The sequence below is a fragment of the Mesorhizobium sanjuanii genome, from assembly GCF_002529485.1.
Taxonomy (GTDB): Bacteria; Pseudomonadota; Alphaproteobacteria; order Rhizobiales; family Rhizobiaceae; genus Mesorhizobium; species Mesorhizobium sanjuanii.
Genome location: NZ_NWQG01000017.1, coordinates 1 through 55979, shown reverse-complemented (window position 1 = coordinate 55979; position 55979 = coordinate 1). Strand labels below are relative to the sequence as shown.

Genomic DNA, 55979 nt, shown 5'->3' with positions numbered 1-55979 from the left:
CGGCGCAATTCCTGCAGCAGCCGTTCCGAGATGATGACGCCGCCGAGCGGGAAGTAGCCTGACGTCACGCCCTTGGCGAAGGTGATCATATCGGGGTCGATGCCGAAGACGTCGCCGGAAGCGAAGACATGGCCGAGCCGGCCGAAGGCGGTCACCACCTCGTCGGAGATATAGAGGATATCGTTGTCGCGGCAGATCTCGCGGATGCGCTTGAGGTAACCGTCGGGCGGCACGATGACGCCACCCGACGCCTGCACCGGCTCGCCGACGAAAGCGCCGATCCGCTCAGTGCCAACGCGGGCGACGGTATCGCGGAATTCATCGATGAGGCCATCGGTGAAGGCGGCAAGGCTCATGCCTTTTGGCCGGCGGAACGGATCGGGCGACGACAATTTGACGACGAGCTCGTCGGCGCCATCCATCCAGTCGCGGTCGCGCGGGCGTCCGTTGAGCGAGGCCGACAGATAGGTCGAGCCGTGATAGGCGCCGCCACGGCTCAGGATCAGCTTCTTTTCCGGGCGGCCGCGCACATTGTTGTAGAACTGCATGAAGCGCAGCGCCGTCTCGACGGCCGAAGAGCCGCCCGTGGTGAAGAAGACATGGCTGAGGTCGCCGGGCGCATGGCCGGCGATGCGCATCGCAAGCTCGGCCGATGGCGCGTTCATCGTGTACCATGGCGTGTTGTAGGACAGGGCCATCGCCTGGTCGTACATCACCTTGGCAAGCTCCTCGCGGCGATGACCGATATTGATGCACCACATGCCGGCCGGTCCGTCGATCAGTCTTTTGCCAGTGCTGTCGGTGATATAGATGCCGTCGCCCTCGCCGATCAGCGCGCGCGCTTCCTCGCCGACCGAGCCAGCAAACGGCCAGGGCTGGATGAGATGACGCCTGGCCAGATCGACGGCATCCTCATCGCCAGGCCCGGCCATTCCGGTCGCCCTCAGATCCCTCGCAGCCGCCATCATCGCCTCGCATTGTCTCGTCGCGAATTTTCATCGGACACCAAGCCCGCCGCCGACTGCGGGAAAACTGGTTTTTTCACTTCATTTTGAATGTCCGTTCAATCAATATTACAGAAATAGCGCTTGATTTCAATCCGCGGATGCGCTCATGATGAAAGAAAGCCGGCAAGCTCGGAGTGCGATCGGCAAACGCGGGCACCCAAGTTTCGCGTTCGGTCACGCTCCAGGCATAAAAGTGGGAACAAGCAGCCGGTCTCTAGAATGGGACGCCGCATGGCAGGCCAATCCGCGCCAGCAACCGAAATCACGCCCTGGGCCCTGCCGGAGGGCTTGCAATGACGGCGGCTGCGGAAGGGTCGCCCGCGTTCGGCATGACGCGGGCCAGACGAAACGCCCTTCTGCAGTCCGAACCCGTCCAGGGCTTTGCCCTGATCAGCCCGACCTTTCTCTACGCGCTCATACTTCTGGTCCTGCCGATCCTGGTGGTCATCGCGCATTCCTTCTGGACGCAGAATTACCTCACCATCGACCGCACCTTCACGTTGGAGAACTACCGCGTCGCGCTGACCGAGCCGATCTATCGCGACCTGCTCTGGCGTTCGCTCTACATCTCGCTGACGGTGAGCTTCTTCACGGTGGTGCTCGCCTATCCGATCGCCTACTTCATCTCCTTCCATGGCGGCCGCCACAAGAGCCTGTGGCTGTTCCTGATCACCATCCCGTTCTGGACCAGCTATCTCCTGCGCGTGATGTCGTGGAAGGTGATCCTCGGCTATAACGGCGTCTTGAATTCCGGCCTGATGGGACTTGGAGTCATCGACGAGCCATCAACGGCGCTGCTTTACAATTCGAGTGCCGTCATCATCACACTGACCCATGCCTGGGCGGCTTTCGCCATCCTGCCGATCTTCGTCTCGCTGGAAAAGGTCGACCGCACGCTGGTAGAGGCGGCCAAGGATCTCGGCGACGGTCCCATTCGCTCCTTCCTGCGCGTGACGCTGCCGCTGTCGGCGCCGGGCGTCATCTCGGCGGCGCTGATCGTCATGATCCCGACCGTCGGCGACTATGTCACGCCCAAGCTTGTCGGCGGCAAGGACGGCGTCATGATCGCCAATGCCATCCAGGCCCAGTTCGGCAAGGCCTCCAACTGGCCGCTGGGCGCCGCACTTTCGGTCACCACCATGCTGATCGTCACGCTGATAGCCGGCGCCACCGTTCTGATCCTGCGTGCCGCCCAGAGGTTGGCGCGATGAGGCTGGCGCGATGACGGCGATGCGGCGCTTCCTGGCCAATGGCTGGCTGTCGGCTTATGCATTTCTCTACGTCGTCTTCCTCTATCTGCCGGTCATCTTCCTGCCGATCTTCTCGGTCAACACGGCCGCGACGCCAAAATTCCCGCTCTCCGGCTTCACCCTCAAATGGTATGAGGATCTGCCGCGCACGCCGGCATTGCTCGACGCCGCCTGGAACAGCCTGGTCGTCGGCGTGTCGGCCGCCATCCTGTCCACGGTTCTCGGCATCCTCGCCGCCCGTTCGATCACCCGCTACCGCTATCCCGGCCGCCGCGCCATCAACGGCCTGATCATGGCGCCGCTGGTGCTGCCCGAAATCATCGTCGCCATCTCTTTGCTGTTGGTGATACTGCAACTCGGCCTGAGCCTGTCGCTGTTCACCGTCGTGCTCGGCCACGTCCTGGTCTGCATTCCCTATTCGATGACGGTGCTGACCGCCGGCTTCGAGGGCTTCGACCGCAGCCTGGAGGAAGCCTCGGCCGATCTCGGCGAGAGCGCCTTCGGCACTTTCCGGCGCGTGACGCTGCCAATGGTGGCGCCGGCGATCATTTCCAGCCTGCTCGTCTGCTTCACCATTTCGCTCGATGAGTTCCTCATCGCCTTCTTCCTGACCGGCACCGAGGCGACGCTGCCGATCTATATCTGGGGCCAATTGCGCTTTGCCTCGAAGCTGCCTGGCGTTCTGGCGCTGGGCACGCTGTTGCTGGCTGCCTCTTTCCTGTTGATGACAATTGCCGAAATCCTGCGCCGTCGCGCGGCCAAACGCACCCAGAACGAGGGAGGCCTCTATGCCTGAGCGGCCTCAGACCGGACGCCTCCAAACCGATCGGCCAATGATCGAGATCAAAAGCGTCAGCCGCAGCTATGGCGCCTTCAAGGCGCTCGACGATGCTTCGCTGACCATCAAGGAGGGCGAGTTCTTCTCGCTGCTCGGTCCGTCCGGCTGCGGCAAGACCACGCTGCTGCGCATGATTGCTGGTTTCGACAATCCGACCAGCGGCTCGATCTCGGTCGACGGCCAGGCGATGGAGGGCATTCCCGCCAACCGCCGGCCAACGAATATGGTGTTCCAGAGCTATGCGATCTTCCCGCACCTCAATGTCGAGCAGAATGTCGCCTATGGGCTGAAGCGGCTGAAGCTCGAAAGGGCGGAGGAAAAGCGCAGGGTCGAAGAGGCGCTGGCCCAGGTCTCGCTGACCGGTCTTGGCAAGCGCCTCGCCACCGAGCTTTCCGGCGGCCAGCGCCAGCGCGTCGCACTGGCCCGCGCCCTGGTGATGCGGCCTAAGGTGCTGCTGCTCGACGAACCGCTGTCGGCGCTGGACAAGAAGCTGCGCGAGCAGATGCAGGTCGAACTGCGCCGCCTGCAGCAGGCGGTCGGCATCACCTTCGTGCTGGTCACCCACGACCAGTACGAGGCGCTGGCCATGTCCGATCGTATCGCCGTGATGTTTGGCGGCAGGATCGCGCAAATCGCCTCGCCCAAGGAGATCTACCAGCGCCCCGTCAACCGCCAGGTCGCCGACTTCCTCGGCGGCATGAACTTCGTCAAGGCAGAGATCGTCGAGGAGAACGGCGCGTCGCTGGTTGTCGACACGCTGGGGTTCGGGCGCATCAAGACCGACAAGCCGAAGGCTTTCATCCGCAATGGCGGAGCGGCCACGCTCGGCATCAGGCCCGAGCGCCTGCGCGTGCTGTGGGACAATGCGACGGCCAAATTCGAGGTGGCGGGCAAGGTGGTCGAGCGCCACTATTTCGGCGAGATCACCCATTTGATCGTAGAGATACCAGGGCTGGAAAAACCGCTGTCGGTGACCGAGACCAATGATTTCGGCGCCGACGACATCCCCGTCGGCACCTCGATCCGCCTCGCCTACGACCCCGAGGCGCTGGTGGCGATGGCGGACTGAACCTATTTCGTCTGCAACTCAGCAGACAGATAGCCAGCCAATCGACGGTCGCCTGCCTTCCGAGAGTTCTGAAGTAGCGTTTTAAGATCGTTGATCTCGACCAATCCACGATTCCGGAGATAGACGATAGTAAGCTCCGGATCGAACTGGCATTTGACGTTACCCAACTGGTTCAGCACGTGGTAATGCGCTCGCCCGTCGGAATCCCAAACAGCAAATGAGTTGATCGGCCACCCGGCTTGAACGGCGGCTTGAAGTGAGTTCGCCGAGTATTCACAAACCTTCTTCAGGCCATTATCGAGTTCGGCAATCCTGATTGGCTTCGGCGATAAATAGTAACCCACTGCAAACCCGGCAACCGCCGCAAGAGCGCCGACAACTGCGATCTTCGAGGCATTTGTCATTCTGCTCCAATCTCCTCGATCATTCGCTTTGCCGCCATCCGCCCCGCCACGATTGCGCCCTCGACATAGCCGGGAAATGATGGCGACAGTTCTGAGCTGGCGAAATGGACCGGCGGCGCGCCGGCAAGGATCGTGCGCTCTGCCTCCCTTGCCGTCACGTCGACAATAAGGTCGCTATAGGCACCGCCGCTCCAGCGGTCATCCGTCCAGTCTCGCTGGCTGAAATCGAGAATATCGGCCGCATCCGGACCGAGCGCGTCCACGAGCTTGGCCGTGACTTCGGCACGCAGCGCCGCCTCGCCCAGCTTGTGGCAGCGCAGCGCCAACGGCCCGCCGATAAAGACGACCAGCGCGGCATGGTCGTCGTCCTTGCTGGCGTCGCAGGCAAACAGGCCCGGCAGGTCGCGCCACATCACCATGCCGCTCAAACTCCGATCGCGCCAGAACGGCCTGGCATAGCGGACCAGGATCTTGATCACCGCGCCGCTTTCCCAGACGTCAAGGGCCTTCTTCAAGGCTGCCGGCAAGGCGGGCTGAAAATCGAGCTTGGCGGCAGTGGCCGGCGGCAATGCGATCAAGACTTCGCGCGCTCCGATGACGCCGCCGCCCGAGACGATGCGCACGCCTTGCCGCGCACGCTCGACCCGCATCACCGGCTCGCTCAATCGCACATGGTCGCCGAGATCACCCGCCAGGTCGTCAGCCAGCGACTGCATGGTCTCGCGCAAGGAATATTGCAGCTCCGGCACCTCGTTGGTGATGCGGCGGTCGTTGTCGATCAGGTGCCAGAGCGGCATCTTTTCCAGCGCCAGGCACCACAGACCCTCGATCATCGAGCGGAAGGCCGCCCTGGCGTCAGCCGAGTCCGTCTGGCGGTCGAGCCAAGCGGCAACGGTTAATCCGGCTATAGAGGGGTCGTCAGGCTCGATCCCATTCATGCGTCCGCGGATCGCCATCGCTGTGACATAGGTCCGCTCCGCCTGTTCGACGGACATCGATGGGTGGGTGATGAAATCACCATCCACAAATGTCTCGACCAGTGTCTTGCCGCGCACTTCAACCAGCGCCATCAGTTCCGGCATGTCCTCGCACAGGAACTGGCCGCCGCTGTCGATGCGCTCGCCGAGTTCATTGAGTCTGGATTCCACGCGTCCGCCAACACGGTCGCGCGCTTCGAGCAGCAGGAAATCGATGCCGGCCTTCTTTAGTTCCAGCGCCGCCGATAGTCCGGTGAAACCGGCGCCGACGATGACGACATCGGCTCTTTCAGCTCCGCGCTTCAATAGCCGGCCTTGATCTTCTCGAATTCGTCGATCATCCGCTGCTTGAGCTCCGGCGCCACCGGTTGCTGAAACAGCGTCTTGTCGAGGAATTTGTCGAGATTGTCGAAGCCCCGCTCGGCCAGCAGCTTAGGCTCGATCGCCGCCATGCCGGCGGCGTTGCCGTGGCCATAGCCGAATGTCGTGACCATATAGTCCGACACGGCAGGCGCATTGACCGCGTTCAGGAAATCATAGGCCTGGTCGAGATTGCCCGGCGCATCCTTCATCAACACATAGCCGCACACCCAGGTCGATATGCCTTCCTTGGTGCCGCGATTCATGGCGATCGGCACGCCCTGGCTCTTGAGCGTCACAAACGTCTCATTCCAACCCCAGGCGAGGTCGACCTCGTTGCCTGAGAACGCCTGGTTGATGTCGGTGTCGTCGGTCCAGTAGAAGCGGATGTTCTTGTGCACGTCGCGCAGGAAATCGGAAGCTTCCTTGAACTGAGCGTCCGTCATCTTGGTCCAGTCCTTGAGACCGATGACCAGGCTCGCCAGGGCGTAGGCGTCGTCGACATTGTCGCCAATGGTGACGCGCCCCTTGAATTTCGGGTCTGCAAGGATCCTCAGCGACTGCGCCTCTTCCGCCGTCACGTTGTCGGTGCGGTAGAGCAGTGATGTGTTGCCCCAGTCGAAAGGCATGAACCAGACCTTGCCGTCGGCGGCAGTAGTGAGATCCTTCATCGCCATGATGCCTGGATTGAGGTCCTTCCAGCCGGTGATTCTTGACGTGTCGAGCGGCTGCAGCATGCCGGCCTCGCGCCACTTCACCACGCTTTGCGAACAAGGATGCGCAATATCGGCCTTGAAGCCGGCCCGCATCTTCTGAAAGGCTTCGTCCTCGTCGCCAAAGAAGGCGAAGGTCGGTTCAGCGCCATATTTGGTGGTGTAGGCGGGATGGAGCAGCGGATCCTCATAGCCCGACCAATCGAACACTACGAGGTCGCCGCCGCCTGCCGCGAATGCGAGGTGGACGCCAGCGCCAATCGTGCATGCGGCGGCGATGGCAAAGCTGCGAAGCATGGACTTCATGGCTGGAAATTCCCCCGTCGCGAACTCGTCCAAGCGAGGTTAGGAGAATTCCCAGGCTTTGGCGAGCCCGTCCGCCGACCATATCGGCAGGCGGACGGGTCAAGCCAAACAGGGCTCAATAGCCGGCTTTGATCTTCTCGAATTCGGCGATCATCTTGAGCTTGAGCTCGGAGGGGACCGGTGACTGGAACAGCGTCTTGTCGACGAATTTCTGCACGTCGTCGTAGCCCTTCTCCTTCAACACCGCCTGATCGACACCTTCCATGCCCTTGGCATTGGCCTGGCCGTAGCCCCAGTCCTTGACCAGGACCTTGGCGACTTCCGGATCGTTGATGGCGTTCAGGTAGTCATAGGCCTTGTCGGTATTGCCGGGCGCGTCCTTGAACAGCACATAGCCGCAGACCCAGGTCGAAATGCCCTCGTCGGTGTCCTTCTTGGCCTTGATCGGCACGCCGGCGGCGACCGATTGCACTGTCGCATCATTCCATGCCCAGGCGAGATCGACCTCGCCGCCGCTGAACAACTGGACGATGTCAGTGGAGTCGGTCCAGTAGGAGCGCACATTCTTGTGCACCTCGCGCAGGAAGTCGGACGCCTGCTTGAACTGGTCGTCCGTCATCTTGGTCCAGTCCTTGAGCCCGATGGCAAGGCTGGCCAGCGCATAGGCGTCGTCGACATTGTCGCCGATGGAAACCCTGCCCTTGAACTTGGGATCGGCGAAAGCCTTCAGCGACTGCACATCCTTGGCGTCGACCTTGTCGGAATTGTAGGTGAGCTGCGTATTGCCCCAGTCCCAGGGCATGAACCAGGCCTTGCCGTCAGCGGTGGTGGCGAGATCCTTCATCGCCATGATGCCGGGATTGAGGTCTTTCCAGGCCGATATCTTCGAGGTGTCGAGCGGCTGCAGCAGGCCGGCCTCGCGCCATTTCACCACGCTCTGCGAGCAGGGATGGCCAAGATCGGCCTTGAAGCCGGAACGGACTTTTTCGAACGCCTCGTCCTCGTCGCCAAAAAAGGTGAAGGTCGGCGAATCGCCATTCTTCTCCACATATTTCTGGTGGAAGCTGGGATCCTCGTAGCCGGACCAATCAAAGACGATCAGGTCCTTGTCCGCGGCAACCGCAAGTGCGGCGGCCGAAGCCGCCAGCGCACCAGTCAGCGCCAAAGTCAGTGTCAGGCGTCGGGTCATTGTCTTCATTGCTGTTCCATCCTCTTTTGGTTTTTGCTTCAAGCCTTCTTGGGGCCGCTGGCCCATGGATAGTGTTTCGGAAATGCCGCCGACAGGAATTCGTTCGCCGCCTGCAAAGCGCTTTCGCGGGTCACGTCCTCGGTGCCCATCATCAGCCGCAGCCACAGGCCCTCCAGCATGGCGCTCAGCGCCAGCGCCATCACCTGCGGCTCATAGGCATAGTCGCCGCTCTCTTTGAGCGCCGCGCAAAGGTCGATGAATATCTTTTGGTAGGCGGCGTCGCGCGCGCCGCACAGCGCCTGATAGGTCGGGCGCGACTTGGCCTCGCCCCAGAAGGCGCACCAGGCGGCCAGCTTGCGCTTGTTGCAGATCGAGCGATCGAAATCGGCGGCGACCAGGGCCCGCAACTGGCGGGCGGGATCGTCACCGGCTCTGGTGAGGGCCGCGCGCCAATGCGCGGCATATTCGTCGGCCATGTATGCCAGAGTGGCGACGAGCAGCTTTTCCTTGCTCTCGAAATGGAAATTGACGATGCCGCGTGACAGGCCGGCGCCGTCGGCGACGTCGGCCATCGTCGTCTCCGAATAGCCGCGTTTGGCCAAAGAATCGATTGTCGCCTCGATCAGCTGCAGCTGCCTGACTTCCTTCGACGCCTTGCGGCCGCGTTTTTCGGTCTCGTTTTTCCGCGCTGACTCCCCGTTTTTCCGAGCTGACTCAAGGACGGCTTCCCTGGCCTCTGCTGTCTTCATTGGCGTGACGGTCTCCAGCATCGCCGGCTATCCAACCGGCTTTCGACCGCGAAGATGAGTGGGACGGTGCTCGCCGCTGTCAAGCACCTTCTGCATGGCTTCCCAGGTTCGTATATTCTTGTCGACATAGGCCGCCCCAACTGCCGCCGCGACCACGGGATAGAGCGGCCCCTTGAGGCGGGCGAGTTCCTCGCGCGCTACCTCACGGTACCAGGGATTGCGGTCGCGCACGCTGACGTCGGCAAAGCCTGCGCGGCGCATCGCCTGCGCATAGCGCGACGGCGACGCCATGGTGAAGGACAGCCCTTCCGCGGCGACATAGGCCTTCATTTCGGGCGATGGTTCGCCGTCATGCGAGATCATCCAGTTCGAAGCGGCGAAGACGCCCCCCGGCTTCAGCACGCGGAAGATCTCGGCGAACAGCCCATCCTTGTCGGGCACATGCAGCAGCGCGTCCTTGGAGAAGACGACATCGAAGGAAGCATCCGCGAAAGGTAGTGGTCCGGGCGGCGCCTGGACGAAATTGGCGCGATCGGAAAGCCCGCGAGCAGCCGCTCTTTGCCTGGCCGTCTCGATCACCGGGCGCTCGACATCGAAACCGGTGGCGTGGGCAGCACCATGGCGCTCGACCAGATGCAGCGTGATGCCCCCGAGCCGCAGCCTATGTCGAGGATCGTCTTGCCCTTGAGCGAAACCCCTTCGACAACGCGGTCGACCTCCTCCGGCCCGCCCGGCGACAGATAACCATCGCCCCACAGCGCCTCGAGGAAGCGGATGGCGGTGTCGTCATATTCCGGCTCGGCGTCCGCCGTTTCGATCATCAGACCTCGGTCCCAACCCTCGAAAACCCATTCCCGACTATCGGCAAAACCTAGCGCATGTTCGGAAAAACGCAACATCATTTGTTGAACATTCATTCAGAATAGCTGGACAAAATGCCGGCTGCCATGCCAAATTCCGCACATCCGGGGAGCGGATCACGCGAATGAAGGGTCGGACGTCATGAGGGCTCAGCGCATATGAAGGCGTGGGACGCGATCGTCATCGGCGGCGGACACAATGGTCTGGTCAACGCCTGCTACCTGCAGCGCGCCGGGCTCGACGTGCTGGTCGTCGAAAAGAACGACTGGGTCGGCGGCGCGGCCACCAGTCGCGAATTGACGCCCGGCTTCCTCTATTCCAACTGCTCCTATGTCTGCTCGCTGTTTCGCCCCGAGATCATGCGCGACCTCGAATTGCCGCGATTCGGCCTGCAGGTGATTTCCTACGAGGGCGGCGCGGTCTTCACCCGCGACGGCGACTATCTCGCCAACTACCGCGACCACGACGCCCATCGGCGTGAGTTTGCCCGCTTCTCCAGGCGCGACGCGGAAGCCTACGACCGTTACGCCCGCGACGTGACACGGCAGTGCCGCTTCATCCAGCCGCTGCTGATGCGCACGGCGCCCGACCCGACCAGCTTGCGGCCCCGCGACCTCGGCGAACTGCTCTATCTCGGCAAGAAATTCGCCGGGCTGTCGGCCGAGGAAATGGCGCTGACACTGCGCTTCTGGACCATGTCGATCTCCGACTTCCTCGACGAATATTTCGAGACCGATGTCATCAAGGCCAACTTCGCTCTGTCCGGCATCATCGGCACCGCGCTCGGGCCGATGTCGCCGGGCACGGCTTACGTGCTGCTGCACCACTATATGGGCGAGGTCGACGGCTCAGTCGGCGCCTGGGGCTATGCGCGCGGCGGCATGGGCGCCGTCACCAAGGCGCTCGCCGCGTCCTTCCAGGCTTCCGGCGGCACAATCCGCACCGGCGCCGAGGTCGATCATGTGCTAGTCCGGCGCGGCAAGGCCAAAGGCGTCATCCTTGCAGACGGCGAGGAGATCCATGGCAAGCTCGTCGTTTCCAACGCCGACGTGAAGCGCACCTTCCTCAAGCTGGTCGAGGAAAAGGAACTGCCCGACATCTTCCTGCGCCGGGTCAGGAACTTCAAGATCCGCGGCTCCTCCGGCAAGGTCAACATCGCGCTCGATTCCCTTCCCGAATTCCCCGCACTGCCGAAGGACTCTCCGGTCTATCGCGGCGACATGCATTTCACAGATTCCATGGAGCGCATGGAGCGCGCCTATGACGACTGGAAGGCCGGACGCTGGTCGGCGGACCCCTTCCTCGACATGGTCATCCCGACGACACTTGATCCGACCATGGCGCCGCCGGGGAAGCACTTCATGAGCTGCTTCGTGCAATACGCCCCGCCGAAGGTGAACGGCCGCGACTGGACCGATGCCGACCGCGATGGTTTTGCCGAAAGCGTGATTTCGCAGATCACCGAATACTCGCCGGGCTTGCGCGATCGCATCGTCCATATGGAGGTGCGCACGCCGCGCGAGATCGAGGCCGAGGTCGGCCTCACCGAAGGCAACATCTTCCAGGGTGAACTGACCTTCGACCAGCTTTTGTTCAACCGCCCGGTGCCGGGCTACGCGCAATATCGCTCACCTGTCGGCGGGCTCTATATCTGCGGCTCGTCCACCCATCCCGGTGGTGGCGTCATGGGCGCACCCGGCCGCAATGCCGCGGCCGAGATCCTGCGCGACCTCGCCAAGCCAATTCACCATATGAGCCCGGCCCATGACGTCATTTGATGTTGTTGTCATCGGCGGCGGCCACAATGGCCTCGTCGCTGCCGCCACGCTGGCGAAGGCCGGCCGCGAGGTGCTGGTGCTGGAGGCCGCCGGCGATGTCGGCGGCGCGGCGCGCACCGAGGAATTCGCACCCGGCTTTCGCGTCTCCTCCGTTGCCCACCTGCTGAACCGGCTCCATCCCGATGTCGTGAAGACGCTGGAACTGGAGAAGTATGGGCTGCAATTCACGCGCGGTGATTTCGTGCCATCGGTGGCGCTGTCGACCGACGGCCCGCCGCTTGTCCTGCATGGCGCCTATGGCGAGGTGCTGACCGGCGCCAACCCGTCAGAACAATCTGCCTGGAAAGAGTTGCGCGCTCAGTTGCTGCGCTATGCCGGCATATTGAAACCGTTTCTCGCGCGCCGCCCGCCCGATCTCGGCGGCATGTCGCTGCTCGAGACGGCAGCACTCGGCCAGACCGCGTTGGCCCTGAAGAAACTCGGCAAGGAAGACATGCGCGATTTCCTGCGCGTGTTGTTGATGAACGTCGCTGACCTGCTCGACGAACAACTTGCCGACGACCGCCTGAAAGGCCTGCTCGCCTTCGACGCGACGCTGGGCAGCCATCTCGGCCCGCGTTCGCCGACCTCGCTGCTCGGTCTCTACTACCGGCTGGCGGGCGAAACCGCTGGCACGGCCGGCGCGCAGATACTGCCGAAGGGCGGTATGGGCGCGATCGTCGCCGTCATCCGCGCGGCGGCGGAAAAGGCCGGCGCGACGATCCGCACGGGGACACCGGTAGCGAAGATCATCGTCGAGAAAGGCCGCGCCATTGGCGTTACGCTCGACAATGGCGAGGAGGTCCGCGCCAGAACGATCGTCTCGGCCATCAATCCGGCGATCATTTTTCTCGATCTTGTCGGACCGCGCGAGATCGATACCGGCTTCGTGCGCAAGGTGAAAGACATCCGCATGAAGGGCGATGCAGCGAAGCTTCATCTGGCGCTCGACCGGCAGCCCGAATTCACCGGCGTCGATGCCGCCGGCCACAAGGGCCGCTTGGTCATCGCGCCTTCGCCCGATCATGTCGAGCGCGCCTTCAATCCGTCGAAATACGGCGAATTCTCACCTGAACCGGTGATGGAGATCACGCTGCCCAGCCTCGCCGATCCATCGCTGGCGCCCAGCGGTGCCTGTGTGCTGTCGGCCGTGGTGCAATACGCACCCTATGCGCTGAAGGAGGGCTGGAGCGCGGGCAAGCCGAAATTCATCGAGGCGATCATGGCTCAGCTCGAGACCTATGCGCCTGGGATCGGCAAGACCGTGCTCCATGCCGAGCTTTTGACGCCGGCCGATATCGAGGCCCGCTACAGGATGCCGGGCGGCCACTGGCATCACGGCGAATTGCAGGCCGACCAGATGCTGATGTCGCGGCCCGTCTCCGGCTGGTCTGGCTACGACACGCCGGTCGAGGGGCTGTTCCTCGCTGGCGCCGGATCGCATCCGGGCGGCGGCGTTTCCGGCGCGCCAGGGCTGAATGCAGCAAGACGCATCATCGCGATGAAGGGCTAGGTCATGGCACAGGCGATAAAAAGACAATCCAGCGCGCCAACGAGCCCGGTCATCCCAGCCCGCAAAGCGGCGCAATCTCATTTCCGCATGCTGCGGCTCGGCACGCCGTTCCAGCCGCGCATCGATGCGCTGGCCAGGACCAATGACTGGTACAATTGGGCCGGCTATCGCGCTCCGCATTCGCTGTGGGATGAAGAGCTCGAATATTTCGCCATTCGCAGCCAAGCGGCCCTCTTCGACATCTCGCCTATGACGAAATACCGGATCGAGGGAAAGGACGCCGAGGCCTTCCTCAACCGCGTAACATTGCGTGACGTGACCAAACTGAAAGCAGGACGCGTCCACTACACCGCCTGGTGCGACGACGAGGGGTTCGTCCTCGACGACGGCACGCTTTTTCGACTTTCGCCGACACGCTTCCGGCTGTGCTCGCAGGAGCGGCATCTGCCCTGGCTGCTGGACAGCGCCCTTGGTTTCAACGTCACCGTCGAAGAAGAGACCGAGGCCGTCGCGGGTCTTGCGCTGCAAGGCCCGACTTCCTTTGCCGTGCTGCGCGATGCCGGTTTTGCCGGAGTCGAACGATTGAAGATCTTCGATCTGGCCGAGTTCGTGCATGATGACGGCACGGTGATCATCTCGCGCACCGGTTTCACCGGCGATCTCGGTTACGAACTGTTCGTGCCGGCTGAGCAGGCGCTCAGCCTCTGGGACCGGCTGATGGCGGCGGGTGAACTGCGCGGCATCCGCGCCATCGGCTACACCGCGCTCAACCGCGCCCGGCTCGAAGCCGGGCTGATCGTTGCCAATGCCGACTTCGTCACCTCCGAGCACGCGGTTCGGCCCGACCGCTTGCGCATGCCGGACGAGATCGGGCTCGGTTTCATGATCGACCTGGAGAAGGGCCATTTCAACGGCCGCCGCGCCATCCTCGAGGCCCGCGCCAAGCATCGGCTGCGGCATGTGCTGGTCGGGCTGGAGATCGAGGGCAACATTCCGGCCGAACATGCCATCGTCTATCATCGCAAGGGCAAGGAGGTCGGGCTGGTCAGCGCCGCCGTGTGGTCGCCAATGGCCAAGCGCAACATCGCCATCGCCTCGCTGGCGCGACCGTTCGGCGATACGATGGTCGACGACCTCTGGGTCGAAATCTACGCCATGCGCGAGTTGCAGTATCAGAAGCTGATGAAGCGGGCCAAGGTGGTGCCGCGACCCTTCATCAAGCTCGGCCGCCGCACCGCCAATCCACCGGCGGATTTCTGATCATGACGGACGAGCACGACAAGCATGACGCCGACGAGGAAGCCGCCGAGCAGTGGGAACTGGTCAACACGCCGCTCGGTGAAAAATGGTCGGGCCGCACGCGCTATGCCGCGGCGATGTTCTTCTACAAGCGCGGCGAGATGAGCGCCGAGACGCTCGAAGCCTACCGCATCTGCGCGCGGCTGGACTCCACTGATCCGCTACCCATCATCCGTGATCGCGGCGTCGGCCAGGACTGGCTGCAACGCATGGGTCTCAAATAAGGCGCCCCGCTACCGTATGTTGAGATTCAGGTTAGGCCGAGCCGAGAAAGGTGGGTCCGAAAACCGGAACGGAGCGGACATTTCGGTCCGTGAGTACCAGAAGCGCAGGTAGCCGCCACGCGCAGGCCGGCGTCACCTGAATATCAGCATGCCCTACCCGATCGTCCTTTCCAGCATACTGAGCCAGTTGCGATAGGCGATCTTCTCGATCAGCGCGCGTCCGAAGCCGCGCGCGGCGAACGCATCGATAAGCTTCGGCAATCCGGTAACGTCACCGATCGGGGCCGGGATCATGGCGCCATCGAAATCCGAACCCAGGCCAACGCCGTCTTCGCCTAGCGCCTGCAGCAGTGAACCGACATGGCGCACCATGATGTCGAGGCTGGTGTCGGCATTCATCCTGCCGTCCTCGCGCAGGAAGCCGGTGGCGAAGTTCAACCCGACCATGCCGCCCGAGTCACGGATCGCGCCAAGCTGCCATTCGGTGAGGTTGCGGGAGTGGCCGCAGATCGCGTGCACATTGGAATGGGTCGCGACCAGCGGTGCGTCGCTGATTTTGGCGACGTCGCGAAACCCCTTTTCGTTGAGATGGGATAGATCGATCATGATCTTGAGCTTGTTGCAGGCCTTGACCAGCGCCTTGCCCGCATCGGTCAGTCCAGGCCCGGTGTCGGGCGACGACGGAAAACGGAACGGCACGCCGTGACCGAAGGCGTTCGGACGGCTCCAGACGATACCGAGCGAGCGCAGGCCGGCGGCGTGCAGCACGTCGAGCATGGTCAGTTCGGTGTCGATCGCCTCGACCCCCTCGATGTGGAACACGGCCGCGATCGAACCCTGCGCCATCGCATGTCGTACGTCGCCGGCACTCCGGCACACGGTGAGCGCCGCGGCACGTTCCAGCCTGAACAGGATGGAGGCCATGGCGACAGTAGAAGCAAGCGCATCGGCGTGGGGAACCTCGGGCGGCAGAGGCTCGCTATCGCTGGGTGCCGGCGGAACCGCGCTGCGCCTCGATTTCTCGACCGGCGGTGGGAAGATCGCGAACATGCCGCCGGCAAATCCACCCTTTTTCGCGCGGGGCAGGTCGATATGGCCACCTTGCGTTCCCTCGATGAAGAGCTTTTCGACATCCGCGTCTTTCGACTGGTAGAGCCTGAGCAGCGTGTCGTTGTGGCCGTCGAAGACGGGAACGAGGTCGGTTTCGGTCATCAAGGGATCATTCGATTGGTTGGTCGGCAGGAAGCGGTAGGCCCGTCGGCGGGCTAGCTACCTACTTAGGCAAGTCGGGCGATCCGTGCAAATGCCAGGGCGATAATGCTTTTGTGACTGCAGGTCCGAACAATTGGAAGGGCGCACGACAAAGCCGTGCGCCCTTCCCCATCATTCACATCACGCGTCGTCATTTCACATCAGGCGTCGCCTGTTATTGCTTCAGCACATCGGCCCATTCCGGATGGCGGCGGAACTGGGCATTGGCGAACGGACAGAGCGGGATGATCTTCTTGCCCGCCGCGCGCGCGTCCTCGACCGCACGGGTGACGAGACGGAGCCCGGCGCCCTGCCCGCGAAACACATCCGGCACTTCGGTGTGGTCGATGATGAGCTGATGCTCGCCGATCTTGGTGAAGGTCATCTCCGCCTCGGCGCCATCTGGTCCGCGCAGGAGATAGCGGCCCTTGGAGCCGCGGTCTTCCAGTTCGATCTCCGGTAATTGGTCAGGCATCACTTACACTCCTTCAGCCGGCATGGCGGACAGGAACCGCCGTGCTGCTTCGATCTCGTTCGACTGCACCTCATGGCCGCCGTCGTGCCATTCCACTGTGACATCGGCGCCATCAGCGCGCAAATAGGCTTCGAGCCGCGAGGTCAGGTTCGGCGGGCAGATCGGATCGCGGCTGCCTGCGGTGACCAGGACGCGGCGGCCGGCAAGGCTGCCTCTCACTTCAGGCTCGAACGGGATCAGCGGATGCATCAGCACAGCGCCATCGAACAGGTCAGGCGCCGCGAACACCACCGAGGCCAGTATGTTGGCGCCGTTGGAATAGCCGAGGCCAAGCACCGATGACGGCTTCGCCGCCTCGACATGCGCCCTGACGAAACCGGCCATCTTGTCGGTCGCCCGCGCCAGGTCGCCCATGTCGTAGACGCCCTCGCCGGTGCGGCGGAAGAAGCGCGCCGCGCCTTGTTCCGAAACATCGCCTCGTGGCGAGACGATGGTGGCTTGCGGCGCGAGATCGCGCCCGAGCGACAGAAGCTGGCTCTCGTCGGCCCCGGTGCCGTGGAAAACGAAGAGCAGCGGACCGCCCGGCGAACCGGGCGCCACCTTATGGACGTAGGAATCCTTGTTCATGAGCTGATCCTCAGTCTTCGAGTTTCTGCAAATGCTGTTCCAGATAGGGCCTGAGATGCTGGTGCTGCGACGGCAGCTTCAGCGCCTCGCCGAGATGGGCGGTGTCTTCATCGCGGTCGAAACCCGGTTCATTGGTGGCGACTTCGAACAGCACACCACCCGGCGTGCGGAAATAGATCGCCCAGAAATAGTCGCGATCGATCACCGGCGTCACCTGGTAGCCAGTGTCCATCAACGCCTTGCGCACCTCGAGTTGCTTGGCACGGTTCTCGACGGCGAAAGCGACATGGTGGACTGAGCCGGCGCCGAGATCGGCGAAGCCCGCACCCGGCAGCGTTTCGATGTCGACAACGTCGGCGCCATTGCCGCCCTTCACCGCCAGCCGTCTGACATTTCCGGATGTATCGACCTCATCATAGCCCATGAACTTCAGCAGCTCTTCGGTGGCGCCGCCATCCCGCAATCTGAGCGACACCGAGTGAAAACCGCGGATCGCCTCATCAGAAGGTACACCGCCCTTCAGCCATGGCGCGCGCATATCGGACTTGTCCTCGACCAGCGCGAAACCGTCGCCATCGGGGCCGGCGAAGGCAAGCCGCTTCTCGCCGAATGTCTCGTCGCGCGACAGACCGGCGACGCCCTCATCGGCAAGACGCTTCTCCCAGTAGCCGACCGTGCCCTCGGGCACCGAATAGACAGTGGTGCCGACCTCGCCAACGCCATGGCGACCCTTGCCGATATTGGGGAACGGGAAATAGGTCATCACCGAACCGGGCGTGCCGACCTCATCGGCATAATAGAGATGGTAGACGTCCGGCGCGTCGAAATTGACGGTTTTCTTGACCCGGCGCAGGCCGAGCTTCTTCGTGAAGAATTCGTTGTTCTGGCGCGCATCGCTGGCCATCGAAGTGACGTGATGCAGCCCTTTGATCTGGTCGAGCATTTGTTGCTCCTTCCTTGTCCTATGCGGCCCTTGCCGCTGTTCCACGCCAATATGAGAATCCACCCACCAGCGGCAAAGGCCGCAAACACAGAATGGACTGTGCTTTAAAAGTGAACAATAAGAAGATTTATGTTCACCATTTTGCAAGGAGGCGAGCATTGCTTCCTCCTCGAATTTCGGCTCCATGAGCGGCAATGTGGACCGTATGAGGAGGATACAGGATTGGCCAGGGTAGGCACACGCCCAAACATTCTCCTGATCAGTTGCGACCAGTGGCGCGGCGACTGCCTGTCGGCTGCAGGCCACAAAATGGTGAGGACGCCGAATGCCGACGCGCTGGCCGCCGAGGGCGTGCTGTTTCGCCGGCACTATGGCGGGGCAGCGCCCTGTTCGCCGGCGCGTGCTTGCCTCTATACCGGCCTCTACCAGATGAACAACCGTGTTTGCCGCAACGGCACGCCGCTTGACGCCCGTCACGGCAACGTCGCGCTGTCCTTGCGCGGCCTCGGCTATGATCCGACCCTGTTCGGCTACACCGATGTGGCGCTCGATCCGCGCACCCTGGCGCCGGGCGACCCCGGGCTGAGGAGTTATGAAGGCGTGCTGCCCGGCTTCACCGTACGCCAGTTTTTGCCCGAGCATCAGAAGCCATGGTTGTCCTGGCTCAAACTGCGCGGCGTCGATGCCAGCGCCGGGTCGCCCGATATCCATCGACCGGCGAATGAAGCAGGCAGCACCGGCTGCGCCGTCACCAACGCGCCGCCGGTCTATTCGAAAGACGAGACGCCCACGGCTTTCCTCACCGATGAGTTCCTCCGCTGGCTTGGCGAACAGGAGCGCGATGCGCCGTGGTTCGCGCATCTCTCCTTCATCAGCCCGCACCCGCCCTTCATCGTGCCGGAGCCTTACAATACGATGTACGATCCCGCCGATGGCCCGGCTTTCCGCCGGGCTGAAAATTGGCAGGTAGAGGCGGAAAGCCATCCCTATCTTGCTTACGATATGGGCCAGCAGCAACGGAGCAAGTTCCGCCCAGGCACCAAGGACAAGGTGCGAGACTGGGGTGACGATAATTTTCGCCGCATCCGCGCGCTCTATTACGGCATGATCTCGGAAGTCGACGCGCAGCTTGGCCGCATCTGGCAGGCGGTCAAGGCCGCGGATGCGTGGGACGACACCATCATCGTGCTGACGTCCGACCATGCCGAGATGATGGGCGACCATTTCATGCTGGGCAAGGGCGGCTTCTTCGACGGCAGTTACCACATCCCTCTGATCGTCCGCGACCCTCGCCGCGGCAAGGCGGTCGGCACCTGCGTCGATCGCTTCACGGAGGCTGTGGACATAATGCCGACGCTGCTCGACCTGCTCGGGGAGCACCCGCCGCCCCATCTCGACGGACGCTCGCTGAAGCCGTTCCTCGACAACGAGGCGCCTGGGGACTGGCGCGATGCGGCGCATTGGGAGTTCGATTTCCGCTCGATTGCCGAATGCGAGGCCGAGCGGCATTTCGGCATCGCATCACGCCAGTGCAACCTTGCCGTCATCCGCACCAAAAAATTCAAATATGTGCATTTCGGCGGCGGCCTGCCGCCGCTTCTGTTCGACCTGGAAAATGACGCGGGCGAGTTGAACAACCTTGCCGCCGATCCCGCTTATCTGCCCATTCGGCTGGAGTTTGCTGAACGGCTGCTCGCCTGGCGGGCCGAGCATCTGGACCAGTCGCTTGCGCTGGCGGAGCTGACGGAGGACGGCGTTGTTGGATACGTCAGTAAATTAAGACAGTAGGGCAGCAAGGGGAGCAGGGGCAATATGTTTAGGACGCCCAACCCTACTGCCCTACTGCCCTACTGCCCTACTGCCCTACTGCCCTACTGCATCATCATCCGCTGCTGGTCGCGCTTCTCGGCATAGCTGCCCTTGTCATAGGCAGTTTGAGCCTCGAGCTGTTCCTTCGTAAAGGTGGTGTAGAGATACTTCTTCCCATCCTTGTCGGTCATGAATTTGAGGTTGTCCATGCCGACCGCGACTTCCTTCTCGCCAACGCCGAGGAAGCCGCCGACATCGACGATCACCGCATCGGGCTTGCTGTCGGGCGCCAGCACGACATCGCCGATCTCGCCGACCCGGGCATCATTGGCGCCGTAGACGGTGGTGCCTTTCAAGTCGTCGCCGCGAATTTCGCCAACAGGCATTTCGGTCAGCGTCGACTTGTCGATCGCCGCGGTTTCGGTCGGGTCGGTAGCTTTCGCATCGGGCGCCGCAGCAGCGGGAGCCTCGGCCGTCTTGTCCATCGGAGCGGCGGTGTCAGCCGGAGCAGCTGCCGTCGGGGCCGGGGTTGTAACATCGTTGGACGCCGTGGTCGCCGGGGCTGGATCATAGGGCTTGCGGTCGAAATCCGGCTGCGCCGTCAGCTCCTCCTTAGTGGTCTGGGCCACCAGCCAGCGATCGCCGTTCTTCTCGGCCCACGCGGCCTTGGCAAAATCATAGGCCACGCTCTTCTCGCCCATGCCGAGGAAGCCACCGACGCCGATGACCAGCGACTCGGCCTTTCCATCCTTGGTCAAGACGATATCGTTGACGTCGCCAATGTTTTGCGCATCGTCGCCAGTGCCATTGTAGACGGTTTCACCAATGATGTTGGTGGCAAGATTGCCCTCAGCACGCTTCACAGGCTCGGCGGGAGCGGTATTCAAGTCGACAGGCTTCTCCGGTGCATTCTGCGCTGTGTCGGGAGAGGCTGCAGGCGCCGCCGGCGCCATGGCATCGGTCGAGGCAGCAGGGGTCTGCTCATAGGCCTTGCTGTCGAAATCCGGCTGAGCCGTCAATTCGTCCTTTGTCGTTTGAGCGACCAGCCAACGGTCGCCATTCTTTTCGACCCATTGCAGCTTGCCGTAGTCGAACTCGACATTCTTGGCACCGATCCCGAGAAAACCACCGACGCCGATGACAGCGGATTTCGCTTGGCCGTTTTCGTCGAAGACGACATCGCTGACCATGCCGATATTCTCGGCATCGTCGCCTGTGCCATTGTAGACCGATTCGCCGATGATGTTGGTAACAAGGCTGCCCTCGGCGCGCGCCATGGTATCGGCTGGAGCGGCATCTTGGGCGGCGGGAGCCTGTGCGGGCGCAGGTGCAGGTGTAGTTGCGGTCTGCGCGTAAGCGCCTGTTGCGATCAGTGTTGCGAGTGCGGTCGTGGCTAATAGTGTACGGATCATGATGGTCTCTCCTCGTGCCTGATTTTCATGCGCCACGCCAATTGAGCCCAAGGCGATCCGACGCGGCGCTTATGTGTTCACAACGTCGCGAGCACACTGTTGTTCCGAAAAAACGCCGGCGTGGCGAATCCGGAGTTCACGCCGGTCGACGTCTCGGTGACTGCTCTCAATCACACCTAAACATGCACCCGGCCGTAGAATCTGCTCTTGGATTTGGTCAGGGCCGGCGGAACCTTTTTCCAGCCATCCCGTTCCAGCGTGTGGCTGGTTTGGCGGGTTGCCTGGCGGCAGCCAGCAGAAATGGAGCGGGGCATGCGATTTGCGGCGGTGCTGAACCGGGATGGCGGCACGTTGCGCACGACCGATCTTTCCCTCTTTTCGAACCAGATGCGCCGGACGCTGGAGGCCGCGGGGCATTCCCTCGAAATCGATATCGTTGCTGGCAAGGACATCGTCACGGCACTGGACAGCATCGCTTCCAAACGCAGCGTCGACATTGTGCTGGCCGGTGGTGGCGACGGCACCATTTCGGCTGCCGCGGCGCGGCTGATGGGCGGGAAGAAGGCCCTTGCCATATTGCCGGCCGGCACCATGAACCTGTTTGCGCGCGGGCTCGGTGTCCCGCAGACGCTTGACGCAGCCGTGGAATCCTTCGCCGACGGCGAGGTGATCGCGGTCGATGTGGCAACCGCCAACGGCCGGCCCTTCGTGCATCAGTTCTCGATCGGCATGCATGCCAGAATGGTGCAGCTACGCCAAAACATGGAGTTCCGTTCTCGGCTCGGGAAAATGAAGGCCTCGGCTCGGGCCGCTTGGGCGACGATCAAGAATCCACCGGCAATGAAAGTGACGCTGGTCATCGGCGAGGCCGAAATTGTGACACGCACCACCGGCATCGGCGTCACCAACAATCTGTTTGGGGAGGGCCACCTGCCCTATGCCGACAATCCGGCCGGCGGCGTTCTCGGCATCTATGTCACGGTGGCGCAGCAACGCGGCGAGCTTGTCGGGTTCCTCTTCGACATCGCGCGGGGTAGATGGCGCGCCAGTCAGCATGTCGAAATCCACCAGGCCGACCGGGTGGTTCTGAAAATCCATTCGGCGGCCAGGAAATACCGTGCCGTCATGGATGGCGAATTGGTCGGACTGGAGCGCGAAACGACGATCGAAATCCATCCCGGCGCGCTGAACGTTCTGGTTCCGGCGCGCTCTGCCCAGGCGAAGGCCGCGTGATGCAGACCGGCATGGTCAATTGGCGGGCTTCAGCCTTTGGGAAGCTCCCCCTGTTCAGCCGTCGGTGTCTTGTCGATCATCTCGCCATAGATTTCGGCGATTCCCCAGGCGATGAAAGCCAGAAGCAGGGCGGCGATCAAGATACGCAAGCCGTGACGGCCCCAGCGCCCTTGGCGGGCTTTGTCTTCAGGAATGGTCTTGGCCATGTTTGGCCTCCCTCTTGGTTGGCGCCGGCGTCTGGCAAGGTAGTGTTGGGTAACGATTCCCTGTTACGAAAGTTCCTGGGACAACAGCGCATGGCGGCGTGGTGACAATGACGGCAAGCCGGCGAATTTGGGGGCTTGGTGGATAAGCGAGTCCAGAAAATGCCGGTACTGCCGGCCGACGTCCGTCGCGCTGTCGAGGATGCCGACCGGCTTGCCGTGCTGCATGGTCTCGACGTGCTCGACACAGCCTCGGATCCTGACTTCGACCGAATCAGCAGACTTGCCGCCGCAATGATGCAGGCGCCTATCGCGCTGGTCACGCTCATCGATGCCGAGCGGCAATGGTTCAAATCCTGTGTCGGTCTGGATGAGGCGGAGACTGCGGCCGACATTTCCTTCTGCGCCCACGCCATCGCTGCGGGCGACGAACCGTTGGTGGTGGCCGATGCCGCCGTCGATCCCCGCTTCTCAGCCAATCCGCTGGTCACCGGCGCGCACCATATCCGCTTCTACGCCGGCGCACCGATGGTGGTGGCAGGTGCCCGGATCGGCACGCTCTGCGTGCTCGACCGCAAGCCGCATGCATTTCCGTCCGCTGCCAAGCTCGAACAACTGAAAGCGCTGGCCGGCCTTGCCGCCAGCCTGTTCACGTTGAAGGACGCTACCCGCAACGCCGCCATAGCAGAGGCCGCGCTTGCGCGTGAGGAAAAGCGCCGCGCCATTGCCCTTGACGCTGCCTCGCTCGCCAGCTGGGCGTGGGACATCCGCACTGATATGATCGAATGCGATGTCCTTCTGTCCGAGCTGTTCAATCTGCCGCGCTCGAACCGGCTCAAGGCGCGCGACATCCTGACCGCCATCGACCCGCGCGACGTCTACCAGACGGAGACGCGTTTTCGCGATGCGCTGACCGGCAGCGACGACTATTTTGGCGAATACCGCGTCAAGGGCTTCGATCCGCCGCGATGGATCGCCACGCGCGGCCGCGTCATCGAGCGCGACGGCGACGGCAAGCCGACGCTGATCTTCGGCGTCAATTACGACATCACCGAACGCAAGCTCGGCGAAGAGCGGCAGCGGCTGCTACTGCGCGAGCTGAACCATCGCGTCAAGAACACGCTGGCGACGGTGCAGGCGCTGGCAACGCAGACCGTTCGCCATGCCCGCCAACCAAGCGAATTCCTCCAGGCGTTCGGCGCCAGGCTGCAGGCGCTCGGCGTCGCGCACAACCTCCTGTCCGACCGCGAATGGCGCGGCATCGGCATTCGCGAGCTCGTGCAGATCGAAGTGAAACCGTTCGACAGCGTCAAGCAGCCGCGCATGACGATCTCGGGCGCCGACCTCCTGCTTTCGCCCGACCAGGCGGTCGGGCTTGGCCTGATACTGCATGAACTGGCCAGCAATGCGCTACAATACGGATCGCTGTCGGCGCCTTCGGGAAAGGTCGATCTCCGCTGGAAGACCTTGGGCAGGAGAGGCGCGCGGCGCCTTGTGCTGACTTGGCGCGAGAGCGGCGGCCCTGCGGTCGTCACGCCTGAACGCCAGGGCTTCGGCTCGATCCTGATCCGCCGCAGCCTGGCCAAGGTCATCTCCAGCGAAGTGACCCACGAATACCGGCCCGAAGGCGTATTCGCTGAAATATCGATGCCACTGGAGGATCTGTCGACGTGACTTATTGCGTGCCAGCATCCGGATCGTCGGGGGCTGGTTTTGTGTTCTCGCGGTAGATGGCGTAGGCGACGAGCGCAATCGCCGGGCCGAGGACGACACCCATCCCGCCTTTCCCCTTGAGCAAGGTCGGCAACGCGGCGAGCGCGGCTGCGATGCCGATCGCCTTGATGTCGGCGTTGCGCCTTTGCGCCCGATGCCGGGCGCGCGTGCCGGCAGATATCCTATAGACAAGCAGGACGAGTCCCGCGATCAGCAGGAAACCGATCCCGAATCCCAGAGCAGCAGCCATCGAGCCAAAGCGGCTTGCAGCCCAGATATAGGCTGCCCCGACGAGGAAGCCGAGGCCGCAAAAGGCGGCAAGTGCCGCCAACGCGTAAGCGACGGCAGCCGTGCGCGCGCGGCGCATGGCTGCTACGGTTTCCCCTGAAGCCAGACCCGAGATCAGGGTTGCCAGCATTCCCACGGTCGAAACTAGCGCCGAGCGAGGAGCGCGAAGAGGAAGCCGACCCCAGCCGCGATCGCCAGCGACGTCACCGGCTTTTCGCGCACGCTGGCCACCATCTGCGCCTCGATGTCCTTGGCGTTGCTGCGCAGGCTGTCAAACGCAGCTTCGCCCTGGACGCGCAACTGTTCGACGCTCTCGGTCGCGGCGCGCCGCGCCGTCCCGTAACCATGTTCGCCGGTCTTGGCCAATTGCTTGGTGAGTTTTTCGATATCGGCTTTCAATTGCCTGATGTCGGCTTCCAGATCCGAATTCGCCCGGCTTTCATTCGCGGTCTTTCCTGTGGCAGTCGCCATTGCTTAACTCCTTGCGTTTGCTTGATTTCAAACGCCTGATAGACGTCAAGGTTCCGAAATCGGCATGGGGCCCATGAAAGGCCGTTTCCGCACCCGTGTCCAGCCCGGCACGAACATCCTGGCTTGGGTGTTCAGTGTTCAGATCAGCGGCCGGCGATCCTCGCCCAATCCCTCCCAGCGGGCGAGCTCCCTCAGCCTTTCACCGTCGATCACCTCGCAGCCGCCGTCGCGCCAGACGATCAGCTTGCGGTCCATCAGCTTGCGGATCGTCTTGTTGGTATGAACCAGCGACAGGCCGAGCGTATCGGCGATGTGCTGTTGGGTGATCGGGATCCGCACCGGCGTCTTGCCGTTCAGTCCGACAGCTCTTGCGCGGCTGGAGATGAAGGCGATGAGATAGGCGGCGCGTTCGAGCGCGGTGCGGCGGCCGACGCTGAGCAGGTTCTCATCCAGCATGCGTTCCTCCCGCGACGCGATCCAGGTGATGTCGTAGGCGAGGCCCGGATGGTTGCGGTAGAGCTCGGGCAGATGTTCACGCTCGAAGACGCAGAGCAGCATCGGTGACAGTGCCTCGATGGAATGCTGCATCTCGCCCATCAGACTGCCCTGCAGGCCGATGAGGTCGCCCGGCATCGAATAATTCAGGATCTGGCGGCGGCCGTCCGACATCAATTTGTAACGGAAAGCCCAGCCGGAAAGCACGGTGTAAAGATGGGCGCTATGACTGCCCTCGACCAGAACCGTGGCGCCTTTGTCGACGGCAAGCTCGCCTTTCTTGAATGTGCTGACGAAGGCGAGTTCCTGCTTTTCGAACTCGCGAAACACCGGCAATGGCCGAAGCGGGCACTTCTCGCACGGATACTGGCGGCTGGAACCGGCGCGACCGTTCTGGCCAGGCATTTCGACCCCTCTTCGAAAGCCCTCTCCGAAAAGGGCGCAGTGCAAACGCCTTGCGAGCCTGGAGGTTCCCGCCGCCGGCGCAGGCATGTCTTTTTTAAATGACAGGACCCCAAATTGCGCTCATGACTCTCCCGCTTTTGCAGGAGACATCGCCACGTGCCCCCATTGCTAGACGGATTGCGGATCCTCGTCCTGGAAGATGAATTTCTGATCGCCATGGATGTCGAGCAGCTTTGCCGCGACCATGGCGCCGGCGACGTGGTCATCGCTCGCGATCTGGCCGAGATCGACCGGAAAGACGTTGCCTCGCGGTTCGACGCGGCCATCGTCGATCTCATGCTGGGCGGCGCCTCGACGCTTGATTTCGCCTCGGGATTGCACAAATCGGGTGTGCCCTTCGTCTTTGCCTCCGGCTATTCGGACGCGGACGAAATCAACGCGTCCTTCCCCGATGTCAGATTGGTCACGAAGCCCTATTCCGGGGAGGATCTCATCGGCGCGGTAGCGGCGGCGTGCGGCCGCGGACCTGTTGTCTGAAACGCGCTTACATCCGCTATCGTAGCCATCTTTCAGGCGGCGTTCGAGCCCGTCACCTGCGCCGAGATCGCGTCCGGGCCGAACTCGTCTTCACCGGAAATCTTGAGTATCTCCTGTAATCGGGCCCGGGCGCGGCTGACGCGGCTCTTGATCGTTCCGACCGCGCAGCCGCAGATCTCGGCGGCTTCCTCATAGGAAAAGCCGGACGCGCCGATCAGAATGATGGCTTCGCGCTGGTCTTCCGGCAACTGCTCGAGCGCGCCGCGAAAATCCTTGAGGTCGAGTTGGCCATGCTGGGCCGGATGAACGGCGAGCCGGGACGTCATGATGCCGTCGCTATCCTGCACTTCGCGGCCGCGCTTGCGCATCTGCGAATAGAATTCGTTGCGCAGGATGGTGAACAGCCATGCCTTGAGATTGGTGCCGGGCTGGAAGCTTTCATGCTTGTCCCAGGCCTTGACCAGCGTTTCCTGCACCAGATCGTCGGCCTTGTCGGCATTTTGCGTCAGCGACACGGCAAAGGCCCGCAAGCTCGGGATAGAGCCGAGCAGATCGGTCTTGAAGCCTTGGGAGACGGCGGCCATGCCTCAATCCTTCTTCTGTGCGGGTTCGGCCTGTTCCAATTGGCTGAGCAATTGGGCAAAGCGATCCGGCACATGGTCGGAGACCAGCTCGTCGTAATATTGTTTGAGTTTGCGGCCAATTTCCGAGTTCGGCCCGAGCAAGTCGCCGGAAGCCGCCCGGTGCCCGTCGGCGCCAGCCTTGGTGTTATTCGTCATGTCCTTGGTTCGCCCTTCATTCCCAGCACCTGAGCCGCACGATATTCAACACAAGCGGCACCCTCGTCTGGGTTGCCCATCCCGGCATCTAACGCCTTCCGCTTATATTTGTTCCGCAACCGTCGGAACTTTTTCGGAAAATCGGCGTTTGTGTTTTCGGGGCTTGCAAACGGCTTGACCTGCAATCTAAGCAATCGCGTCAGAGGGAGACGTCCATCATGAGTCTGTCAGCAACCATCGCTCCACATCTGCCATTCCTGCGCCGTTTCTCGCGGGCCGTTTCGGGATCGCAGGAAAGTGGCGACGCGCTGGTCGCCGCGATGCTTGAAGCCATCATAGCCGACGTCGACATCTTTCCCAAGGCGTCAACCGAACGCATCGCGCTCTACAAGGTCTTTGCCAGGCTGTTCACCTCGGTCGCCATACGGGTTCCCCAGGAGCATGCGCAGTCGGCATGGGAGCAGCGCGCCGCGGCCAATCTGAATGCGATCGCGCCCCGCCCCCGCCAGGCCTTCCTGCTGGTCGCCGTCGAAGGCTTCAGCGAGGATGAGGCGGCGGAGATTCTCGACGCCGACGAGCAGGAATTCTCCGAGCTTCTCTCCCAGGCCAGCAACGAGATTTCCCGCCAGGTCGCGACCGATGTGCTGATCATCGAGGACGAGCCCCTGATCGCCATGGACATCGAGGAAATGGTCGAAAGCCTCGGCCATCGCGTCGTCGGAACGGCGCGCACCCATGCCGAAGCCGTGGCGATGTTCGGCAAGATGCGGCCAAGGATGGTGCTGGCCGACATCCAGCTTGCCGACGGCAGTTCGGGCATCGAGGCAGTGAACGAGATTCTGTCGTCCACGTCGGTGCCGGTGATTTTCATCACCGCCTTCCCCGAGCGCCTTCTCACCGGCGAGCGGCCGGAACCGACTTTCCTTGTCACCAAGCCGTTCAATCCGGATATGGTCAAAGCCTTGATCAGCCAGGCGCTGTTCTTCGACCGGCACGCAAAAGCCGCGGCCTGATGCTTGTCGCCGAAAAAGACCTGAAGCGCGTCGGCTGAACTTCTATCAACTCGACACGCGTTAGGGTCTGGACGGCCCTTTGCGTCTCGCCAGCTTCCGGACCGGCAGGCCTTCGCTTCATCGCTCCTTGCGATAAAAATTCAGGTCGCAAAGAGCCTTTAACGGATCGTCTTTTTCCGGAATTGGTGGAACAAACGGCAGTGAACCACGTTTTTTCCTATATCAGTCGAAGGAGATGAGCCATGCTTTACTGGGCGCTTGTATTTCTCGTCGTGGCGATCATCGCCGGTGCGCTTGGTTTCGGCGGCATCGCCGGCACGTCTGCCGGTATAGCGCAGATACTGTTTTTCATCTTTCTCGCTTTCCTGATCATTTCGCTTATCGCCGGCCTGTTCAAACGGGCGTGAGGCTCAGCACGGCCGGTGGGGTAGGTGATCCCTAAGCGAACACTGGAGACCGCACCCCTCAAACGGTTTCCAGCCACCGCCGGACGGAGTTCCAACCGAACACCGTCCGGCGGACCGTTTCCGGGAACCCATTTGGCGGTGAGCCGTTCAGCGCCAAACCAGATGGGCGGCGGGGCCGATGCATTCCAAAGCCGAAGATATGAAAGACAGCGGACAAAGTGACGAGATTATCGCTTTGCATCCCGCTGAGAGCGGAATGCAGCTCGGCCGCGCCCTTCTTCACGCGCTTCACAATGCCGGGATTTCAGTTCTCTATCAGGATCGCGAGATGAAAACCGTATGGGCGCGCAACATGCGCGCGCCATGGGCCGTCGACACGGTCGACAGCAACGGCATCTTGCCGCCGGCGCAGGCGGAACGCATCGGTGCGGCCAAACGCAGCGTTATTGCTTCCGGCAATCCGGAACATCTCGAGCTCAACGTTCCCGCCGACGATGGCGTGCGCTGGTTCCAGGTATGGGTAGACGCCGACCACGGCGACGGCGGCGCCGTGATCGGCGTCGTTACCACCATGGTCGAAACGACCGAGCAGAAACGCCGGGAGCAGACCCTGAGGACGCTGCTGCGCGAGGTCAGCCACCGTTCAAAGAACCTTTTGGCCATCATCCAGAGCATCGCCACCCAGACCGGCCGTTACTCGGACACACTCCCCGATTTCCTGACGCGCTTTCGCGGCAGGTTGCAGTCGCTCGCCTCGTCGCAGGACCTGGTGACATCGTCCAACTGGCGCGGAGCGGCACTGCGCGAACTCGTGTCCGGCCAAGTCAGCCGTTATGGAGCCGATCCGCTGCGCAGCCTGCGTTTTCAGGGCGCGAACCCATACCTCAACCCCAATGCGGCCCTGCATATCGGTCTGGCCATGCATGAACTCGCCGTCAATTCGGTCCGCTACGGCGCTCTGTCGCGAGCCGACGGCTTTGTCGAGGTGACCGCCGATATGACAGCCGCTCACGCCGACGAGACCGCCCTGTCATTGACATGGGCCGAGGCCGTCGGAGCCAACGAAATCAGGCGCAACGAAAAACGGTTCGGCAGTGTCGCGCTCGAGCGCGTCGTGCCTTCATCGTTGAACGGCACGGCGACGCTTGAAATCGCGGACGGCCGCCTCGAATACCACCTTGTCGTTCCCCACGGCAATTTCGAGACGGATTGATCAAATAGATGATGACTGTCTTGGAAAGGGCGCGGAGGATGGCGGTCGAAAGTTAACCGGCTGTTCACCATAAAATCCGATGCTGTCGTTCCCAGATACAGCTGGCAACTTGCCGATCCACCCGATGTTTCGGCAGCGGTTCGCGGACCAGTATGGGAGGGATGATCTTGACGGTTTCCGATATGAACAGGCTGGAGCAGGCTGCCCGCGTCTCGATGGGAGGATTTCAGGACCTCGAAGTCTCGGCCTCGCCCCACACGTCCCGGCGCCCGTCGCTAAGCTTTGCAATTATGGTATCGATCGCGGCCGTCGTGTTGATAGCGGCTTTGCAGTTGGCCTGACCTCGAATCGACGCCTCATTGCGCTGACCGGCGCTCCTGATGAGGCTCGCAGTCACTCACCTGGCTGTATCGCGCCTCCAATTATTTCACGGGCCCTATCGCTCGCACAGGAACTTTGGCTGCTGTGGGCCGTTCTTGTGGCGAGAGGATAGCTGCCATGGAACACATTGCCGCCGTGCTGCTGGTTATCGGTTGTTCGAACAACATGACCGAGTGCCGCGAACTCAACGTACCGGTGAGTGTTTTTGAAACCGCCGCGGAATGCACTGCCGAGCGTCCCTTCGCCATGAACGATGTCCGGGGCCAGGCGGCGCGCATAGTCGCCAAATGCCTTCCCGTCGACCCCGATCTGGAAGATGACTACGATCAGATCGTCTGGAATGTTGGTCCGGACGGCACGCTCGATGCATCGGTGGAGATTTCCAATCTTGTGGTTGCATCGAACGGCGCGCGCCCCGAAAAAGACTATCTTAGCCAACAATGAAATCGGGCAGGCAAAGGCCTTCATTTCATGCTAAATGGCGGCTGGAGCTTGTTAAAGTGAGGACAAAGCGAGGAGTGACTCTATGCGGAAGATGATTATTGCCATGGTTGCCGTGGTCGCGGTCAGCGGCTGTACCACCACGGAGGAAAACGTGGGTATCGGCACCGTGGGCGGCGCGCTCATCGGTGGCGCCGTTGGTGGCGGCAAGGGCGCCTTGATCGGCGCTGGCGCCGGTGCGATTGGCGGCCTGCTCGTGCGCCGTCTGCAGAACGGTTACTGCCAGTACAGAGACCGTCATGGTCGAATCTATACAGCTCGCTGCAACTAACTTGCTCGATAGCTGAAAGCGTCAAATGCGGAGACCCTGGTCTCCGCATTTGCACGCCGGGCTCTGCTGTCGCTGCGGCAATGCCGTTTCAGCCTTCAGCCTGGCAGTGGGATTCTGATTTCCACGTTCAACCCGTTATCGCGAAAATGGCGATTGATCGTACCGCCCAATTCGCGGGTGACGTTCAGATCGATCAGCTTGGTGCCAAAGCCGGTTTTAACAGGCGCTTCGAGCTTCTTTTGGCCGGTTTCGCGCCAGTTGAGGGCCAGCATCCTGTCGCGCCCGCGGCCCTCAAGCAACCAGTCGACCTTCAACGCCGAGTCGCCCTTGAGCGTATTGGCTGAATTGCCGGCTTCGCCATATTTCAGTGCGTTCGTCGCCAGTTCGTGAAAGGTCAGGCCGAGCGCCTGCGTCGTCGTCTCGTCGAGCAGCACCTGCGGCCCCGACAGAATGCCATCGGGAAGCTCCTTGCCAAACACCTGGCCAAGCTCGATGCGCAGGAGATCGCCGAGATTGGCCTTCTGCCAGCGCGAACGTGTCAGCATATCCTGGGACGCCGCCATCGCTTGCAGCCGGGCCGAGAAGGAGGCCGAGAATTCCTTGACGTCGCTGGCGTGCGATGCCGTCTGCCGTGCGATCGCCAGCACCCGCGTGATCGAGTTCTTGATGCGATGCTTCATCTCCTGCAGCATCAGATCTTTTTCCAGCAGGCTCTTTTCCGTCGTCTCGTGCAGCAGCGACACCGCGTCATAGGCACGCTCCTGATAGCGTGCCACCAGCGCTATCGCGCCTGCCAGCAGCAGCCCGAACAGGCCGAGCATCACCGGGATGGCGCGCGAAGAAGGTTGCGAGAATGCGCTTGTCGGCCGAAACAAGACGGTCCACTGGCGGCCGGCGACGGTCAGCTTTCGGGAAACCAGCAGCCTGTCGCCGAAGGTCGACACTGGCGGCGTTTCCGACTGGAACAACAGATTGTCGGCCTCCACCTTGCCGTCATAGATTTCGGTGTTGACCGGCAACAGTGGCGTGCGGCTGAGCGCGGTCTGGAACAGGTCGCGAGCGCGGAAGGCGGCATAAAGAAAGCCTGATGTCGAAGACCTGGACGCGTCGATCACGTCCGGCGCGGTTTCGACATCGAGCCGCGCGAACACCAGGAAGCCGGTGAAGGTCTGCGCGGCGCCCGTCTCCTGGCCGAGCTTGACGAGCCCGCTTGCGTGCTGCTGGTCGTCGGCCATCGCCTTTTCGATCGCCTCGCGCCGCACCGGGTCGGTGAACATGTCGTAACCGATGCTGGATTGATTGGAAGGATCGAGCGGCTCGAAAAGCACGATCGGCGTGCGCCATGGCAGTGTCGTGTCCGGATAGATCGCATGGGCCGCGCCGTGGTCGTGGAGGATGTCACGCTCTACCGCTGCCTCGTCGCCGGTTTTCGCCAGCCGTAGAAAGCCGATGCCGCGCAGGCCGGCGAAATTCTTGTCGATATCGAGCGCACTGAAGAACGCCTTGAACTCGCCGCGCGAAATTTCGCCATTGCGGGCGTCGAACAACGCCTGGGTCGATCGCAGCAAAGACAGATGCAGGTCGATGCGACCCTCGATCCGGTTCAGCGCGTCATCCGCCGTCGCCTCGAACTTGATGCGCGCCGCCTCCTGCGTGGCGAAATAGGCGAATCCCGCCATCGTCAGGCTGATCAGCGCGACGGCGATGAAAGCGACAATCGGGAAGAACTTCTTCAACTGCGGATGCGGCCCATGATCGGTTCGCAATCTTTATGGGCAAGTCCCCGCGTCAACACAATGGCGAGGCCAATTCATCGTGACAGCTGGCCTATCACAAGGAAACAATTTAGCCGACTATCAAACTGTCACCGGACCAAGAACTTGATCGCCAGGCAAGGCGCTTTTCGGTCGTACCTTCGTTCCCGCGCGGCATTTTTATCACGGTTGGAAGCGGATCTGATTCGCCATAACAAATGATGTTGATCTGATGTTTTCGCTATCGCTAATCTAACACTCAAGCGCGCCGGCGGGGACTGGGGTAGGCACGCGAAGGCCGCCGTCTGCTGCAACATACGGCGGCCTTTCAATTTCTCGCTCGTCGCGCTTATCGGAACGCCCAACCGCCTTGCTTCTCGTGCAGCAACGATAAAAGTATGCTGCGCCCTCAGGCGGCGATCTTCAGCGCGCCTGGTCCCGGAAGAGCGCCCGGCGGGCACTTGCCAAGGATGATCATGCCAAGCACCTCGTCTTGGGTCACGTCGCTGGTGCGTGCGGTGCCGACGACCTGGCCGTTTTTCATCACGCAGACCCGGTCGGCAAGCTCGAACACATCGTGAATATCGTGGCTGATCAGAAAGATGCCGATACCGTCGGCCTTGAGCTGCCTGACCAGTTCGCCAACCTGCGCCGTCTCCTGCGGTCCAAGCGCCGCCGTCGGCTCGTCCATGATCAGGATGCGGGCGTTGAACAGGATCGCGCGTGCGATCGCCACCGACTGGCGCTGGCCACCTGAGAGCTTGATCACCGGCTCCTTGAAGCGCTGGAAACGCGGATTGAGCCGGCCCATCACCCTGCGCGCCTCGGCCTCCATGGCGACATCGTCGAGCGTGCCCCAGCCGGTCATCAGCTCGCGGCCGAGGAAGAGGTTGGCGGCGGCGTCGACATTGTCGGCAAGAGCCAGCGTCTGGTAGATCGTCTCGATGCCATATTTCTTGGCGTCGCGCGGATTGGAGATCGAAGCCTCCTGGCCATTGACGAAGATCTGGCCGGCATCGCGCTTGTAGGCGCCGGACAGGATCTTGATCAGCGTCGACTTGCCGGCGCCATTATGGCCGAGCAGCGCCACGACCTCGCCGGGGAAAAGGTCGATCGACGCATCGTCGACGGCGCGAATGCCGCCAAAGGCGATCGAGATGTTGCGCATGTCGATCAGCGGGGCATCCGCGGGAGCGCCCGTGGGAGCGGTTGTGTCGGCCATGATCGTTCCTCCTCCCTAAACGCGTTTGCGGTAGACGGTGTCGAGCCAGACGGCGACAACCAGCACGGCGCCGACGACGATGCTCTGCAGCGGCGAGTCGATGCCGAGCAGCACCATGCCGGACTGCAGCGACTGCATCAGAAGCGCACCGAGCATGGCGCCGAGCACCGTGCCGGAGCCCCCGGCAAGCGAGGTGCCGCCGATGACGGCCGCGGCGATGACCAGCAATTCATCTAGCGTGCCCAGCGCATTGGTCGACGCATTGAGGCGGGCGGACGCAATCGCCGCGCTGATCGCCGCCAGCACACCCATGATCATGAACACCTTCATGGTCACCCAGCGCGTGTTGATGCCGGCCAGTTCCGCCGCTTCCGGATTGCCGCCGATGGCAAAGACATAGCGACCGAAACGGGTGCGCTTGGTGATGAAGGTCATGACGATGCCGACTGTGACCGCCATCAGCACCGGTATGGCGATGCCATGGGCGATGAACAGGCCGCCATCGGGGACGGTTATGCCGTTCCGCTGGGCGTATTGGCGCACGATGCCGATCGGCCAGGGATAGGAATTGGCGACCCAGACAGCGCCGAGAATGGCCGCGCAGGCGACAACACCAAGCAAGCTCTCCGCCCAGACGGGACGCAGTGGGAACTTGAACCGCTTGCGCTGCGAACGGCCGTTGAGCAGCACGAAAGCGACGGCCAAACAGGCGAGAACGCCGACGATCCAGCTTGCGGTTGCCCCGATCGAACCACGCGGTCCGCCACCCATGAGCTGGAAGGTGGTATCGAGCGGTGCAACCGTGCGCCCGCTCGTCATCAGCCACGCCATGCCACGCCAGATCAGCAGGCCGCCCAGCGTCACGATGAAGGCCGGAACCTCGAGATAGGCGATGATGAAGCCCTGGAGCGCGCCTATCGTAAGGCCGAGCACCACACCGGCAGCCAATGCGATAATCCATATCCAGGGATTTCCCACCTGGAGCCCCATGACACGGATGAGGAATTCGGCCTGCGCCACGCCCATCACCATACCGATCACGCCTTCGACCGAGCCGACCGAAAGATCGATGTTGCGCATCACGATGACCAGCACCATGCCGGTTGCCATGATCGCGACCGAGGAGGTCTGCACCGACAGGTTCCAGAGATTGCGCGGTGTCAGGAAGAGCCCGCCCGACAGGATATGGATCCCGACCCAGATGACGAGCAGCGCGCCGACCATGCCGAGCATGCGTGTGTCGAGTTCCGTCGCTTTCAGGAAACGCGCGACGGCGCCGAGTTCAGAGGCGCGCGCCGTATCGGCCGGCTGGCCAGAGGTCGTGTCGGTCATGATGTCCTCCCACCGGTTTGCCGTCTGCCGCGGATGCCGGAACACGATGCTATTGGCTTTTCCCGGTCATTTGAAGCGGAAAGCGCCTTGAGAAACGCCGCGGCTTTTGGGCCGCGGCGCCAGATTTCGAACCGATGTCGGCCCGGATCAGTTGCAGGCCGCGACACTGCCCGCCGCCACGCCGGCGCAGACCTCTTCCTTCTTGATCCAGCCAGCATCGATGACGACGTTGAGATTGTCCTTGGTGATGGCGATCGGTGTCAGGAACAGCGAGGTGACGGTGTTGCCGCCAGGCGTGGTGAAATCCTTGACGCCGGCAATGTCGGTCATCTTCTTGCCGTCGGCCAGCTGCGAGGCGATCTCGGCGGCATTCTTGCCGAGTTCGCGCGCATCCTTCCACACCGACACGGTCTGCGTGCCGAGCGCGATGCGGTTGAGCGCCGCATGGTCGCCGTCCTGACCGGACACCGGAACGGCGCCGGCCAGGCCTTGCGCCGTCAGCGCGGCGACGACCCCGCCGGCGGTGCCGTCATTGGCCGCCACCACCGCGTCGACCTTGTTGTCGTTGGCGGTCAGGAACTGTTCCATGTTCTTCTGGGCGTTGGCGGGGAGCCAGCCGTCCGTATAGGCTTCGCCGACATTCTTGATCTTGCCGCTGTCGATAGCGTCCTTCAGCACTTCCATCGAGCCGGCAAACAGGAAATCGGCATTCGGATCGGCGCCCGAGCCCTTGATGAAGACGTAATTGCCTTCCGGCTTCACCTTGAACACTTCACGGGCCTGCATGCGGCCGACTTCCTTGTTGTCGAAGGTCAGGTAGAACACATCCTTGTTCTCGATCAGCCTATCGTAGCCGACGACCGGAATGCCTTCGTCCAGCGCCTTCTGCACGGCCGGCCCGATGGCCGAGGCATCCTGCGCAAGGATGATCAGCGCGTTGGCGCCCTGCGAGATCAGGCTCTCGACATCGGTGAGCTGCTTGCCGGGGTTGGACTGCGCGTCGGCGGAAATGTACTTGTCGCCGGCGGCCTCGATGGCTGCCTTCATCGCGGCTTCATCGGTCTTCCAGCGCTCTTCCTGGAAGTTCGACCACGACACGCCGATGACCTTGTCCTTCGCCTGCGCGACAGACGCAAGCGTCAGCGACATGGCGACACCCGCCAGGATGGCGGCTGCAAATCTCTTCATGATATCCTCCCTGCGCCACGTATGGCGTGACTAGACTGACCCGAAGGTCGGCACAGAGGCTCTATTTTTTCGAGCCTCGAAAAAATACTGATCCAACACCTGGGCGCTGTCAACATCGATTCTGATGGATTTTGATGGCCGGCCAAGTTTTTTCGAGTCTCGGAATAAATAATGACAGGACCGTGTCCTTCTGACAGTATTTGTCGGACATTGCCGACGGCAGCCAATTTCATGAGCGGCCGCGGCAAGGGAGGAGGAGGAAAAATGTCGGTTGGAATCCGCCACGACGATTTGCGCCGGCGCAACCGGGCGATGGTCATTTCGGCCGTGCGCCGCGCCGGCCAGCCGTCGCGGACGGAGATTGCCGCGACCACGGGCCTCAGTCATTCGACCATATCGGCGATCTCTTCAGACCTGATTGGGGAAGGCATCCTGAGCGAGAGCAAGGCAAGCGAGGCGGTATCGTTGAAACGCGGCCGGCCGCAGGTCGGCCTCGCCCTCAATCCGGAAGCGGCGGCGGTGTTGACCGTCGTGTTGTCGCTGAATTTCCTTTCGGTCGCCGTCATCGACTATGCCGGACAAGTGATCGCCGAGGAGCAACGCCGGCTGGACACGCTGACCATGCCACGCGACGAGTTGATCGGCGAATGCACGGCAATAGTCCGGCGCCGGCTCGAAGATCCCGACCTCGATGTGCAAAACATCGCCCGCATCGCGCTGGCGATCCAGGGCATCACCGATTCCGACGCGCGCGCCATGCTGTGGTCGCCGATCACGCCGCTGACGAACATCGCCTTCGCCGACATATTGGAAGGCGAGTTCGGCATTCCAGCCACCATGGAGAACGATTGCAACATGATGGCGGTGGCGCTGCGCTGGCGTGAGCCGGACCGCTATCGCGACGACTTCATAGCTATCCTGTTGTCACACGGTATCGGCATGGGGCTGGTGTTGAAGGGCGAATTGTTCACCGGCACCCATTCCTCGGGCGGCGAGTTCGGCCACATGATCCATCGGCCGGGCGGCGCGCTCTGCCGCTGCGGCCGGCGCGGCTGCGTCGAGGCCTATGCCGGCAACTACGCCATCTGGCGCAATGCGAAACAGATGGGTGAGGACGCCGAGCCGGTCGCCGATGTCAGCGACGCCGACATGCGGACACTGGCCGCCCGTGCGCGCGAGGCGGACGGGCCGGAGCGCGAAGCCTACCGCAAGGCCGGCGAAGCGCTCGGCTTCGGCCTCGGCAGCCTGTTCGCGCTGATCGACCCCGCACCGGTCGCCATGGTCGGCGTCAGCGCCGGCGCCTTCGATCTGATCGAACCGGCGCTACGCGAAGCCATCGCCCAGACTGCCGGCGGCCAGCATTCTGGGTCGATCTCCTTCGACACCGAGCCGAATGAGTTGCCGCTGATCCGCGAAGGCTGCGCCATGCGGGCGCTGAGTTTCGTCGACCAGGAGATTTTCGCGCCAGGCATCCAGATGCGAGCGGGTTCCGGAAAGAGCGTTGCCTGAGGACCGGGTCCAAACCCATGCCCCAAACTCGGTCATTGAGATCTTAGCAGCCGCTTCCAAAAAGCAGACATCACAGTGACCGCGCCGTAGCTCTCGATGCGCACGATGTCAGACTCTCCAACCCGCCATTGGCAGAGATTGAATTGAAGCCGGCTGCAAGGATGTTGCCCACATGCATTTCCCAGGACGGCCATTGATCGCTCAGCAAGGAATTCCGGGCCGGTCCGGATAACCCCAGGCGAGATGGCGTCTGCTGGGTCGACGCTGGCGTCAGTCGACGTGCAATCAACTCATATTAGGCCGCAATAACTTCGAGAAGCACAAGGCGGAACTGCCGGGGCCGGCAGAAGCTGGGTATTTCCACACTGGTGCGATCCGATACTTTACATACTATGTGACCTTCAATTGGGGTCTATAGCAAATGAAAGAAGAGACCGGCGTTCAGAAGTTGGTGCGCACGCTGCGTGCCCGAGCACCTGATGACGCAGCTGAATTGCTCGCCAGAGAGTCTCCCGAGTTTATCCGCGACACACTAAAGCTGTTGCCGGACGGGCACGCCCGTAAGGTGGCCGAGCATTTGCCACTGCATATGCGGCCCATCGGGTCTCATGGCGATGGCGAGGATGTCGCGATGCCCGAGTCGCTCATCGAGCTGATGGACCCGATTTCCGCCAGCGTTCCTGTCGGGACGACAGTTGCTGCCGCGGTTGAAGCTGTCAGACGCGCCCAGGTGCCGACCGAGCTCACTTATCTCTATGTCACGGACGAGGGCAATAAACTGGTTGGCCTGGTGGTCCTGCGCGATCTAATGCTGAGCGAACCGGACGCAATTGTCGATCAGATCATGCTGCCCAGGCCGTTCGCGCTTAATGTCGGCCTCTCTTTGAGCAACGCATGCGAGGCAGCGGTACGGCGTCACTACCCTGTCTACCCGGTGGTGGACGCGGAGAACCGGCTGCTCGGGCAGGTTCGCGGTTGGCGCTTGTTCGAGCAGCAAATTATCGAGGTTTCCGCCCAGTCTGGCCAGATGGTAGGTGTCCAGAAGGAAGAGCGCTCTTTTACGCCGCTGTTCTCAGCCTTCTTGAAGCGTCATCCGTGGCTGCAGTTGAACCTCCTGACGGCCTTCATGGCCGCATTCGTCGTCAGTTCGTTCACAGGGACGATCGAAAAGATCGTTGCCCTGGCGGCATTCCTCCCGGTCTTGGCCGGGCAGAGCGGAAACACCGGCTGCCAAGCACTGGCGATGACCCTGCGTGGCCTTGCCCTGGGGGATGTGGACAAACGACCGAAGCTGCACCTGGTGATAAGAGAGGGCGCGCTCGGGATCGCCAACGGCTTGCTCGTCGGCCTTCTTGCGGCTGCGGCGATGTGGTTCTACGCCTCGAGGCAACCTGAGTCGGCGGCCCAAGCGCCCATGCTGGCACTTGTGATCCTGCTTGCCATGTCCGGATCGTGCCTCATGTCCGGAATCTCCGGCGTGCTGATCCCGTTGGGCCTGCGCCGGGTCGGCGCTGACCCGGCGGTCGCTTCGGCGATCTTCCTCACCACCTTGACCGATATTGTAGGCATGGGCCTGATGCTGGGGCTGGCCACCATACTCGTGCTGTAGCGAGGCGCGTCCAGTGACGCGTCCCTGGGAATTGGAGGCAATAAGCTGACCTCGTGTGCGCAACGCGACGGAAGACCAACCGGCACGGTGGATCACCGCCTATCACACGCCAATTGCCCAGACGTAGCGGGCGTATGCCCGTAGCGGGCGTATGCCCGTAGCGGAACCCGTGCGAATAACGATCGATCGCGCCGGGATAGATCCGCTTCCGCGGACCTTCCACGACTCAACGCGGTCCTCGCAGCATCGGGACGACTGTCGGCGACGAACCGACCTGGATGGCGCCGAGCGGTTCGAAGCCGTGCCGGCGGTAAAACGGAATGTTGCGCGGATTCGAGGATTCCAGATAAGCAGGCGCGTGATCGCGATCGCACCGTGCGAGTGCGTACGCCATCAGGGCTTTGCCGTGACCTTCGCCTTGGTGCGCGGGGTCGACACCGATCAGGGGCAGGAACCAATGCGGTTCGGTCGGATGGTAGGTGGCCATTTTCTCAAATACAGCCGCGGTTTCGCCGGCCAGAGAGGGCGCAACTGTGCTCTGGAGGAGCGCACCAAGCTCTTTCTCGTCAGGGTGCACCCCAGGCGGCAGCCACAGCGCCGCACCAGCGTAGTCCGCGGTGCAAAAGGCGCTTCCGCAAGAGAATGCAGCGCCTCCGAGCGCACGAACCATCCGAGGCAGGGCCGCAAGGAACTGGTGCGAATGAGGCCAAGTCCATCGCGCCATAGGGTCCGCCGCAAACGCCAGCACGACCGTATCGACCACCGGATTTTCATCGGCAGCGGACGCAACTCTTACTGTCTCTGACTTCACGCTATCCTCCTGACGCAGACAGTCCGACGAGGTCTGACGCATTAAGTAGCGCAATCTCGCAATCTGTCTAAGCCTCGCGCGCGATCGCGGTCCTGCTGGCCTGATATCCGGCTAGGAGCGGAACGGCAGCTACCTCACAGTCGGGATCGTCAGTTGCCGGTCCGGATGCGGCCCGTTCGCCGCCATAGGCCTGCTGATTGAGTTTTGACCTTGGAGCCTTCCCGATCATCGGGATGGAACAAGCTCTAATCTTCCCTGATCGCGTAGCCGGCGCCACGGATGGTGCGGATGACATCGGGCATGCGGCCGTTGTTGACCGCCTTGCGCAATCGCCCGACATGCACGTCGACCGTGCGCTCGTCGATGTAGATCGTCTCGCCCCAGACATTGTCGAGCAACTGGCTGCGCGAGAAGACACGGCCAGGGTGCCGCATCATGAATTCGAGAAGGCGGAATTCGGTCGGTCCGAGCCGGATCTCGCTCTTCTTGCGATAGACCCGGTGCGATTCGCGGTCGAGCACGATGTCGCCAACCTTCAGCACGCTGGACAGGACTTCCGGCTTGGCGCGGCGCAGCAGCGCCTTGATCCTGGCCATGAATTCCGGCGTCGAGAACGGCTTGACCAGATAGTCGTCGGCGCCGGTGGAGAGGCCGCGGACCCGGTCGCTCTCCTCGCCGCGCGCCGTCAGCATGATGATCGGCAGCCGCTCGGTTTCCGGACGCATCCGAAGGCGCCGGCAGAGCTCGATGCCCGAAACCGCCGGCACCATCCAGTCGAGCACCAGGAGATCGGGCACGTTCTCCTGCAGCCGGATCTCGGCTTCGTCGCCGCGCGTCACCACCTCGACCTGGTAGCCTTCGGATTCGAGGTTGTAGCGGAGCAGTACCCCCAATGGCTCCTCGTCCTCCACCACCATGATGCGTGGCGCGATCATTAACCCGTCGCCCCTGTCATGCCGCCGGCGCCGACATCGCCGTCTCGTCCTGCTTCGGACGATTGGCGGGCAGTTGCGAGCCGGTCAGCACGTAGTAGGCGTTCTCGGCGATGTTGGTGACGTGGTCGCCGATGCGCTCGAGATTCTTGGCGCAAAACAGGAGATGCGTGCAGGCGGTGATGTTGCGCGGATCCTCCATCATGTAGGTCAAGAGTTCGCGAAAGACCGAAGTGTATTTGACGTCGATGCGCTCGTCCTCGTTTCTGAGCTTGGCGAGTGCCGCCGCGTCCCTTGCGGCATATTCCTCGATCACGCCTTGCACCTGGATCAGCACCAGCTGTGCCATCGCGTCGATGGAATGCGACAGGTCGCGCGGCGTGACACTGAGGCCAACCGTGCCGACTCGCTTGGCGATGTTCTTGGCAAGGTCGCCGATGCGCTCGAGGTCGCCGGCCATGCGGATCGAGCCGACCACGGCACGCAGATCATTGGCCATCGGCTGGCGCTTGGCGATCAGCGTGATGGCGCGGTCGTCCAGCTCGCGCTGGCGCGCATCCATGATGACGTCGTCGGAAACCACCCGCTGCGCCAGCGCATTGTCGGAATTGAGCAAAGCCTTGGTGGCGCCGCCGACCATCGAGCCGGCGAGATCGCCCATATCGCTGATCAGCTTGCTGATCTGCTCCAGATCCTCATCGAAAGACGCGACTGTATGTTCGCCCATGATCTTGCCCTTCTATGCGTTGTCGGAACGCTCAGCCGAAACGGCCGGTGATGTAGTCCTGGGTGCGCTTCTCACGGGGCGACGTGAAGATCTTCTCCGTGGCGTCGAACTCTACCAATTCGCCGAGATACATGAAGGCCGTCTGCTTGGAGACGCGGGCGGCCTGCTGCATGTTGTGGGTAACGATGACGATCGTATAATCGGCCTGCAACTCGTCGATCAGTTCCTCGATCTTGGCCGTCGACAGCGGATCGAGCGCCGAAGCCGGCTCGTCGAGCAGGATCACTTCCGGCTTCACCGCCACGGTGCGGGCGATGCAGAGCCTCTGCTGCTGGCCGCCGGAGAGGCTGAGGCCGCTGGCGTTGAGCTTGTCCTTGACCTCGGTCCACAGCGCGGCGCGCTTCAATGCCTGTTCGACACGGCCGTCCATCTCGCCCTTGCCGAGCTTTTCGTAGAGCCTGACGCCGAAGGCAATATTCTCATAGATAGACATCGGAAACGGCGTCGGCTTCTGGAACACCATGCCGATCTTGGTGCGCAACAGGTTGAGATCCTGCGAGCGGTCAAGAATATTCTTGCCATCGAGCAGCACCTGTCCCTCGGCGCGCTGCTTCGGGTAGAGTTCGTAGATGCGATTGAAGACGCGCAGCAGCGTCGACTTCCCGCAGCCCGAAGGCCCGATGAAGGCGGTGACGCTGCGCTCGCGCAGCGACAGGCTGATATCCTTCAGCGCCTTGCTCTCGCCGTAGTAGAAGTTGAGGTTCTTGACCTCGATCTTCGTCTTCTCGGTGACCGACTCGGCCATGTTCAAATCGGTGGACAACATCGGTTTCATCTGTCCTCTCTGCGTCCGGTAAGGCTTCGGGCGAAGATGCTCAGCCCAAGCACGGTCAAGGTGATTATGAGTGCACCGGTCCACGCCAGTTGCTGCCATTCCTCGTACGGGCTGAGGGCGAACTGGAAGATGGTCACCGGCAGGCTGGCCATCGGCGCGTTGAGGTTGCCGCTCCAGAACTGGTTGTTCAACGCGGTAAACAAAAGTGGGGCTGTTTCGCCAGAGATGCGGGCGATGGCCAACAATATGCCAGTGACGATGCCCGAAAGCGCGGCGCGATAAGCGACCGACTTGATCACGATCCATCGCGGCGCACCGATCGCGGTGCCGGCCTCGCGCAATGAGTTCGGCACCAGCGTCAGCATGTCCTCGGTGGTGCGAACGACGACGGGAATGACCAGGATGGCCAGCGCGAAGGCGCCGGCGATTGCCGAGAAATGGCCCATCGGTCGGACAAGCAGTTCGTAGACGAACAGGCCAACGATGATCGACGGCGCCGAAAGCAGGATGTCATTGATAAAGCGAACAATCGTGGTGAGTTTTGAAAAACGCCCGTACTCGGCCATGTAGGTGCCGGCCAACACACCGATCGGCGTGCCGACAATGACCGCGATAATCGTCATTATTAGACTTCCGGCAATGGCGTTGAGCAGGCCGCCGGCTTCGCCGGGCGGCGGCGTCATTTCAGTGAACACCGAAAGCGAAAGGCCCGAGACGCCCTTGTAGAGGAGGGCGCCGAGAATCAGCGCCAGCCATGCAAGTCCGATACCGGCCGCTGCGACGCACAGCGTCATCATCACGGCATTCTTGCGCTTGCGGCTTTGGTGAAGCGATTCGGCTGTCGACATCGGTCAGGCTCCCGTGCGGGCGTCGATCCGCATCAGCATATAGCGGGCGATGGCTAGGATCACGAGGGTGATGACGAACAGGATCAGGCCGAGCGCCACCAGCGAAGAGGTGTAGAGTTCGCCATCGGCCTCGGTGAATTCATTGGCGATGGTTGCCGAGATCGTCGTGCCCGGCGCGAACAGCGAGGCGCTGATGCGGTGCGCGTTGCCGATGACGAAAGTCACCGCCATCGTTTCGCCGAGTGCGCGGCCAAGCCCCAGCATGACGCCGCCCATGATGCCGACACGGGTATAGGGGATGACGACGCGGCGCGTCACTTCCCAGGTCGTGCAGCCGATGCCATAGGCCGATTCCTTCAGCACCGAGGGGACCGTATCGAAGACGTCCTTGGTGATCGAGGTGATGAAGGGCAGAACCATGATGGCGAGGATCAGCGCCGAGGTCAGCATGCCGATGCCATAGGGCGGGCCGGCAAACAGACTGCTCAGTCCCGGAATGTTCTTGAACAGGTCGATGACGAAAGGTTGCACGGTGGTCTGCAGGAAGGGCGCGAAGACGAACAGACCCCAGATGCCGTAGATGATACTGGGAATGCCGGCTAGCAGCTCGACGGCGATGCCGATGGGGCGCCTGAGTGGGCGCGGGCAAAGCTCGGTAAGGAAGACTGCGATGCCGATGCCGATCGGGACTGCGATCAGGATGGCGATGGCGGAAGTGATGATGGTGCCATAGATCGGCGCGAGCGCGCCGAATTTCTCGGTGACCGGATTCCAGGACTCGGTCGTGAGGAAGGAGAAACCGAAGGTCGACAGCGCCTGCCATGAGCCGGCGAACAGCGAGACGGCAACGCCGCCGAGAATAAGCAGAACGAGGATGGCTGAAAAGCGCGTGGCCGTCCGGAAGATGGTATCCGTGAGGGCGAAGCGCCGCACCGTCGCTTCTCTGATCTTCATGGCGGCTGACGATGACATGGCTTCAGAAACGACAGTCATTTACCCCTCGCGTTGGAAAGGAACGGGAGGGCGCCGAAAAGGGCCCTCCCGCAGAGGAAATTACATGGCGGAATAGAGCGGCTTGCCATCGCTGCCGACGACTTCCTTGGCCCACGTTTCCTCGATGCTCTTGACCACGTTGTCAGGCATCGGGACGTAGTCCAGTTCACTGGCCATATCGTCGCCCTTGGCGTAGGACCAGGCGAAGAACTTGAGCGCTTCGCCAGTGGCTGCGGCATCGTCGGGCTGCTTGTACAGGAGAATCCACGTCGCCGCCGTCATCGGCCAGGATTCGGCACCCGGCTGGTTGGCGAGGATCACGCCAAAGCCCGGCTGCGAACTCCAGTCGGCATTGGCCGCAGCGGCCTGGAAAGCGGCCGATGTCGGTTCGACCTTCTTGCCGTCCTTGTTGATCATATCGGTGTAGGTGAGCTTGTTTTGCTTGGCATAGGCGTATTCGACATAGCCGATCGCACCACCGGTCTGCGCGACGTTGTTGGCAACGCCCTCATTGCCCTTGGCGCCGATGCCCACCGGCCACTCAAGTGCCGTGTTGACGCCGACATTGGCCTTCCAGTCGGCGTTAACGTCGGCGAGATAGTAGGCAAAGTTGAACGTGGTGCCCGAGCCGTCGGAACGGTGTACCACCGCGATCGCCTGCGAAGGCAGCTTCGCATCGGGATTGAGCTTCTTGATCGCTTCGTCGTCCCACTGCGTGATCTTGCCGAGGAAGATGTCGGCCAACGTCGTTCCATCGAGAACCAGTTCGCCCGGCTTGATGCCTTCCAGGTTGACGACGGGAACGATGCCGCCCATTACCATCGGGAACTGGACGAGTCCGACCGATTCCAGGTCTTCACCCTTCAGAGGCGCATCCGAAGCGCCGAAGGTCACGGTCTTGGCTTTGATCTGCTTGATGCCGCCGCCGGAACCGATCGACTGGTAGTTGAGGCCGACGCCGGTGTCTTTCTTGTAGGCATCAGCCCACTTCGCATAGATCGGATAAGGGAAGGTGGCGCCGGCGCCGGAGAGGTCCGCGGCGAACGCGGCGGACAGTGTGAGGGTGGACGCCGCAGCCATTGCAATAGCAACGGCCGTCGAGCGGATGAAATGTCTCATGGCCTGCTCCTGTTCGGATGATGATCTCTCGACGCCATTTTTTCGGCGCCCGCTGAGGCCAATAGCCTCCGATTATTACAGTCGCATGACAGTTTCATGTCACCCCGGTAACGCCGCACAGCCATGTCGAAGGGACTGATCGCGAACTCTGGCCGGCAAGGCCGCGTTTACCGCTGGAATCAGCGACTTGCGCAATTTCCGGCCGGCCGCTGGCCGAACGGTCTGGTCAAAAAGAAAATCCGGGCGGGAGCGCGTTGCATACGGCCAGAGGATGTCATGGCCCGTGCCATCGCCGAAACAGGGTCCGTTGGGGTAGAATTGACGCTGTCTCTTGCCGGCGGTCGCTGCTCCCGCCCGTAACTGGAGGGGCGGAACTCGAATGCGCTCATTGTTCCGGCTGGGCGCGCGCTTTGATATGGTGCGATCGCACCATGGTCTTGCCCGTCAGGCATCACGCGAATCTCGGCTGATTGCGCGAATAATCCACGCGAAGTTGCGCATGACCCCGGCCGAAAGGTTCGAAAGGACGCGCAGAGCGGCAGGTCCTCCCGGACTCTATCCCACGTTGCGCTGGGCCACGCCGTCGGCGTCGAGCCAACGCTCGACCTTTTCGAGCAGGGCCCTCGGGCTGATGGGCTTGGACAGATAATCGTCCATGCCGGCCTCCAGGCATCGCTCGCGATCGTCCTTCAGCGCGTGCGCGGTGACGCCGACGATCGGGACATGCCTGCCGCTTTCATCCTCCAGCCGCCGAATCGCGGCGGTCGCTTCGAGGCCGTTCATCTCAGGCATCGAGACATCCATCAGGATCATGCGTGGATCGAGCCTGTCGACGGCGTCAAGCGCCTTGCGGCCATTGTCGACGATCTCGAAGCGGTAGCCGGTTTCTCCGAGGATCTGGGTGAAGACCAGCTGGTTCACCTCATTGTCCTCCGCAACGAGGATGTCCAGTCGATGCCCTGCGTCCACAGACGCGCGGAGGCGAACCGCCGGCGGCTCAAGCAGCGCTTGTTCGGACGCGCTCGACGCTGCGGCGGGCGATTGCGTCGGCGATGACTGCGACATGTGGTTTCCCGAACCGGCCGGCTGCGCGCCGGCGCCGGTCAAGATATGGCGGCGGCGCTGGATGGTGGCGACCAGCGTTTCCAGCAACACCGAGCTGCGCGCCGGCTTGATGAGTTGGGCGTCTATGCCGAGATCATGAAGGCTGGTGTTGGCCAGCGACTGGTCGACGGATGTCAGCATGACGATCGGCGTCTCGGCGAGGCCGGCAGTATTGCGCATGATCCGCGCCACTTCGGCGCCATTCATCTCCGGCATCTGATAGTCGAGCACGACACAGTCGACCGGCACGCCATAGGCGGCGGCAGTGACGAGCACGTCAAGTCCCAGGTCGCCGCTTTCCGCCGCACACGAATCGAAACCCCATGAAATCATCTGCTCTGTCAGGATCGACCGGTTGACGGCATTGTCGTCGACGATCAACACCCGCGCGCCGGTCACATCCACCGGCATGATGCGTTGCCCGGTCTGGTTCTCGGCTACGGGCAATGTCACCGTAAACCAGAAGGTCGAGCCCTTTCCCTCGGCGCTGTCGACCCCGATCTCGCCCCCCATGAGGTCGACGAGCCGCGAAGTGATGGCGAGGCCAAGCCCGGTGCCTTCGTGCCGTCTTGTCGACGAGGTATCGACCTGGCTGAACTTCTCGAAGACGAATTTCAGCTTGTCCGTCGGAATGCCAATGCCGGTATCCGTCACCGAGATGGTGAGCCTGGTTCCCACCGCCGTCCTTTCGCCGGTGACATCGACCAGCACATGGCCTTCGTCGGTGAACTTCACCGCATTGCCGAGCAGGTTGGTGACGATCTGCCTGATGCGGCCGGCATCGCCGACGAACAGGCTGTCAAGGCCGGGCTCGACGCGCACAATAAGCTCGAGGTCCTTCTCCTTGGCGCGTGCAGACACGAGCGTCGCAACGTCCTCGATCGCCTCGCGAAGGTTGAAGGGTGCCGGGTCGAGCACGAGCTGGCCGGCATCGATCTTGGAGAAATCCAGGATGTCGTTGATGATGGTGAGCAGCGCGTTCCCCGATTTCACGATGATATCGGTGAAGATCGTCTGCTTCGGGTCGAGATTGGATTTGGCCAGCAACTCGGCCATGCCGAGCACGCCGTTCATCGGCGTGCGGATCTCGTGGCTCATATTGGCCAGGAATTCCGACTTGGCGCGGTCGGCGAGTTCCGCCCGCTGCCTTGCCTCGTGCAGCTCGGCCTCCCGCTGCTTCCGCTCGGTGATGTCGATGGTCGAGCCAATCACGTAGAGCGAGCCGTCCGACGCGATCAGCGCGCTCTTGCGGGCCAATTGCTGGCGGAGGTGGCCATCGGCCAGCGTTATGGTCTCCTCGATCTCCCGGGTCTCGCCGCTGCGCAGCACCGCGAGATCGCCTTTCATGAAGGCTTCGCCGTCCGTCCCGAAAATCTCGACATCGGTCTTGCCGATCGCCTCTTGCATCCCGAAGCCGGTGAGATCGCACCAGTGCTTGTTGACATAGAACAGGCTGAGGTCGGAGCGCTTGGCGTAGATCGACACCGGCACATTGTCGATGAGGCTGCGGAACACCTCATTCTCGCGCATGCTTTGTTCCAGCGCTCGTTCCCGCGCCTTGACGTCAGTGATATCGGTGCTGGAGCCGACCACATGCACTGACCCGTCCAATGCCACCAGACGGTTCTTGCGCGTCATCATTTGCCTGACCGACCCGTCACGATGGGCGACGGGCTCTTCGATCTCCTTGAAACTGCCGGTGACGACGACCTCGGTATCGTCGCGATTGTACTTTTCGGCATCCTCGGCTCCGAAGAGTTGGGGGTCGGTTCGACCGATGACATCCTCCTTGGGAATGCCGGTCATGGCGCACCAAGCCTTGTTGACGAACTCGATGCTCAGATCCTCTGCCTTGATGAACGCGGCGACCGGGAGTTCGTCCAGCACGTGCCGGAACAGCTCGATCTGGCGCATGCTGTCATGCAGTGCCTTTTCGCGGCTCTTGATCTCGGAGATGTCGACGCGCACGCCGATAAACGTGCCGTCATCGGTCCGTATGTCGAGGACCTGATACCAGCGGCCGTCGGGATTGAGGCGTTCAAAAGATGCGCTGGGCAGATGGTAGCGTGCCAACATCCCGTCGAGCCAGCGGTCCGGATCGCTGTCATAGAGCTTGTCGAGTCCGGGATCGCCGCTGAGGCGGAAATAGCCCGTCGAATGACCGAGCGCCAGCGCCTCGCGGAAGGTGCAGCCTGGCTGCCAGGCGGGCTTCAGCTGAGGCAGCGTGTCCCGCAGCGCGCGGTTGGCAAAGATGAACTTGTCGTCTCGGTCATAGATGATGACGGCGGCCGGCAACGAATCCAGCACCGTTGCGAGTTGCCTGCGCGCGTCTTCGGCCTCGGTTTCGCGCCGCTTCATGTCGGAAATGTCGAAGATGAAGCCTGCCACATAATTGCGGCCGCTCGCCATCGAGACGCGGTTCTTCCTGACGATGCGGGATCTGCGCATGCCGGAAAAGGCGAAGTCTTCCGCCACCTCGTAGAGCTGGCCGCTCGCCAGGACCTGTTTTTCGCTTTCTTCGAAGCCAGCGGCGGCATCCGGCCTGGCGAAGTCGGCGCCTCGCTTGCCGAGCATGGCTGGCGGGCGCTGCCCGTACAGCGCGGCGAACGCCTCGTTGACGAAGACGAAGCGCAGCTTGTCGTCCTTGACGAAGATCGGGTCCTTGACGTTGTTGATCACCGCCTCGGCCAGCCGGGACTTTTCCAGCGCCTCGGCGAGTTCCGCCTCGCGGTCCTTGATGTCGGTGACGTCGACATAGGAAATCAGCCGCCTGCCGTCGGCAAGCGAGGCTATCGAGGAGACCAGCGTCCGGCCGTCAGTGCGCGGCAATTGCCGCGATCCCACCATGCCCGCCCTGATTTCCGTCTCGCGCCCGGCGATGTGCTTCTGCCAGGCCTCTTCATCGGAACCATTGGGATCGACATTCCGGCTGGCCTCCATGACATCGCGAAACGAACTCCCGACACCAGCGCGCCGAGGGTCGACCTTCCAGAGTTCGTAAAAGGCCTGGTTGATCATTTCCACGCGCAGTTCGGCGTCGAGGAGGACAATGCCGATCGGCATCGAATCGACCATGATGCGAAGGGTGGCAAAAGGTTCGGCCGCCGCCTCGCTTTCGGACGTTCCGGAGCTCCCCGGCCGAGCTTGGCTGGGGGCGAGCGTATAGGGTCCGTCATCCATGAGCACGGTGGCTACCGTGCGCGCCACGTCGGACAGGATCTGTTCGGACTCACCGTCCGTCGACACAGCACTTTGCTCTCGCGTCCGCCTCAACTCCTCAAACGCAGCGGCGAGCGCTGTGACATTGCGGCCTATGCCGCGATAGCCAGCAAATTTCTTCTCGCTGTCGAAACGTGGAAAGGCGCTGATGCAAACCCAACGGCAATCCCCCCGGCCACGCTTCAGCTCAAAGACGAAATCACGAAACGGCCGATGTGCCCGCAAATCCTCCAGGTGGTTCGCGGCATTTCGGTTGCCGACCAGGACCTGTTCGAGGAAGTTGAAGCAGAAGCGGCCGAGAACGCTCGCCGGATCGATGCCGGTGGCCGTCTGAAAGCCTTCTGAAAGCCAGGAAAAGCGCAACTCGGCGTCAGTCTCCCAGATCCAGTCAGCCTCGACCAGTTCGCGTAGCGCTTTCGCCGAAGCCTTGTGCTCTCCCGACGACGGCGCACTGCGGCCACGCGTCGCCGTCTTGCGAGGCTTGCGTTTGCCGCGTACTGGACCCTCCACTTCCGCCATGCTGTTCCAACCCGAAGATCAAGGCCGAACCTTCCCCCACGGCTCGTCGGCGGAATGTGCCTGAGAAGCATTAACGTTGCGCTAACCTTAAAAGATCGCCGGCCAGCATTAGCCTGCGCTGATCTGCCTGTTGTCGCCAGCGCCGAAGCCGCGCTATAAATCCTGCAAGGGTGTTGCTGATGTTGGGACGGATCTTGCCACTTTTCCTGTTCCCGATGCTGTTGTTCGGGGGCGGTTGCGCGCGCAGTTACGACGGCACCGTGGTCATTCCCAGGCCACTCGATGTCCGGCGCGTTTGGGACAGACCCCCGCCGCATGTACAAGCCGGTTCGTTGCCACTGGAAAGCGACGTCTTTCCAGTGGCGCCGCAAATGCCAAGACAGTCGCTGGCCCGCCGCAGCACCCCCGCAACGCCCGCGAGACGCGTGACGAGAGCGCCCAGCAATCCGTCCATCCTGTCGACCGGGCCGGCAAAGCCGCTCGCCTGCAGGAATGTCAGCGAGCCGGGCAAGCGCGTCCGTATGGTCTGCGAATAACGTCATCTGCCGCGCGTTCAACTGCGAGGCCGGAGGGCGGCGCTACAACGACGCGGCGCCCTTACTGGGCTCCTTCGCGCCGAGCTTGTCCAGTGCAATACGGACTTGGCGCAGTTCGTCCTGCCAGCCATCGTCGTCGCCCATCGGGCTTTCCGAAGCCGCGCGCTGCAAGCCCCGCGCTTCGGCTTCGATCTCTCGAAGTCTGGCGATTTTTTCTTCGGTGGTCAGGGCTTCGTCTTCGACGATCTCCTGTACCTTCATTTCCCTGAATGTGACCATGGCCACGGCTCCCGATTTGCTTTGGGGGGTAACGCCGCGACCGGCCGATGCGTTCCAGGCGGCAATCGGGTCAACCGCCGGGTGCAGCCTCATGACGTCGGCGCCAGCGCGGCCGTTAAACCTGGTCGGCGGCGTCCCTGATCAATCCGGCGTTACCGGTGGTTGCGCTGAAACCTTTGCCCTGTCTCCAACGTTGATGCGGCAAAGGAGGCGCAAGATGTCGATCCACTTCACTGTCTCGGACCTCACCAAGAATCTGTTCCACTCGCTGGGCCTGGACCGCCCACCGCGGGCTCTCAACCCTGAGGAAGGTCTGCTGCTCGAATGCTATCTGGCCGGCCAGATTCCGGAATCGGCCTGGAGCGATTATGTCTTCGAGACGCCGGAACTGGCGCGGCATGTCGAGGCGAGGCGCAGTCATCACTGAGACGTGTTGAACGGGTTCGCGCATCTGCCGATTGCAGATGAAGACATTGCCGGCGATGAAACAAAGCTGAAGAAACAAAAAGGCCGGCGCGTGGCCGACCTTTTTTCCTCCTCGACATCCGCGCCGGTACATCCGCGGTCGCGGGCATGAGGTGAACTGCTCACCAGTAGACAGCAGTATTGGTAAACGAAACCTTAACCTTTGCCGCGCACCTGCCATCAGCCAAATGAACGACGCCGATCTGCTGGCGGCGCGATGCCAGACAGAGGGGTGCAACAGGATGCTCTGCAACAGAAAATGTGCTCAGTGGCCTGCAAAAAACCAAGCCGCTGATCTCGATCCGTTCAGCCGTGCAACTCAGGCCGTGGCCTGCGACTTCACATAGGCGATATAGCCGCGCACGTCGCCGGCCGGCTCCGCATAGGCCTTGCCAAGCTTCTTCTCCATCGCCGCCATATACTCCTTCGCCCATTCGGGCAGCGCGTAGTCGATGACGGCCAGGAATTCGAGCGTCGCCGCTAGGCGGATATCGGCGATCGACGGGTTCTTGCCGCCGATGAATGGCTTGCCGTTCCTGAAGAAGGAATGAAAGACCTCCAGCGGCTCGGCAATCGCGGCCGCGGCGGCTTTCTGGGCTTCCGACTTCCTGTCGGGGTGGGCGTCGCTGTGCCCGACCTCGCCGGCATATTGCGGGAAGTTCAGCGCGGGATAGGTGGCGCGCGCCACATAGGGATAGAGCGTGCCGATGAGATAGAACATGGCGCTGTCGATCATCGCCCGCTTGGCCGGCGCCTTGGGATAGAATTTCTCCAGCCCGTGCTTGTTGGCGAGATACTGCATGATGGCGCAGCTCTCCCACAGGACGCCGCGCGGCAGGCCCTTGTCCTCGATCATCGGCGTCAGATGCGCCGGGTTTCGCCCCATGAAGTCGGGCGAGCGCGTAACACCCCATACGTCGGTCTCGAAATGGTCGAGCCCGGCCGCCCGCGCGAACACCCGCACGCTCATATTGTTGACGCTCGGCTTCAGCATGCTGAGCTTCAGCCCGGCTTTCCCAGCTTTCGCCTTGGCCTTCGGCGCAGACTTCTTGGCGGAAACCTTGGCTGCGGATTTTGCGGCGGCTTTCGTTGCCGGCTTGGCGGCAGCTTTCGACACCTTGGCCGCAGCCTTGGCCGCTGGTTTCGCGGCCGCCTTGGCAGCAGGCTTCCTCGCACTCTTCGTTGTCGTCTTTGCCATTGTGTTCCTCCCTCGGTTGGCTGTCGTCAGTACGGATTCTTCGGCGCCCGGTCGTCCGACAAGGTCGCGCGCGAGCGCTCGACCAGCGCCTGGATCGCGTCGGCGAGATGTACCTCCGCGATATTGTAGTCGCTACGCGCCACACGCAGCTTGTGCGCTTCCATCAGCACGTCGGCATGGGTGAAGCCTGCCGGCGGCTCGAAGCGGTAGGAGGCGAGCTCGATCAGCAGGCCGAGCGGATCCTCGAAATAGATCGAATCCATGAAGCCGCGATCCTTGACGCCGCTGTGCTTGATGGCGCGCTCGTCGAGCCGGGCGACCGCCTGCAGGAAGGTGACGCGCGACACTGCAAAGGCGATGTGATGAACGCAGCCCGTGTCGGTCGGCGTGCGCCGCGCCACTGGCGCGCGGCTCTCATCGGTGAAGATGGTGATCAGCCTTCCGTCGCCAGGATCGAAATAGAGATGGCTCTCGCTGGCCCTGTCGAGATTGGGCTGCTCGAAGATAAAAGGCATGCCAAGCACGCCTTCCCAGAAATCGATCGACGTCTGACGCCCGGCGCCGACCAGCGTGATGTGATGGACGCCCTGCGATTGCAGTTTCTGCATTGGCCCTCTCCTCCCAGGGATTTCTGCCCCTTTGCAGGAGGGGGTTCCGAGACCTGGTCGCGGCTAATCGGCGTGCGCCGTACGTGACGTCGCCCGAATACCCCTGCCCTTTGTTCCGCACATTTTCCGAGTGCGGCCCTAGGCTTTGTTGCACTGATGCTAATTCAATTGGCGGCGTTCCGCCAGAAGCGTAGAACCTGCTATATCTTGGTCACCGGCTCCGCGATGCCGCCGACCCGTATCAGTTCGTGACCAAGTCCTTTATGCAAGTTCGACAATGGTTGCGATATCTTCAATCGAGCCAAGCTCAACAAAAAAGGGATCGAACGTCTCACCCTCGGGCATCCACCATACGAATCGGTATTCATTCTGATACAGGTATTTCAAGTTCTTGCTGAACGCTGGAGTAAGCTGGTCTCTTCTGGTCGTATATGGATCGTAGTATCCGATTCCCCGATGCTCAAATCGGACGTTGGGCTTTTGGTTTGCTACCGCTCTGGCGAATCTATCTACGAAGTCGGATTGGTCGAGCACGATAAGCGCGGCCTCCGCCTGAAATTCTCCGAAAAGCCGAGAGTCGTAACCTAGCCCGCAACACCAAACAAAGAAATTCGTGACTTGCATATATCGAATTAACTCACCCCACTGAGGAGTGATTTCCACTTCCTCTCCATCTGGCGCGTACCTACCGTATAACTTCATGTCGATGCGCTCGTTCGGCGTTCGCACATGGTGTTGAAGCTCCTCATCCTTCTGAGCGGCATTCAACGAAGGATCATTGTAGGCACTCGCAGGAGCGACGCGGATTCGGCCCTGTTTTAGGGCGGAGATCATATGCTGCCACTTGCCAAACTTTGCCAAGCACTGAGGACCGAACGTGATCTGCGATTTGAGTCTTGGGGGCAAGAAACCCTTGGAAGATGATGCCCGCAACTGCCCTTCGTCAAACCTAAGATCGCTCGTTGGATGCCGGAGCTTCTGTTCGAACAGCGTTTCAATATACAATTTCAGTAATGTCTTCCTATGGTTAGGATCACGAGTTGCAACTACGTTGCCGTGTCGATCCGTGGACCAAAGATTTCTTGCAATAGATTGAAGGCGCTCTTCCAGCGCGATATCGACTGCGCGTCGAAGATACCGATCAGCCTTATAGGCTTGAAGCATTTCATCAACGTTTGGCATTTTTTTGGGCCTATTGATATTCAGACGAGTCCGCTCCAACGTTGGCCACGTTGCGACACACCTGCCAGTTAGCATGCAACTAAGGGTAGGATTGGTACGCCCAAGGGGAATCGAACCCCTGTTCCCGCCGTGAGAGGGCGGTGTCCTGACCGCTAGACGATGGGCGCGTTCAAGAACCGGCGATATAGGCTGACGGCCGGGAAAAAGCAACTGGGCTTCCGACACGCCGGCCGCGGTCGCGATCTTCGACAAACAAGCCTATCGTTTTGGCTCGATCAGGTCCCAGAGATTGCCATGGAGATCGGCGAAGACCGCCACCGTGCCATAGGGCTCGACGCGCGGCGCCTCGCGGAACTCGACGTCCTTTTCCAGCATCGTCGCGTGGTCGCGAGCGAAATCGTTGGTCTCGAGGAACAGGACGACACGGCCGCCGGTCTGGTTGCCGATGCGGCTTGCCTGCGCCTCGTCCGTCGCTTCGGCCAGCAGCAGCCGCGCGCCCTGCCCGTTCGCCGGCGCCACCGTGACCCAACGCTTGCCGCCACCGAGATCGACGTCCTCGGTGAGGACAAAACCAAGTTTGCCGACGTACCAGGAAATCGCCTCGTCATAATTCCTGACCACGAGCGCGACTGTCGCGACGCGGCGGCCTTCAGCAAAGCCTGTCATTGTTGCGACCTAAATCGTCGTTGCGGCCCAGCCATTTGTTGCTGCAGCAAAGTCATCTGTTGCGGATTGCGAAGCGCCCGATGATGCGGCGCTCGGCAATGTCATAGACAAAGATCGCGCGGCTGCCGTCGGCAAGCTCGGCATCGATTGAGACGCGGTTGCCGGAGAGCGACTGGCTGACGATCTTGGCGCCGACCGGCAGCACGATGTCGCCGGTCAGCGGCTCGCCTGCCGGCACCTGGATGTCGCCCGCCGGCAGCGGGCTGGCGGGCGGTGCGTTGCGCGCTTTGTAGACAAGCGCTGCGATCACCACCATAAGGG

Annotated in this window: 59 protein-coding genes and 1 tRNA gene (1 of these 60 running past the window's edge); 21 read left to right on the top strand and 39 right to left on the bottom strand. The window is 62.0% G+C overall.

The annotated features are described in order from the left end of the window. A protein-coding gene (locus CN311_RS03965) for an aminotransferase (RefSeq protein WP_097572096.1) crosses the window boundary here: on the bottom strand, positions 1-965 show its 5' portion. It extends 454 nt beyond the left edge of the window; the window shows 965 of its 1419 coding nt (coding positions 1-965); the start codon lies at positions 963-965; its stop codon lies beyond the left edge, outside the window. Between the two features lie 335 nt (positions 966-1300). Here CN311_RS03965 and CN311_RS03960 point away from each other — a divergent pair, with 335 nt between their 5' ends. From CN311_RS03960 to CN311_RS03950, 3 genes are read left to right on the top strand one after another with little or no spacing between them, the layout of a single operon-like run. Beyond that, positions 1301-2218, top strand: a complete 918-nt coding sequence (locus CN311_RS03960; protein ID WP_097572087.1) for an ABC transporter permease — start codon at positions 1301-1303, stop codon at positions 2216-2218. A 10-nt stretch (positions 2219-2228) separates the two neighbouring features. After that, entirely contained in the window at positions 2229-3053 is an 825-nt protein-coding gene (locus tag CN311_RS03955) for an ABC transporter permease (protein WP_097572086.1), read from the top strand. A 37-nt stretch (positions 3054-3090) separates the two neighbouring features. After that, positions 3091-4164 (top strand): ABC transporter ATP-binding protein, encoded by a 1074-nt coding sequence (locus CN311_RS03950; RefSeq protein ID WP_097572085.1) that lies wholly within the window; start codon positions 3091-3093, stop codon positions 4162-4164. 2 nt (positions 4165-4166) lie between these two features. On the opposite strand, the gene CN311_RS03945 is transcribed toward CN311_RS03950, so the two are convergent. From CN311_RS03945 to CN311_RS33255, 7 genes are all read right to left on the bottom strand, one after another. Next, entirely contained in the window at positions 4167-4568 is a 402-nt protein-coding gene (locus tag CN311_RS03945) for a calponin homology domain-containing protein (protein WP_097572084.1), read from the bottom strand. Next, positions 4565-5851, bottom strand: coding sequence for a flavin monoamine oxidase family protein (locus tag CN311_RS03940; RefSeq protein WP_097572083.1), 1287 nt, complete (start codon positions 5849-5851; stop codon positions 4565-4567). The genes CN311_RS03945 and CN311_RS03940 overlap by 4 nt, the downstream gene beginning before the upstream one ends. Beyond that, positions 5848-6924: an extracellular solute-binding protein gene (locus CN311_RS03935; protein ID WP_097572095.1), complete on the bottom strand. Its 1077-nt coding sequence runs from the start codon at positions 6922-6924 to the stop codon at positions 5848-5850. Before CN311_RS03935 ends, CN311_RS03940 begins: the two co-directional genes overlap by 4 nt. A gap of 115 nt (positions 6925-7039) precedes the next feature. Then, positions 7040-8122 carry an ABC transporter substrate-binding protein gene (locus CN311_RS03930; protein WP_097572082.1) on the bottom strand — a complete coding sequence of 361 codons (1083 nt, stop codon included), beginning with the start codon at positions 8120-8122 and terminating at the stop codon, positions 7040-7042. Positions 8123-8151: 29 nt separating this feature from the next. After that, on the bottom strand, positions 8152-8883 hold the full coding sequence (gene betI, locus CN311_RS03925) for a transcriptional regulator BetI (protein ID WP_097572081.1): 732 nt from the start codon (positions 8881-8883) through the stop codon (positions 8152-8154). Positions 8884-8889: 6 nt separating this feature from the next. After that, on the bottom strand, positions 8890-9495 hold the full coding sequence (locus CN311_RS03920; RefSeq protein ID WP_245440721.1) for a class I SAM-dependent methyltransferase: 606 nt from the start codon (positions 9493-9495) through the stop codon (positions 8890-8892). Next, positions 9438-9683, bottom strand: coding sequence for a hypothetical protein (locus tag CN311_RS33255; RefSeq protein ID WP_245440722.1), 246 nt, complete (start codon positions 9681-9683; stop codon positions 9438-9440). The genes CN311_RS03920 and CN311_RS33255 overlap by 58 nt, the downstream gene beginning before the upstream one ends. Before the next feature lie 198 nt (positions 9684-9881). On the opposite strand from CN311_RS33255, the gene CN311_RS03915 reads away from it, so the two are divergent. The 4 genes from CN311_RS03915 to CN311_RS03900 are packed head-to-tail and all read left to right on the top strand — an operon-like array spanning position 9882 to position 14576. Next, entirely contained in the window at positions 9882-11501 is a 1620-nt protein-coding gene (locus tag CN311_RS03915; protein ID WP_097572080.1) for a phytoene desaturase family protein, read from the top strand. Further along, the gene (locus CN311_RS03910) at positions 11488-13053 is read left to right on the top strand and encodes a phytoene desaturase family protein (RefSeq protein WP_097572079.1); all 1566 of its coding nucleotides are present in this window, start codon (positions 11488-11490) and stop codon (positions 13051-13053) included. Before CN311_RS03915 ends, CN311_RS03910 begins: the two co-directional genes overlap by 14 nt. 3 nt (positions 13054-13056) lie before the next feature. Further along, positions 13057-14313: an aminomethyl transferase family protein gene (locus tag CN311_RS03905; RefSeq protein WP_097572078.1), complete on the top strand. Its 1257-nt coding sequence runs from the start codon at positions 13057-13059 to the stop codon at positions 14311-14313. A gap of 2 nt (positions 14314-14315) precedes the next feature. Next, a complete protein-coding gene (locus tag CN311_RS03900; RefSeq protein WP_097572077.1) occupies positions 14316-14576 on the top strand; it encodes a hypothetical protein in 261 nt (86 codons plus the stop codon). 153 nt (positions 14577-14729) lie between these two features. Here CN311_RS03900 and CN311_RS03895 read toward each other — a convergent pair whose 3' ends face one another. The 4 genes from CN311_RS03895 to CN311_RS03880 all read right to left on the bottom strand — a co-directional run bounded on the left by CN311_RS03895 (position 14730) and on the right by CN311_RS03880 (position 17872). After that, positions 14730-15788 (bottom strand): dipeptidase, encoded by a 1059-nt coding sequence (locus CN311_RS03895; protein ID WP_097572076.1) that lies wholly within the window; start codon positions 15786-15788, stop codon positions 14730-14732. Between the two features lie 214 nt (positions 15789-16002). Continuing rightward, positions 16003-16302 (bottom strand): GNAT family N-acetyltransferase, encoded by a 300-nt coding sequence (locus tag CN311_RS03890; RefSeq protein ID WP_097572075.1) that lies wholly within the window; start codon positions 16300-16302, stop codon positions 16003-16005. A 3-nt stretch (positions 16303-16305) separates the two neighbouring features. Beyond that, on the bottom strand, positions 16306-16929 hold the full coding sequence (locus tag CN311_RS03885) for an alpha/beta hydrolase (protein ID WP_097572074.1): 624 nt from the start codon (positions 16927-16929) through the stop codon (positions 16306-16308). 10 nt (positions 16930-16939) lie between these two features. After that, positions 16940-17872 carry a VOC family protein gene (locus CN311_RS03880; RefSeq protein ID WP_097572073.1) on the bottom strand — a complete coding sequence of 311 codons (933 nt, stop codon included), beginning with the start codon at positions 17870-17872 and terminating at the stop codon, positions 16940-16942. A 222-nt stretch (positions 17873-18094) separates the two neighbouring features. Here CN311_RS03880 and CN311_RS03875 point away from each other — a divergent pair, with 222 nt between their 5' ends. After that, positions 18095-19660, top strand: a complete 1566-nt coding sequence (locus CN311_RS03875; protein ID WP_097572072.1) for an alkaline phosphatase family protein — start codon at positions 18095-18097, stop codon at positions 19658-19660. Positions 19661-19743: 83 nt separating this feature from the next. Here the strand turns inward: CN311_RS03875 and CN311_RS03870 are convergent, their stop codons facing one another. After that, positions 19744-21093, bottom strand: a complete 1350-nt coding sequence (locus CN311_RS03870; RefSeq protein ID WP_097572071.1) for a PRC-barrel domain-containing protein — start codon at positions 21091-21093, stop codon at positions 19744-19746. Positions 21094-21405: 312 nt separating this feature from the next. Here CN311_RS03870 and CN311_RS03865 point away from each other — a divergent pair, with 312 nt between their 5' ends. Beyond that, positions 21406-22326: a diacylglycerol/lipid kinase family protein gene (locus CN311_RS03865; protein WP_097572094.1), complete on the top strand. Its 921-nt coding sequence runs from the start codon at positions 21406-21408 to the stop codon at positions 22324-22326. 29 nt (positions 22327-22355) lie between these two features. Here the strand turns inward: CN311_RS03865 and CN311_RS32440 are convergent, their stop codons facing one another. Continuing rightward, positions 22356-22532: a hypothetical protein gene (locus CN311_RS32440; protein WP_097572070.1), complete on the bottom strand. Its 177-nt coding sequence runs from the start codon at positions 22530-22532 to the stop codon at positions 22356-22358. A 159-nt stretch (positions 22533-22691) separates the two neighbouring features. On the opposite strand from CN311_RS32440, the gene CN311_RS03855 reads away from it, so the two are divergent. Next, positions 22692-24203, top strand: a complete 1512-nt coding sequence (locus tag CN311_RS03855) for a sensor histidine kinase (RefSeq protein ID WP_097572069.1) — start codon at positions 22692-22694, stop codon at positions 24201-24203. A gap of 1 nt (position 24204) precedes the next feature. On the opposite strand, the gene CN311_RS03850 is transcribed toward CN311_RS03855, so the two are convergent. The 3 genes from CN311_RS03850 to CN311_RS03840 all read right to left on the bottom strand — a co-directional run bounded on the left by CN311_RS03850 (position 24205) and on the right by CN311_RS03840 (position 25901). Next, positions 24205-24666, bottom strand: a complete 462-nt coding sequence (locus CN311_RS03850) for a hypothetical protein (RefSeq protein WP_097572068.1) — start codon at positions 24664-24666, stop codon at positions 24205-24207. An 8-nt stretch (positions 24667-24674) separates the two neighbouring features. Continuing rightward, the gene (locus CN311_RS03845) at positions 24675-25001 is read right to left on the bottom strand and encodes an ElaB/YgaM/YqjD family protein (RefSeq protein WP_097572067.1); all 327 of its coding nucleotides are present in this window, start codon (positions 24999-25001) and stop codon (positions 24675-24677) included. A 138-nt stretch (positions 25002-25139) separates the two neighbouring features. Beyond that, on the bottom strand, positions 25140-25901 hold the full coding sequence (locus CN311_RS03840; RefSeq protein ID WP_097572066.1) for a Crp/Fnr family transcriptional regulator: 762 nt from the start codon (positions 25899-25901) through the stop codon (positions 25140-25142). Between the two features lie 216 nt (positions 25902-26117). Here CN311_RS03840 and CN311_RS03835 point away from each other — a divergent pair, with 216 nt between their 5' ends. Beyond that, positions 26118-26438 carry a response regulator gene (locus CN311_RS03835; RefSeq protein WP_165779576.1) on the top strand — a complete coding sequence of 107 codons (321 nt, stop codon included), beginning with the start codon at positions 26118-26120 and terminating at the stop codon, positions 26436-26438. Positions 26439-26470: 32 nt separating this feature from the next. Here CN311_RS03835 and CN311_RS03830 read toward each other — a convergent pair whose 3' ends face one another. Both CN311_RS03830 and CN311_RS03825 read right to left on the bottom strand, forming a co-directional pair. Further along, positions 26471-27022 carry an RNA polymerase sigma factor gene (locus CN311_RS03830; protein ID WP_097572064.1) on the bottom strand — a complete coding sequence of 184 codons (552 nt, stop codon included), beginning with the start codon at positions 27020-27022 and terminating at the stop codon, positions 26471-26473. A 3-nt stretch (positions 27023-27025) separates the two neighbouring features. Further along, positions 27026-27217 (bottom strand): NepR family anti-sigma factor, encoded by a 192-nt coding sequence (locus CN311_RS03825; protein WP_097572063.1) that lies wholly within the window; start codon positions 27215-27217, stop codon positions 27026-27028. 218 nt (positions 27218-27435) lie between these two features. Between CN311_RS03825 and CN311_RS03820 the strand changes: the two genes are divergently transcribed. Both CN311_RS03820 and CN311_RS03815 read left to right on the top strand, forming a co-directional pair. Next, positions 27436-28230, top strand: coding sequence for a response regulator (locus CN311_RS03820; RefSeq protein WP_097572062.1), 795 nt, complete (start codon positions 27436-27438; stop codon positions 28228-28230). 242 nt (positions 28231-28472) lie between these two features. Continuing rightward, the gene (locus CN311_RS03815) at positions 28473-28637 is read left to right on the top strand and encodes a DUF1328 domain-containing protein (RefSeq protein ID WP_036240811.1); all 165 of its coding nucleotides are present in this window, start codon (positions 28473-28475) and stop codon (positions 28635-28637) included. A gap of 58 nt (positions 28638-28695) precedes the next feature. Here the strand turns inward: CN311_RS03815 and CN311_RS32875 are convergent, their stop codons facing one another. Further along, positions 28696-28929, bottom strand: a complete 234-nt coding sequence (locus CN311_RS32875) for a hypothetical protein (protein ID WP_208866425.1) — start codon at positions 28927-28929, stop codon at positions 28696-28698. On the opposite strand from CN311_RS32875, the gene CN311_RS03810 reads away from it, so the two are divergent. The 4 genes from CN311_RS03810 (at position 28816) to CN311_RS03795 (ending at position 31003) form a co-directional block, all read left to right on the top strand. After that, on the top strand, positions 28816-29850 hold the full coding sequence (locus CN311_RS03810) for a sensor histidine kinase (protein WP_097572061.1): 1035 nt from the start codon (positions 28816-28818) through the stop codon (positions 29848-29850). The genes CN311_RS32875 and CN311_RS03810 overlap by 114 nt on opposite strands. A gap of 161 nt (positions 29851-30011) precedes the next feature. After that, positions 30012-30191 (top strand): hypothetical protein, encoded by a 180-nt coding sequence (locus tag CN311_RS32870; protein ID WP_097572093.1) that lies wholly within the window; start codon positions 30012-30014, stop codon positions 30189-30191. 157 nt (positions 30192-30348) lie between these two features. After that, positions 30349-30675, top strand: a complete 327-nt coding sequence (locus CN311_RS03800) for a hypothetical protein (protein WP_097572060.1) — start codon at positions 30349-30351, stop codon at positions 30673-30675. An 82-nt stretch (positions 30676-30757) separates the two neighbouring features. Further along, on the top strand, positions 30758-31003 hold the full coding sequence (locus CN311_RS03795; RefSeq protein WP_006328050.1) for a YMGG-like glycine zipper-containing protein: 246 nt from the start codon (positions 30758-30760) through the stop codon (positions 31001-31003). Positions 31004-31098: 95 nt separating this feature from the next. Here CN311_RS03795 and CN311_RS03790 read toward each other — a convergent pair whose 3' ends face one another. The 4 genes from CN311_RS03790 to xylF all read right to left on the bottom strand — a co-directional run bounded on the left by CN311_RS03790 (position 31099) and on the right by xylF (position 36499). Then, entirely contained in the window at positions 31099-32739 is a 1641-nt protein-coding gene (locus tag CN311_RS03790; RefSeq protein WP_097572092.1) for a CHASE domain-containing protein, read from the bottom strand. 427 nt (positions 32740-33166) lie between these two features. Next, a complete protein-coding gene (locus CN311_RS03785; protein WP_097572059.1) occupies positions 33167-33979 on the bottom strand; it encodes an ATP-binding cassette domain-containing protein in 813 nt (270 codons plus the stop codon). 15 nt (positions 33980-33994) lie between these two features. Next, entirely contained in the window at positions 33995-35311 is a 1317-nt protein-coding gene (locus CN311_RS03780) for a sugar ABC transporter permease (RefSeq protein WP_097572091.1), read from the bottom strand. 147 nt (positions 35312-35458) lie between these two features. After that, on the bottom strand, positions 35459-36499 hold the full coding sequence (xylF, locus tag CN311_RS03775; RefSeq protein WP_097572058.1) for a D-xylose ABC transporter substrate-binding protein: 1041 nt from the start codon (positions 36497-36499) through the stop codon (positions 35459-35461). A 264-nt stretch (positions 36500-36763) separates the two neighbouring features. On the opposite strand from xylF, the gene CN311_RS03770 reads away from it, so the two are divergent. After that, positions 36764-38008, top strand: a complete 1245-nt coding sequence (locus CN311_RS03770) for an ROK family protein (RefSeq protein ID WP_097572057.1) — start codon at positions 36764-36766, stop codon at positions 38006-38008. Positions 38009-38429: 421 nt separating this feature from the next. After that, the gene (locus CN311_RS03765) at positions 38430-39617 is read left to right on the top strand and encodes a magnesium transporter (protein ID WP_097572056.1); all 1188 of its coding nucleotides are present in this window, start codon (positions 38430-38432) and stop codon (positions 39615-39617) included. A 226-nt stretch (positions 39618-39843) separates the two neighbouring features. Here the strand turns inward: CN311_RS03765 and CN311_RS03760 are convergent, their stop codons facing one another. The 9 genes from CN311_RS03760 to CN311_RS03715 all read right to left on the bottom strand — a co-directional run bounded on the left by CN311_RS03760 (position 39844) and on the right by CN311_RS03715 (position 51632). Continuing rightward, positions 39844-40428: a GNAT family N-acetyltransferase gene (locus tag CN311_RS03760; protein WP_097572090.1), complete on the bottom strand. Its 585-nt coding sequence runs from the start codon at positions 40426-40428 to the stop codon at positions 39844-39846. A 245-nt stretch (positions 40429-40673) separates the two neighbouring features. Further along, positions 40674-41363: a phosphate regulon transcriptional regulator PhoB gene (gene phoB / locus CN311_RS03755; RefSeq protein WP_006328038.1), complete on the bottom strand. Its 690-nt coding sequence runs from the start codon at positions 41361-41363 to the stop codon at positions 40674-40676. A gap of 16 nt (positions 41364-41379) precedes the next feature. Then, entirely contained in the window at positions 41380-42087 is a 708-nt protein-coding gene (gene phoU / locus CN311_RS03750; RefSeq protein WP_097572055.1) for a phosphate signaling complex protein PhoU, read from the bottom strand. Between the two features lie 31 nt (positions 42088-42118). Then, positions 42119-42922, bottom strand: coding sequence for a phosphate ABC transporter ATP-binding protein PstB (pstB, locus tag CN311_RS03745; RefSeq protein WP_097572054.1), 804 nt, complete (start codon positions 42920-42922; stop codon positions 42119-42121). Continuing rightward, the gene (pstA, locus tag CN311_RS03740; protein ID WP_097572053.1) at positions 42919-43770 is read right to left on the bottom strand and encodes a phosphate ABC transporter permease PstA; all 852 of its coding nucleotides are present in this window, start codon (positions 43768-43770) and stop codon (positions 42919-42921) included. Before pstA ends, pstB begins: the two co-directional genes overlap by 4 nt. 3 nt (positions 43771-43773) lie before the next feature. After that, complete coding sequence (pstC, locus tag CN311_RS03735) at positions 43774-44763, bottom strand: phosphate ABC transporter permease subunit PstC (RefSeq protein ID WP_208866423.1); 990 nt, start codon at positions 44761-44763, stop codon at positions 43774-43776. A 60-nt stretch (positions 44764-44823) separates the two neighbouring features. Next, entirely contained in the window at positions 44824-45882 is a 1059-nt protein-coding gene (pstS, locus tag CN311_RS03730; RefSeq protein WP_097572051.1) for a phosphate ABC transporter substrate-binding protein PstS, read from the bottom strand. A gap of 555 nt (positions 45883-46437) precedes the next feature. Further along, positions 46438-50724: a PAS domain-containing protein gene (locus tag CN311_RS03725; protein WP_097572050.1), complete on the bottom strand. Its 4287-nt coding sequence runs from the start codon at positions 50722-50724 to the stop codon at positions 46438-46440. 578 nt (positions 50725-51302) lie between these two features. Next, complete coding sequence (locus CN311_RS03715; protein ID WP_245440720.1) at positions 51303-51632, bottom strand: hypothetical protein; 330 nt, start codon at positions 51630-51632, stop codon at positions 51303-51305. 124 nt (positions 51633-51756) lie between these two features. On the opposite strand from CN311_RS03715, the gene CN311_RS03710 reads away from it, so the two are divergent. Both CN311_RS03710 and CN311_RS32435 read left to right on the top strand, forming a co-directional pair. Then, on the top strand, positions 51757-51966 hold the full coding sequence (locus CN311_RS03710) for a hypothetical protein (protein ID WP_097572089.1): 210 nt from the start codon (positions 51757-51759) through the stop codon (positions 51964-51966). Positions 51967-51972: 6 nt separating this feature from the next. Further along, on the top strand, positions 51973-52116 hold the full coding sequence (locus tag CN311_RS32435) for a hypothetical protein (protein ID WP_165779575.1): 144 nt from the start codon (positions 51973-51975) through the stop codon (positions 52114-52116). A gap of 207 nt (positions 52117-52323) precedes the next feature. On the opposite strand, the gene CN311_RS03705 is transcribed toward CN311_RS32435, so the two are convergent. From CN311_RS03705 to CN311_RS03680, 6 genes are all read right to left on the bottom strand, one after another. Beyond that, the gene (locus CN311_RS03705; protein ID WP_097572047.1) at positions 52324-53202 is read right to left on the bottom strand and encodes a glutathione S-transferase family protein; all 879 of its coding nucleotides are present in this window, start codon (positions 53200-53202) and stop codon (positions 52324-52326) included. Between the two features lie 26 nt (positions 53203-53228). Next, positions 53229-53810, bottom strand: a complete 582-nt coding sequence (locus CN311_RS03700) for a VOC family protein (RefSeq protein WP_097572046.1) — start codon at positions 53808-53810, stop codon at positions 53229-53231. Positions 53811-54071: 261 nt separating this feature from the next. Beyond that, positions 54072-54992, bottom strand: a complete 921-nt coding sequence (locus CN311_RS03695) for a hypothetical protein (protein WP_133117125.1) — start codon at positions 54990-54992, stop codon at positions 54072-54074. Positions 54993-55084: 92 nt separating this feature from the next. Then, positions 55085-55159, bottom strand: a tRNA-Glu gene (locus CN311_RS03690). Positions 55160-55250: 91 nt separating this feature from the next. Then, positions 55251-55658, bottom strand: a complete 408-nt coding sequence (locus CN311_RS03685; RefSeq protein ID WP_097572044.1) for a VOC family protein — start codon at positions 55656-55658, stop codon at positions 55251-55253. A 52-nt stretch (positions 55659-55710) separates the two neighbouring features. Then, on the bottom strand, positions 55711-55979 hold a 269-nt coding region (locus CN311_RS03680), incomplete at its 5' end, for a fimbrial protein (RefSeq protein WP_097572043.1).

Coding starts and splice junctions, on each gene's coding strand:
- CN311_RS03960 (WP_097572087.1), top strand. CDS start 1,301: ATGACGGCGGCTGCGGAAGGGTCGCCCGCGTTCGGCATGACGCGGGCC.
- CN311_RS03955 (WP_097572086.1), top strand. CDS start 2,229: ATGACGGCGATGCGGCGCTTCCTGGCCAATGGCTGGCTGTCGGCTTAT.
- CN311_RS03950 (WP_097572085.1), top strand. CDS start 3,091: ATGATCGAGATCAAAAGCGTCAGCCGCAGCTATGGCGCCTTCAAGGCG.
- CN311_RS03945 (WP_097572084.1), bottom strand. CDS start 4,568: ATGACAAATGCCTCGAAGATCGCAGTTGTCGGCGCTCTTGCGGCGGTT.
- CN311_RS03935 (WP_097572095.1), bottom strand. CDS start 6,924: ATGAAGTCCATGCTTCGCAGCTTTGCCATCGCCGCCGCATGCACGATT.
- CN311_RS03930 (WP_097572082.1), bottom strand. CDS start 8,122: ATGAAGACAATGACCCGACGCCTGACACTGACTTTGGCGCTGACTGGT.
- betI (WP_097572081.1), bottom strand. CDS start 8,883: ATGCTGGAGACCGTCACGCCAATGAAGACAGCAGAGGCCAGGGAAGCC.
- CN311_RS33255 (WP_245440722.1), bottom strand. CDS start 9,683: ATGATCGAAACGGCGGACGCCGAGCCGGAATATGACGACACCGCCATC.
- CN311_RS03915 (WP_097572080.1), top strand. CDS start 9,882: ATGAAGGCGTGGGACGCGATCGTCATCGGCGGCGGACACAATGGTCTG.
- CN311_RS03910 (WP_097572079.1), top strand. CDS start 11,488: ATGACGTCATTTGATGTTGTTGTCATCGGCGGCGGCCACAATGGCCTC.
- CN311_RS03905 (WP_097572078.1), top strand. CDS start 13,057: ATGGCACAGGCGATAAAAAGACAATCCAGCGCGCCAACGAGCCCGGTC.
- CN311_RS03900 (WP_097572077.1), top strand. CDS start 14,316: ATGACGGACGAGCACGACAAGCATGACGCCGACGAGGAAGCCGCCGAG.
- CN311_RS03895 (WP_097572076.1), bottom strand. CDS start 15,788: ATGACCGAAACCGACCTCGTTCCCGTCTTCGACGGCCACAACGACACG.
- CN311_RS03890 (WP_097572075.1), bottom strand. CDS start 16,302: ATGCCTGACCAATTACCGGAGATCGAACTGGAAGACCGCGGCTCCAAG.
- CN311_RS03885 (WP_097572074.1), bottom strand. CDS start 16,929: ATGAACAAGGATTCCTACGTCCATAAGGTGGCGCCCGGTTCGCCGGGC.
- CN311_RS03880 (WP_097572073.1), bottom strand. CDS start 17,872: ATGCTCGACCAGATCAAAGGGCTGCATCACGTCACTTCGATGGCCAGC.
- CN311_RS03870 (WP_097572071.1), bottom strand. CDS start 21,093: ATGATCCGTACACTATTAGCCACGACCGCACTCGCAACACTGATCGCA.
- CN311_RS03865 (WP_097572094.1), top strand. CDS start 21,406: ATGCGATTTGCGGCGGTGCTGAACCGGGATGGCGGCACGTTGCGCACG.
- CN311_RS32440 (WP_097572070.1), bottom strand. CDS start 22,532: ATGGCCAAGACCATTCCTGAAGACAAAGCCCGCCAAGGGCGCTGGGGC.
- CN311_RS03855 (WP_097572069.1), top strand. CDS start 22,692: ATGCCGGTACTGCCGGCCGACGTCCGTCGCGCTGTCGAGGATGCCGAC.
- CN311_RS03845 (WP_097572067.1), bottom strand. CDS start 25,001: ATGGCGACTGCCACAGGAAAGACCGCGAATGAAAGCCGGGCGAATTCG.
- CN311_RS03840 (WP_097572066.1), bottom strand. CDS start 25,901: ATGCCTGGCCAGAACGGTCGCGCCGGTTCCAGCCGCCAGTATCCGTGC.
- CN311_RS03835 (WP_165779576.1), top strand. CDS start 26,118: ATGGATGTCGAGCAGCTTTGCCGCGACCATGGCGCCGGCGACGTGGTC.
- CN311_RS03830 (WP_097572064.1), bottom strand. CDS start 27,022: ATGGCCGCCGTCTCCCAAGGCTTCAAGACCGATCTGCTCGGCTCTATC.
- CN311_RS03825 (WP_097572063.1), bottom strand. CDS start 27,217: ATGACGAATAACACCAAGGCTGGCGCCGACGGGCACCGGGCGGCTTCC.
- CN311_RS03820 (WP_097572062.1), top strand. CDS start 27,436: ATGAGTCTGTCAGCAACCATCGCTCCACATCTGCCATTCCTGCGCCGT.
- CN311_RS03815 (WP_036240811.1), top strand. CDS start 28,473: ATGCTTTACTGGGCGCTTGTATTTCTCGTCGTGGCGATCATCGCCGGT.
- CN311_RS03810 (WP_097572061.1), top strand. CDS start 28,816: ATGCATTCCAAAGCCGAAGATATGAAAGACAGCGGACAAAGTGACGAG.
- CN311_RS32870 (WP_097572093.1), top strand. CDS start 30,012: ATGATCTTGACGGTTTCCGATATGAACAGGCTGGAGCAGGCTGCCCGC.
- CN311_RS03800 (WP_097572060.1), top strand. CDS start 30,349: ATGGAACACATTGCCGCCGTGCTGCTGGTTATCGGTTGTTCGAACAAC.
- CN311_RS03795 (WP_006328050.1), top strand. CDS start 30,758: ATGCGGAAGATGATTATTGCCATGGTTGCCGTGGTCGCGGTCAGCGGC.
- CN311_RS03785 (WP_097572059.1), bottom strand. CDS start 33,979: ATGGCCGACACAACCGCTCCCACGGGCGCTCCCGCGGATGCCCCGCTG.
- CN311_RS03780 (WP_097572091.1), bottom strand. CDS start 35,311: ATGACCGACACGACCTCTGGCCAGCCGGCCGATACGGCGCGCGCCTCT.
- xylF (WP_097572058.1), bottom strand. CDS start 36,499: ATGAAGAGATTTGCAGCCGCCATCCTGGCGGGTGTCGCCATGTCGCTG.
- CN311_RS03770 (WP_097572057.1), top strand. CDS start 36,764: ATGTCGGTTGGAATCCGCCACGACGATTTGCGCCGGCGCAACCGGGCG.
- CN311_RS03765 (WP_097572056.1), top strand. CDS start 38,430: ATGAAAGAAGAGACCGGCGTTCAGAAGTTGGTGCGCACGCTGCGTGCC.
- phoB (WP_006328038.1), bottom strand. CDS start 41,363: ATGATCGCGCCACGCATCATGGTGGTGGAGGACGAGGAGCCATTGGGG.
- phoU (WP_097572055.1), bottom strand. CDS start 42,087: ATGGGCGAACATACAGTCGCGTCTTTCGATGAGGATCTGGAGCAGATC.
- pstB (WP_097572054.1), bottom strand. CDS start 42,922: ATGAAACCGATGTTGTCCACCGATTTGAACATGGCCGAGTCGGTCACC.
- pstA (WP_097572053.1), bottom strand. CDS start 43,770: ATGTCGACAGCCGAATCGCTTCACCAAAGCCGCAAGCGCAAGAATGCC.
- pstC (WP_208866423.1), bottom strand. CDS start 44,763: ATGACTGTCGTTTCTGAAGCCATGTCATCGTCAGCCGCCATGAAGATC.
- pstS (WP_097572051.1), bottom strand. CDS start 45,882: ATGAGACATTTCATCCGCTCGACGGCCGTTGCTATTGCAATGGCTGCG.
- CN311_RS03725 (WP_097572050.1), bottom strand. CDS start 50,724: ATGGCGGAAGTGGAGGGTCCAGTACGCGGCAAACGCAAGCCTCGCAAG.
- CN311_RS03715 (WP_245440720.1), bottom strand. CDS start 51,632: ATGAGGCTGCACCCGGCGGTTGACCCGATTGCCGCCTGGAACGCATCG.
- CN311_RS03710 (WP_097572089.1), top strand. CDS start 51,757: ATGTCGATCCACTTCACTGTCTCGGACCTCACCAAGAATCTGTTCCAC.
- CN311_RS03705 (WP_097572047.1), bottom strand. CDS start 53,202: ATGGCAAAGACGACAACGAAGAGTGCGAGGAAGCCTGCTGCCAAGGCG.
- CN311_RS03700 (WP_097572046.1), bottom strand. CDS start 53,810: ATGCAGAAACTGCAATCGCAGGGCGTCCATCACATCACGCTGGTCGGC.
- CN311_RS03695 (WP_133117125.1), bottom strand. CDS start 54,992: ATGCCAAACGTTGATGAAATGCTTCAAGCCTATAAGGCTGATCGGTAT.
- CN311_RS03685 (WP_097572044.1), bottom strand. CDS start 55,658: ATGACAGGCTTTGCTGAAGGCCGCCGCGTCGCGACAGTCGCGCTCGTG.